Source organism: Allocatelliglobosispora scoriae (assembly GCF_014204945.1).
GTDB lineage: Bacteria > Actinomycetota > Actinomycetes > Mycobacteriales > Micromonosporaceae > Allocatelliglobosispora > Allocatelliglobosispora scoriae.
The window spans coordinates 733,709-790,454 of the sequence record NZ_JACHMN010000001.1 but is presented as its reverse complement, the minus strand read 5'-3'; the positions used below and the strand labels follow the sequence as shown (position 1 = coordinate 790,454).

Below are 56,746 nucleotides of genomic sequence, written 5' to 3'. Positions count from 1 at the left end.
TGCACGGAGCATCAATCGTCACCTATTGTCTACCAGGTGTCCGATCTCCTCACGTCGTGGTTGCCCGCCCACCGGCTGCTGCGGGCGGCACTGGCGATCGTCGCGGTCGCCGGCGCCGGAGCGGCGGTCTTCACCGTCGGCTACCAGCGCTCCGACTCCGCGCTCGGCGACGGCAGCGCCTACCTGCAGAAGCAGCACTCCGTGGTGCACATCAACGGCGCCAGCGGCGACATCGACGCCGAGTCCGCCAAGACGCTCGCCACCGGCACCCAGCAGCTGGAGGTCGTCCAGGTCCGCCCGGGCGTCGTCTACGCGGTCAACAACGACACCGGTGAGGTGACGCTGCTGCCCACCGACACGATGGAGCCCGAGCCCGTCGACAAGCGCCCCGAGTCCAGCGGGCGGCTCACGGTGGAGAGCGGCGGCGACAACGCGTACCTGGTGGATGCCGTACGCGGCACGGCGAGCCGCCTCGACGGTCTCGGCGGGCCGGGCAGCGACGTGCCGCTACCAGCCAAGATCGACCAGATGGTCGTCGACGGCGGCGGCGTGGGGTGGGGCTACGCGCCCGACAGCGGGGAGCTGTTCCGGGTCGTCGACGGCAAGGTCGACGGGCGGCAGCGGGTCGGCGGCCTCGGCGAGCACGTCGTGCTCACCCTGGTCGGCGGGCGCCCGGTCGTCTACCGGCCCGCCACCGGGCAGGCCGAGGTCTACGACGCCGACGGGCTGGTCCGCCGCCTCGACCTCGCCGCCGACAACGGGCTGATCGCCGACGAGTCCACGCAGGACACGCTCGTGGTCTTCGTCCCGCGTACCGGTGAGCTGGTCGTGGCCGACGCGGACGGCGAGATCCGCCGCACCGTCATCGGCGACCGCAAGGGCGAGCAGAGCCGGTTCGGCCGCCCGGTCGTCTTCCAGGGCCGCGCCTACCTGCCCGACTACACCTACCACCACATCATCGCGGTCGACCTGGCCGGGCCCCGGGTCGTCCTGACCGAGCCGGTCCCGGGCACCGCGCGCCCGTTCCACGTCATGGTCCGCGACAACCTGCTCTGGGTCAGCGACCCCTACGACAGGACGATCATGACCTTCGACAAGCGCGGCGTGAAGACCGAGGGCGAGCCCGGCGAACCCGCCGCCAGCCCGTCGGCCAAGCCCAGCCCGACACCGTCGCCGACCGCCAGCGCCGCGGCACCGGGCTCCGGCTCGCCGTCTCCGTCGCCCACCGTGCGGACCATCGTCGTACCCAACGTCGTCGGCAGCGACCGCAACGAGGCCTGCCGGCGGCTGCGGCCGCTCACCTGCCGCCTCGTCGCCGTCCCGGAGGGCAACGGCGAGACCGGCGCGGTCCTGTCGACCAAACCCCCGGCCGGATCGCGGGTCAAACCCACCTCCCGGATCACCGTCTACTACCGCGGCCCCGCCGAGGTACCCAACCTCGCGAACATGACCGCCGACGAAGCCTGCGACGCCGTCCGCCAGGCGAAACTGACCTGCGTGGAACGCAAGGAGGGCACCGCCGCCACCGCCGCCGCCGCGTTCGTGGTCACCGCCCAGCAACCCGCCCCCGGCACCAGGATCGACACCGGCGGCAACGTCACCATCACCTACCCCGTCACCGTCGCCGTTCCCGCAGTCGTCGGCACACCCATCGACCAGGCCTGCACCACCCTGGAATCGGCCACCTACGGCTTCCACTGCGCCCGCAACGACCTCGGCTCGGCGGCCGGCACCGGCCAGCAGCCCGGCGTCGCGGTCCGGCAGGCCCCCGACGGCAACACCGCCGCCGCCCCCGGCACCACGGTCACCGTCTCCTTCTACGGCAACGCCAACACCACCGTGCCAGCCGTGACCGGCATCGGCCCCGACGACGCCTGCGCCCGGCTCGCCGCCGCGTTCCTCACCTGCAACAGGCAGGACTACGCCGCCACCAACCAGCTCGGGGTGGTCCTCGCGCAGAGCCACCCCGGCGGCGCCGTGCTCCCTGCCGGGACGGCGGTCACCATCGTCTACGAGACCACCGGGGCGGTGACGCTGCTGCGGTGGAAGGCGCCGGCGCCGCGCCGGGCCAACTTCCTCGCTCCCGCCGGCAGCGGCCAGGGCCCGCCGGGCGGCTGGAGCGCGCAGTCGTCGTTCGCGTCGGTCTACCAGCCCGGCACCGCCGACCTGCCCGGACTGGTGCCCATCTTCCGCTCGCGGTGCGTGTCGGGCTGCGGTGAGATCGGCGGCTACTACCTCTCGGGCAACGGCGCCGCCCAGGCCGGGTACGCCATGGAGGGTGAGGCGTTCCGCTGCTTCGACCCCGCCGCCGCCCCCGCCGGCACCCGGGACCTGCACGCGCTGTTCCTCGACGACGCCAACACGTGGGTCGCGGCGGTGCCCGGCACCGGCGAGTGGAACGTCTTCCACCAGTCCCCGATCAGGTACGACTTCGTCATCTGCAACGTGTGGTGAGCCCTTCCCATTGCCGCCGCGCCACCGGGGCGGCGAGGCTGACAGGGTGCTACCACACACCGTGTCCATCGTGGATCCGAGCCGCTGCGCCGAGCTCGCCGGCACCGCCGCCACCCAGGCGGCGGTGCTGCGATCGGCCGCCATCCGGGTCGAGTCCGCCGCCGGCGGCATCGGCCGCGCGGTGGCGGCGGCCACCTTCGAGAGCCCGTCGGCGGCCCGGTTCCGCCACCGTGCCGCCGACCTCGACGACGGCCTGCGCGCCGCGATCCGGCGGCTGAACGACACCGCCGAGCAGCTCGACCGGCTCAGCCGCAGCTGGCAGGAGCGGTACGACACCTGGCGCGCGAACGGGGGCCACTGACATGCCCGCCAATCCGGTCACCCGCTACGTCTTCGACCTCGACGACATCGACGCGATCGCCGTCGCCCTGCGCAGCGCCGCCGGCGACCTGACCGCCGCAGCGGGCAGCGTCCGCGCCGCCGGAGCCACTGCGGCGAACCTGCCCGGGGTCGGTCCCGACGTCGCCGCGATCTGCGCCGGCGTCGCCGCCCAGCTCCGCACCGCCACCACCGGGCTGCACGCCGACGCCCGCTGGCTCGCCGGGACCGCCGGTGCCCTCGCCCGGCTCGACGCCGGGATCTGGACCTCCAAGAAGCTCACCGGCGCGATCCGATTCGTCCGCGCCGAGCACGACCTGCAGCACGAGCTGGGGGCCCGCGACACCCGTACCCGCCGGGCCACCCGGATCGCCGGGGTCGCCGTGGACCTGTTCGGCCTCGACGTCACCGGCTCCAAGCTGCCCGCCCTGGCCCGCCGCGCCTACCGCAACCTCACCGCCTACCCGAGCATCGACCGGGCCGCCTGGAACCTGCGTTACGCCGCCGCCTGGTACGCCGTCTCCGCCAAGGACGCCCTCGCCGCCCGCCGGCCGCCCCGCGCCGACCCCGACCGGCCCCGCCGCCCCGGCTGGGCCGAACGCGTCGCGGGCGACGGCCGTGGTGCGGGCCGGCTGCGTCGCCTGATGACCTACGCCGTCCCCGGCGCGTCCGCGGCGGCCCTCGTCGTCGACGTCAACCAGCTCGCCACCCAGCAGCACCGGGGCGCCCGCGGGGTGCTGGAGTTCTCCCGCGACGCCACCTCCACCGTGTCGTCCTCGATCCACCTCGCCAGTGACGGGCTGCTCCTCTTCGGACCGCCGGGCGCCGCCGCCGACAAACTCGTCGACGCGGGCACCCTGGTCACCCTCGACTCGGCGGTCCTCGCCGCCGACGCCGTGGACTACCTCGTCTTCGACAAAGGCGACGACATCGTCCACGCCGTCGGCGACGGTGCCGGGGCCGTCATCGACGGCGCGGGCGACGCCCTGGACGCCATCGGCGGCCTGCTGTGACCGGCCCCGACATCACCGCCACCGCCGACGAACTCGACGCGCTCGCCTACGGCCTCACCGGCGAACCGTTCCCCGGCACCGAGCCCACCCTGCTCGACGCGGTCGCCGCCGAGCACCGCCCCATGGTCGCCGCCCGGATAGTCCGCTCGCTCGCCCTGCGCGGCATCGTCGAGGAGGGCCCCGACGGCCCCGCCGTCGCACCGGGCCACCGGGACCTGCTCGCCTGCCGCCTCGCACCCGAGACCGAGGTCACCGTCCGGGTCGGTACGCCCACCTCGTCGCGGCTCGCCGTCGCCTGCCGCCGCGACGGCGAGATCGTCGTCCACACCACCGACGGCCACGGCATCCACCGCCTCCGGTCGCTGGGGCGCACCGAACTCACCGAGGCGGTCCTGGCCCTGATGGCGCTGCCCGCCGACGTCTGCACCCGCCCGCCCAGCGCCCAGCCGAGCAGGCGGGCCCGCTACCAGGACCTGCTGCACGGCGGCGACACCTCACCGCTGGCCGAGACGATCGCCGCCTACCGGTACGCGGCGAAGCTGGTCTGCGTACACGACGGCTCGGTGACGACCACCGCGGTGCTGGCGGCCGCCGACGGTCCGATCTGGATCGCGACCATGGACCCCGACGCGGACGGCGACGACGGCTGGGTCCTCGCCCACCCCATCGCCGGAGCCGACCTGCGCGGCGTCGCGGCGGCGCTGGTGGCCGGAAGCCCTTCCCATACCGCGCGACCCGACGGCCGCCGGACACTGGCCTCATGAGTACGACCCCACAGAACCTGGAGCGCGCCGCGCAGCGGATGCGCGCCGAGGCCCGCCGCCTCCACGACATCCACGCCGACCTGCGCCGCACCACCCGCGCGATGACCTGGCAGGGCCCGGCGGCGGAGCGCTTCGAGCGCAGCGTCGCGCGCCGCGAACGTGAGATCGACGAGCAGCGCGACCTGCTGGACTTCCTGGCCCGGCGCCTCGACGACGCGGCCGACGCCGCTCGGGCGCTGGAACGGAAGACACCGTGACCGCCGCCTACACCTGCGACGAGCTGCGCGTGCTCGCCCGCCTCGCCGGTGCCGTCCTGCCCGCCTGCCTCGACGGCGGCTGGAGCGGCGACGATCAGCAGGTCGCCGACGTCGTCGCGGCTCGCTGCCTGCTCGCCCGGGGCGCCCTCACCCAGCATGCCGGCGGGGTCCGGCTCACCGACGCCGCCCAGCGGCTGATCGCGCCGCTCACCTCGCCGCACGCGATCCTCGAGGTCGACTGCGCCACCCCCGACGGGCTGTGCCGCACCGTCACCGTCTGGGACACCGCCGGCCGGCTCCGGCTCGCCGAACGGGAGCCCGACGTGTGGCAGCTCAGCACGCCGACCCGGCCGCCGCAGGCCGACATCGCCGAAGCCCTCGACGGCCTGTCCGCCGCCGCGCCGACCGCGATCGCCTTCACCCTCGACACCGCTGCCTTCGACCGGGCCGGCCGGTGGCATCGCAGCGGCCACCCCGCCGAGGCCGCCGACCAGCTCGCCGCCGCCGGTGTCGACGGCGACGCAGCCGCCGCCTGGTTGTCGGCGCTCGGCGACTGGCGGGCCGAGGGCAGCTTCCGCCTCGGCGAGCGCCACGGCACCGACGGGTTCGCCCTCGCCGAACTGTCCTGGTTGGACGCCCGCGACGGCGGGCTGTGGCAGATCACGCCCGCCCTCGATCTCGGCACCGTGACCGTCGCCGGTGCAACCGCCGACGAGCTGCGCAGCGCAGCCGCGAACCTGCTGCTGGGAGTGGCACCATGAAGCTGACCGACGCGCAGATAGCCCACCACGCGTACGCGGCCGGGTTCCGCGGCGACCACCTCGTCACCGCGGTCGCCGTCGCCCTCGCCGAGTCCGGCGGCCGGACCGACCGGCCCGGCGACACCGGCATCACCAACGGCACCTGGGGACCCTCGATCGGGCTGTGGCAGATCCGGTCCCTGCACGCCCAGCGCGGCACCGGCGGGCAACGCGACCAGCTCGCCAACGCCGACCCCGCCGTCAACGCGCGCCACGCCTACCAGATCTCCCACCACGGCCAGAGCTGGTCACCGTGGTCGGCCTTCACCAACGGCAGCTACCGGCAGTACCTCGACCGGGCCCGGACCGCGGCCAGGTCCGCAGGCAGCGGTGGCACCCAGCCCGCAGGCGGCGGCGCGCCGTCGGGCGGCAGCGGCAAGAAGCCCGGCAGCGGCAAGGGCGGCGGCCGCATCGTGCTCGACCTCGCCGAGCTGCGCCGGCTCGAAACGCTGATGGAGACCAGCCACCAGCGGGTACGCCACAGCATCGCCGCCGTCCGCGACACCGCCTCAGGCCTGGCCCTCGCGAGCTCCGCCCTGCCTCAGGCGGGCTACCTCACCGGGCTCTTCGACGCGCTCAGCGGCCCGTTCGGCCTCGATCTCGTCGCCCGCCACCTCGACTGGGAGACCCGCCTGGTCGAGCGGACCCGCCGCCTCGCCGCCGCGGCGCTCGGCGACGACCACCGGGTCGGCCCCGAGGATGCAGGCAACCTGCTCCGCCTCCTCGGCGGCAGGCACGGACTGCCCGAGACCGCTGTCCTGCAGGCCCTGCTCGCCGGCGGGCTCCGCGCCGGTCATCGGGCCGCGCCGACCGGCCGGGCCGAGCAGCCGAAGGTCCCGGCCCACCCGCCGAAGCTGCCGATGAACCAGGGCGACATCGTCCCGGCGTCACTGCGGCGGTTCAGCAACGGGCACCTCCCAGCGGGCAAGCTCGTCGCGGTGGGGGAGGGCGAACGGCTCGCCGAGACCGCCGCGACCCGGTTCCGCCGGATGGATGCCGCCGCCCGCGCCGACGGGGTCAACCTGCGCGTCGTCAGCGGCTACCGCACCTACGCCGAGCAGCAGCGGCTCTACGACCTCTACCGGGCGGGTCGGGGCAACCTCGCCGCCGCACCCGGCACCAGCAACCACGGCTGGGGGCTCGCCGCCGACCTCGACGTGGCCGGTCAGCCGGGGGCGTCGACCTGGCTGCGGGCCAACGCCGCCCGATACGGATTCTTCAACGACGTCGCCGGTGAACCGTGGCACTGGACCTACCGTCCAGGCGGAAAGGCATAACGAGCTTGGGGGCCGAGGTCGGTGGTCCGAGTCGTCCTCTCGGCGCACGGTCACGGCCTGCCCTGTCGGCGAGATCGAGGTCGTCAAGCTTGACAAGGCTACCCCCGTCGTTCGCGTCGACCTGGTCTCGACGTTCCGCCCGTGACCCCGGCCAGCGAATTCCGGTCGGGGTCACGGACAGGTGGTTGTCGGCGCCGCCGGGGATGAAGCAGGGCTCGCCGAACTCTTCAAGAGTTGGCGTCAATGCCTCCGTCCGGCCCGGCTAGATAAGAACACCTATACCTCTGTCGGGTTCGACGGAGGGTCCCTGCCGTAAAGCGCGGGATCAATCGCCCTGATCGGGATGAGCCGCAGCCCCGTGGTGTCTGGTCGAGGGCGATCCGGTGACGAGGTTGTCGCGCAATCGCCGCTGTGTCAGGGTGTCTACGCCCAACGCCGTGGATATGAACGCGTGGAAGGTGCCGTACCGAGCGATGGCAGCGGAGTACGCGGCGTCCAGGTATTCGGGACGAGCGGCGAGCAATGGAGGCGCGTACGCGGCCGAGCCGGCTACGGCGGCGGGTCACGGCACGTCGGTGATGGTCAGAGCGGCAGGTCCGGAAGGCGGGCTGCATCGGCACGACAATGGCCGCCACCACGGTCGACGAGGACAGTGACGCCGTCCAGCGCGAGTCGGGCACCCGGCACCCCCTGTACCTGGCGTTCCATGGCGGATCGGGCAGCACCGACCAGGCGATCAAAGCAGCGATCCGGTACGGCGTCGTCAAGTTCAACGGGTGACCTGTAGCGCATCTGCCGCCGTTGTGTCCAGGCGTGCGCGCTCGGCGCGGGCAGTGTGATCACGCGGATTCGCCGCGGAGGTCACCACGGCCGAACGGGTTGGCTCGGGCCGGACGGTACGCCGACGGAGACCGGGCCAACGGTATTCCGCCATCGACCGCATTGCCTCCAGCATTTAGGTGTTAGCACCGATGTGTGCGCGACCAGCGCATATCTAGCATTCAGCACGCTGGTGACCACGTGAGGAGTGCGGATGAGACGGCGGTGCGAGCGGCTGACGCCGAGGTGTGAGGTTGCAGGACCCCCGCTTCGCAACCGCGACAGCATGTCCGCGCCGCGCGGGCCCGGGCAACGGGCACTCGTGGCGGCGGCCGCGCTGATCATGGTGCTCGGCGCCTGCTCCAACAATGCCCCGACCGCTCACGGTCCGCAGGTGCAGACCACACTCGTGCCCTCGGCCGCGCCGAGCGAAGCTCCGGCATCTGACAAGAGCCAGGCCGTCGGCTCGACCCGGCCGAGCACCAAGGCACCCTTGGCCGCAACCGGGCCGACCGTCACCCACCTGACGGTGACCAACATCCGGTGCGACGAGTTCACCGACGCCGGAGGCTGGATCGGATACGTCGACGTCGAGTGGGGCATCGCCCGCGGGGACAACGTTCAGCTCTACGGCCCGAAGTCCACCGACTTCCTCGGCGGATACGACGTTGCCAGCACCTCCGCCACCTTCCAGCTCACCTGCGAACCGAACACGCCGTTTCTCATGAGGGCCGTCCCTCAGAAGGGGGCGACGTCAGGCACTCGCCGCGACTACAAGGGAACCTGGCCGAACACGCCCCGAACCACAGCGCTCACCGCCACCAGGGGCAGCTGCGTCATCGGCCTCGGTGACATCACCGTGACCTGGACCTCGCAGGGCGCCCGTGGCGTGCGCATCCTCGTCAACGGCAGCACGTTCCCCGCCGCCGCCAACGGCACCAAGACACTGACGAACCAGATCTGCGGCGCCGGCAAAAGCTACCCGGTCCGGGTCACGGCCTACCAGGGCGATGCTGCGGGAGGATTCCTGGAAACACTAGTGACCTGGTAGCCCGGCATCATCAGGGATGTGCGCGATATGGCGGAATAGCATCGGATCGGTGAGCACCGTGCGCACGTCCTCGTACCGGACGGCGAGCCACGCATCATCGCCGAACGGCAGCCGGACCCGTGCCATCGGGCATTGCTGCAGCGATGCGAAGAGCGGATCGAGTGTGAACGGCGGAGGTGGGGAGATGGAGATCGGGGCAGGCAAAATGATAGCCGAGATCAGGGGCGGTGGCGGCTTTGACCTGCTCCTGGAAGTCCGCCCACCGGTTCAGCGGCCGATGCGCAGCTCACCCCCGAAGGCCGGTACGCGCAGCAAATCGAACGCGCCGCCGTCCAGTGGGCGCGCGGTGTTGCTGAGCACCACCACACCGGCCCGCCGCTGCGGGATGAACCCGACCCAGGACCGGAATCCGCCGGTGCCGCCGTTGTGCCACAGCTGCTCGGCGGCCCCGAAGCGCGGCACCAGGTGAAGTCGCTGCGGGTCAGCCCGAGCGGGTTGGCCACCTCCTCGGCTATCAGCGTTTCCTGCTCAAGAACGCCCCGCCGGAGGCGTCCATGCTGCTCAGCATCCTGTTTCGTCACCACTGTCAACGAACCGGGGCGCCATTGCCGCAATCGCACCAGATGATCTTGCCGTCGTCGGGGACCTGGTCGACTCCCCATCGCTGGCATACCGAGTCCACCAGTGTCAGGCCGAACCCGCCGTTCACATCGGGAGCGCGCAGGGTGGGCTCGGTACTGCTGTCGTCGCCGACCTCCAGCCGGAGGCATCCGCCGTCCAAGCGCAATCGGACGCGGACCGGGCTGCCGACGTGCCGCACGGCATTGCTGACGAGTTCGGCGGTCGCGATGATGACGTCGTCGTGTACGCCTGCATACGCCCACTCGTCCAGTCGGGAGCGGACGAAGCGTCGCGCGGCTTCGCTGCTGGAGGTGTCGGGCGGGAGCTGTATCGTCGCGGTCTTCATGGCGTCCTTCGATCTCGGGCCGGTGCCGCCGTGCGGAGCGCGGTCAGGCCGACACGGTCGGTGCGGGCAAAGGTGATGTCGGCCGCAGGATGAGCCTGCGTCTCCAGCGGGACTCGGTGTGGCGGGCGGCGGGCGCGGTGGCGAGGAAGTGCTGGAGGAGGGGGAGCACAGCGGCAGTGTGGGTCTCGTGGGGGTAGTGGCCGGCGTCGGCGATCTCAGCGAGGTGTGCGTGTGCGAGGTGTTTCACGATGCCTGACTGGTGGGCCGGGGGAATGGTCCGGTCGTCGCTTCCCCAGATCACCAGGGTCGGGAGGTCGCCGAGCTGGGTGAGGTGCCGGGTCGCGTCGATGGTCTGCCCGGACCAGTCGATCACCGTCTGTGCGGTCTTGATGAAGGTGTGCCGACGCCCCGCATGGCGCAGGTCGGCGATGGCGTCGCTGACCGCGGCGGCATCATGGCGCGAGACGCAGCCGGGAATGCGAGACATCAGGGGCACCAGGTGCCGGGTGACGGCACCTGGCAGATGCGAGAAGCCTGCCACGACGATCTCCGAGCCGGGCAGGGTCGCGGCGCGCAGCACCATGGTGAGGTCCCTGCCGAGGCCGCCGCTGCCGATGAGGACCAGGCGGTCGACTCGGTCCGGGAACTGGTACGCGAACTGCATCGCGATACCGCCGCCGAGGCTGTGCCCGACGACCGTGACGCGGCGGTAGCCCAGCCGGACCACCAGATCCCGCAGTGCGGCGGCGTGCGCTCCGACCGAGTAGTCCCCGCCCGGCTCATCGGAGTCGCCATGCCCCGCGAGATCTACGGCGATCACGGTGTGCGTGGCGGCCAGGGACGGAAGGAGATGTCGCCAGGTCCGGCGGCTTCCGCCCAACCCGTGTACGAGTAGCACCGGTTCACCGCGGCCGGCGATGGTGACAGCGAGGCCGCCCACCCGTTCGTCACGCATACCGATAACGTCGACGGCTTCAACTTCGCCGATACGTGCTGGCTCCTGGCGGCCCTTCATGTACCACCGATACCCGGACATGGGGATCGCCACGCCTACGCATGCAGAAGGCCCGGTACGGCCATGCCGGCTGCGTCTTATCCCGGGGATCCCGACATACGGCTGGCTCTCGGCCTCCGTCGGGCGCCTTCGCCGGGGGCGTGCTCACCATGCCTGCCTGCTTCCGCCCGGCCGCCTGATCAGGGTGTGGACATGCTTTCGGCCCGGCGGCCTGCCGCCGGGCCGAAAGCTGTCGATGCGACACACACGGTCGCCGCTCGGGTACTGGTTCAGGCGGAGATGGCGTCGATGAGGTCGCCGACTGGCCGGTCGGGTAGGGCGCGGGCGATGTCGGCGACCGCGACGATACCGACGAGGGTGTGGCCGTCGATGACGGGCAGGCGGCGGACCTGATGGTCGGCCATGGTCTGCAGGATCTCGCTGGCGGTGTCGTCGGCTCCGATGGTGACCGCTTCCCCCTGAGCGAGTTCGCCGGCGGTCACGGTGGCCGGATCGCGGCCTTCGGCCAGCACCTTCACCACGATGTCGCGGTCGGTGAGCATGCCCTTCAGCCGCTGATCGTTGCCGCAGATCGGCAGTGATCCGACACCGAGGTCGGCCATCTTCCGAGCCGCTTCAAGGACGGTCTCGGATACGCCGACGCAGGTCACGTCGGGTGTCATGATGTCTCGGGCGCTGGTCATCAGATGTACTCCTTCTTGGATAGTGGAGCCGCCGCGAAAGGTGCGGCGACCTGTCTGGACGTGATGAGCGGGCGTAGTCCGTCGAACCGGCTGGCCATCGCGACCAGGTCAGGTATCGCTCCGGCGGCGGGCCGGGGGCGCGATCCGGCGTGTCGTCGGTGCGCTGGCCTCGTTGCAGATGCCGTTCTGGACGTCGACGACGAACAGGACCCCGTTGTTGATGTTCAAACCATGCCTGCCTGCCGACCGTGTGCGTCGTTATCGACCGATACCCGGCGCACGCGACTTCCAACCACCTCGACAGCAGCCGAAGGGAACGCCGGGTCGGGCGTGACGACCGAACGGGCGGCGATCTCCTCGGCACAGGCCTGGGTGTAACCCCTACCGGAGCAGGTCCCGTCGCGGGGCACGCTTTCCTCCGCGGACATCTCGGCGCATCCGGCACCGTCCCTCGATGGCCAGCCGCACGTGTCGGCCGTTGTCGAAACGCAGTCGCGAGGGGATTCATGCCGACTCGAGCTGGGCATGACGAGGGCGTACCCACCTAGGAGGTTCCCGTGGACACGATCGCCACCCTGGCCCGTGATCTTGATGTCACGCCACAGGACGTGCAGGCCTACGTGCAGCAGCTCGTCACCAGTGACGGTGAGGCCGCTGTCGTCGCCCAGCCCAGTCCTGACCCGGCCGGCCTCGGTCTCACCGACGAGGCCGCAGACAAGGTCCGCGTACAGCTCACCCACTAGTTTGCGCCGTCCGCCGACCGGGTATTCGACGGTCAGGAAGCGCAACCCCACCTTCCGCAATCGTGAGGAGTGCATGTCATGACCGTGGCCGGAATCATCTCCGCAATCATCGTCGGTCTCATCATCGGCGCTCTCGGCCGACTCGTTGTGCCGGGTCGTCAGGGTCTGCCGATCTGGCTGACGATCGTCGTCGGCATCATCGCGGCCCTCGTCGGCACTGCGATCGCCCAGGCCGTCGGGGTCGCCGTCACCGACGGTATCGACTGGATCGAGCTGGTCTTCCAGGTCGGCCTCGCCGCTGTCGGTGTCGCCCTCGTCGCCGGCCTCCGCGGTCGGAGCTCGGTAGCCTGATCTGCAACACATGCGGGTGGGCCTGGCGCGATATCGCGCCAGGCCCACCCGCATGTCTGGTCGGCTGGACTCCCGTTCCGCCAGAACGCGGCTGAGTGTTCCCCGACTGCCCTTGTCAGGCCGGCGCGTTGCCTTTCGGATATCGCGTCTCGGCGACGATGCCGGCCTACGGCGGTCCTGCGCGTGCTGCCCCAGTTCACCTGCTGGCCTGGGGTTGTTTAGAGCCGACTCGTTCCGGAGATAGATGCGGGGATGTCTGTCGGGAGGTGTTGTGCTGCAGAAACGTCTCGTTCACGGACCTGCTGGTCGCTTGTGCGGTGGCGGCGATCGCGCTGTCCCGTACGGGAGATCCGGATCCGGCACAAGGCCGCGTCCCATGTCCACCGGCAGGCGGAGCAGACCGGCGCCACCAGCGAAACCCGGGAAACCGCGCTGCCGCGCAGATCCCCTCCATGGCTGTCCAGGGCAGTGAGAGGCAGGACTCGGATGGAATCCGCTTCGGGGCCAGGAGGCGCCGGCACGACCGTGACAGGTAACGCGGCTGCTGTGCCAGGTCGGCATCAACGGTCTGGAGTCGCTCCATGAACGGATCCCCGTCCCGCTCTCTCCCGGAACCCGGCACCGTTCTGGACGGCAGATACGTGCTCATCGCGCCCATCGGATCTGGCGGGACGGCCACGGTGTGGCGAGGCCGCGACGAGCGGCTCGGCCGCATGGTCGCGATCAAGATTCTCGACCGGCGCCTGCTCGCCGACGAACACGCCATCGACTGCCTGCGGGTCGAGGGACACGCCCTGGCCCGGCTGCGGCACCGCCACATCGCCGAGGTCTATGACTGCATGGTGGAGCCGCCTTCCCATAACCGGGCTGCCGCCGCTTACCTGGTGATGGAGCTCGTCGACGGGCTCACCCTGAACGCGATCCTCCGCGACGGGCCCCTGTCCTGGTACCAGGCGGTCGACTACGCGGCACAGACCGCCGAAGGTCTCGCCGCCGCCCACGCCCGAGGAATCGTGCACCGCGACATCACCCCGGCCAACATCTTGCTCACCCACGACGGGGTCAGGATCATCGACTTCGGGATCTGTGCGCCGACCGGCGGCGAGGAGTTCGACCCCCAGGGCAGGCTCACCGGCACTCCTGCCTACCTGGCCCCTGAACGAGTGGACGGTGAACCCGTCCAAGCGTCCGCCGATGTCTACTCCCTCGGGGTGCTGCTCTACCAGATGCTCACGGGCCACCTGCCCTGGCGGGCAGACACCGCGATCGGTCTGCTGACTGCTCCGCGCTTCACCGCCCCCCGGCCCCTGCCCGACATTCCCGGTCTGCCGACCGAGGTCGGCGGCCTTATCACTGCCTGCCTGGACCTGCAACCGTCTCGTCGACCGTCCGCGGCCGCCGTACTGGAACTCCTGCGCCCGCACACGGGATCCGGCCAGGCGGTACCGCGTGACCGCTCTCCAGCCCTTGCGGACGAAAGGCAGCCGACCCGCCTTGTCCCGTGGCCGGCGTCCGCACCGTCCGCATCCGCCGGGCGCCCACCGCGGCGGGCGGGAGCCGCGGTGCTCGTCGGGCTGGCCACGGCGGCGGCAGGTCTCGCGATGTGGGCCGGCTTAGGAAGCCCCAGCGCCGCCGGCGACCCTGTCGCCGGTCCGGCGTCGCCCACCGCCTCCCCTCACCGTGCCGTCTGCGCAGTGGTGTACCAGCTGCGCAGTGACACGGGCTCGAGGTTCACCGCCACCATCGCCGTCACCAACCTCGCCGCCGCAGTCCCTCCGCGCGGGCAGATTGCTTTCGACCTACCAGGCAGCCAGCGGATCGACGGCGGCGGCCAATGGACCCAGGACGGCCCTGCGGTCGCATCCACCCAGGTGCTGTCCCTGCGTCCGGGAGCGCAAGCGACCCTCGCCCTCGCCGGCACCTACCGCGGCGACAACCCGCTGCCGACGCTTTTCACCCTTGACGCCCAGCAGTGCACCTCCACCGTCCTGGGCCTCGCCGGAGCGCCGATCGACACCTCGATCGGTACGACCGGCCAACCCGACACCGGCGTGCCGACCACCGCTGGCACCTCTCCCGGGGCATCCGCATCACCACAGCTGAGCCCAGCGCCCGCCCCGACACCCACGAACGCCACCCCCGGTGTTCCCCCCGCCCCGCCGCCACCGTCGCCGGGTAGGTCCAAGAAGCCCAAAAGCAGTATCGCCGACGGCGAGAACCGGTTCCTGTCGCTCACCGGCGCGTCCCATTCTTCAGCTGACCACGCCGAGCCCGCCCGCACCGGGGGAGAGGCCAGCAGAGTCAGCGCAGCCTGATCCGCGGTTCGTTGTCAGGCACGGCGCTGCTCCAGACAGGAGGACGAGTCCAGCAGGATCAGGTCCGGGCGGCGCGCACCGGGGTGCGCGCCGTCACGGCGCAGGTAGGCCAGGCCCTCCTGACCGGAGTCGGCGTGGTGCAGGATGTCGGCGATCCCGGCGCTCGACAGCGCGTCCTCGACGAGCGCCGCGTCGCCGTAGTCGTCCTCGACGAGCAGGATCCTCAACCCAGTTGCCCCGCCAATACCGGTCACCTTCGTCAGCTCCAGCCCGGTCGCGTGCGCCAACCGCCCGTGCGGCCTGGGAACAACATACGGGAACGTTCCCATTTCCCGTTGCCGCCGGGGCGGGCACTCTTCGAGTTCCTTCCGCGGGCATGTTCATCGGGGGCGGCGGGTAAGTGCTAGCCATGGCACGTCTGCGGCGCAGCGACTCGCACTCCCCAGGCATCGAGCGGGTACGGCGCGGTCGAGGCTTCAGTTACCACTGCGGCGGGTCGAAGGTGACCGACCCGGAGACCCTGGCGCGCATCGACGCCCTCGTGCTTCCGCCCGCCTGGGACAAGGTGTGGATCTGCCCCGACCCGCGCGGTCACCTGCAGGCGGTCGGTGTCGACGCAGCCGGTCGGCGGCAGTACCGCTACCACGATCAGTGGCGAGTCCGCCGCGACGCCGCGAAGTTCGAGCACATGCTCGATGTCGCAGCGACCCTGCCCGCGCTGCGCGCAGCAGTCGCCACAGACCTGGTGAAACGATCACTGGCCCGGGAACGGGTCCTCGCCGGCGCTGCGCGCCTGCTGGACACCGCGGTGATCAGGGTCGGCGGCGAGGGGTACGCCAAAGACGACCCGGTACTCGGCGAGGCGACGTTCGGACTGGCCACACTGCGCCGTGACCACGCGACCGTCACCGGTTCGTCCGTGCACCTGCGTTTCAGCGGCAAGGGCGGCCACGAGTTCGACCTGTCGGTCCCCGACAGGTCGCTCGCCACCCTGGTTCGGAGGCTGCTCGACCGCGACGACGACAACGCCGAATTGTTCGCCTGGAAGGACGCCGACGGGTGGCACGACCTGCGTACCCAGGACATCAACGATTACCTGCGCACACAGACCGGGATCGAGCTGACGGCGAAGGACTTCCGGACCTGGCACGCCACGGTTGCCGCAGCGGTCAGCCTGGCCTGCTCCGCACCGTCGCAGTCGGCGTCAGCGAGGCGCAAAGCCGTCAGTGAGGCCATGCGCGATGTCAGCGACCTGCTGGGCAACACTCCCACCGTTGCACGGAAATCGTACGTGGATCCCCGACTCATCGATGCTTTTCACCACGGCGACACCATCCCTGTACCGGAGGGCACGGACGTCGCCTCGGCCTTCGCGGATCGGCGGGTGTGGGCCGACGCCGAAGCAGCCACGGCCGATCTGCTGAGCAGCTGAGGCGTGCCGGGTCCAGTCCGGCGTATCCGTGCTGGTGGATGGCCACGACAACAGCCCGCGCACCACTGCCCGGTGCCATCGGGCTGCTATGAGGCTGCCGCCACTGCTGGCGCGAGGTAGGCCGGTTGCTCAGTCGTACTCGAGGACCGCACCACTCCCGTCTGAGTACGTGGCGCGGTGGCAGGCCGGACCGAAGTTCCGCCCGAAATCAACCTAGGATGCCTTAGGGGTTGTGATCTACTTCCCCTCGTCCGGCAGCGGCCTGGACGGCGCGGTGATGGAGGTGCTGAACCCCGGCCCGGCGGTTCCTCGTGAGCATGGCGGCTTGGCTGTAGTCGGCGAAACCTGCTGTGGCAGCCGCTACGGATCAGGTGTTGAGTTGCCAGACGGCGAAGTTCAGAGCTGAGGCGAAGGTGACCCACATCCAGTAGGGGACCAGCAGCCAGGTTGCCGGCTTGGAGATCCGCCAGAACATGATGATGGTGACGCCGATCAGTATCCACAGGGCCACGATGTCGACGAAGGCGAGCCCGAACAGGTCTCCGCCGAAGAACAGCGGTGTCCAGATCGCGTTGAGGACCAGTTGCGCGGCGAACACCGCGATTGCCGGGCCGATGCCGGACTTGCGCCAGACCAGCCAGCCCGAGACCGCGATCATCGCGTAGAGGGCGGTCCAGACCGGGCCGAAGATCCATGACGGTGGAGCCCAACCGGGTTGCTGGAGGGTGTTGTACTGCTCGGCGGTACCGGTTACGGCGAGGGTGCCGATGAGCGCCGTCACGGTGACGGCGGCCGCGAACGCGGCGAGCCCCAGCCATTGGCGTGATCGCGGTTGGTGGATCGGGTCAGAAGTCATGCTGTTCCGATTCCCGGAAACAGCGTTTCCAAACTTGAGCGTAAAGGCCGCATTGACGCATTCGACTGCTCCGTTGCATGGTTCCGCGCCGAAACCACCATGCGCATCCCCATACCATGCTTCTCAAACTACCTTGACAGTCATAGTACTTCCGGATACGGTTCCGTAGGAGGTGGAGGGCATGAGCACGAGCAAGGTCACATCAGATCTGCTCCGCGGAAACACGGACACGATGATCTTGCGGTTGCTGGCGGAGTCGGACCGGTACGGCTACGAGATCGTCAAGTTGATCGCCGAGCGCTCGCGGGGTGAGTACGAGCTGAAGGAAGCCACGATGTACTCCAGCGTCCGGCGCATGGAGGCCGACGGCGACATCACGTGGTACTGGGGTGACGAATCTCAGGGCGGGCGCCGCAAATACTTCCGGATCACCGAAAAGGGCCGGGCGACCTACACCCGCAACAAGACCAACTGGGAGTACGCCAAGCGCGTGCTCGACACACTGCTGTGAGGGGACAACCGCGATGAACGACAGGCTGCACGAGTATGTGGACGGCGTCTTCGCTCCCTACGAGGGCACGAGGAGCGTCAGCGATCTGAAGGCGGACCTCCTCTCGGACCTGCGGGAGAGGTTCCGCGAGCTCCGGGCCGAGGGCAAGGACGAGGCGACGGCGTTCGCGGTGACGATCGACAGCATCGGTGACATCGAGGAGACGGTTCGGGAGGTCTCGAACCTCTCCCGGGTGCTCGAGCGGCAGGTGGTGACCCGGTTCGATGCCAGCGATCTGCGGGGCAGCGATTTCGCGGGCGTCTCGGCGCGGTCGGGACGGTTCGGGGCGAGCGCGCTGCGCGGGTCGGACTTCTCCAACGCCGACCTCACCGGCAGCAGGTTTACGAGCAGCGATCTGAAGGACACCACCTTCGACGGCGCCGACTTGACCGATGCGGTCCTGACGACGGCGGAGCTGAAGGGCTCCACGTTCCGCCGGGCTCGGCTTGTGCGCACCAACTTCAGCACGTCTGGGCTGCACGAGGTCGAGTTCGCCGACACCGCGCTCATCGATGTCGCGTTCCGTCAGACGGACCTGCGGCGTACCGTCTTCGAGCGCTGCACCTTCACCGGAGTGGACTTCACCACCTCCGATCTGCGCGGTATCGCCTTCGACGGGGAGAGCTTCACCGGCGTGAAGTTCGACAAGGCGGCGCTGGAGGGTATGTCGCTGCGCGGCGCGATCCTGCGCGACTGCTCGTTCCGCGGCGGCTGGAGCAACAAGTACTACAGGTCGCTGCGGACCGTGGTCTTCGACGGGGCGCGCCTGGACAAGCTGACCTACGCCGCGCTCAAGGGCTTCGGCGTCGAGCCCGCCAACGTGATCGTCGAGTAAGGGCACCCCATGGAAACGCCACCCCTCGCCATCCGGGTCGACGGATTGCGCAAGTCCTACGGGACGCTGCAGGTCCTCGACGGTGTGGACTTCGCCGTGGCCAGCGGCAGCATCTTCGCGCTGCTCGGCTCCAACGGCGCGGGCAAGACCACGATCGTGCGCATCCTCGCCACCCTCCTCAAGCCGGACGGCGGCACGGCGAGCATCGCCGGATACGACGTCGTCACCGAGCCGGAGCGGGTCCGCGAGTCGATCAGCCTGACGGGGCAGTTCGCCGCAGTCGACGCCATCCTCACCGGCCGGGAAACCTGATCATGGTCGCCAGGCTGCGGCAGGTACGCAGCCCCGGCCAGGTCGCCGACGACCTGCTCCGGCGATTCGGCCTCGCCGACGCGGGCGGCCGCCGGGTGTCGGCCTACTCCGGTGGCATGCGACGACGGCTCGACATCGCCATGAGCCTCATCGGCAGCCCGACGGTCGTGTTCCTCGACGAGCCCACCACCGGACTCGACCCCGAAGGCCGCCTCGAAGTCTGGAAGGAGATCCAGAGCCTCGCCGACAGCGGGACGACAGTGCTGCTGACCACCCAGTACCTGGAGGAGGCCGAGAAGCTCGCCGACCGGATCGCCATCCTGCACCAGGGCACGGTCATCGTTTCCGGCACCCTGGCGGAGCTGCGCACACTGCTCCCGCCCGCGAAGGCGGAACTCGTGGAGCGGCAACCCACCCTGGAGGAGATCTTCCTGTCGGTCGTCGGAACCAAGCAGGCGCGGCCATGAGCGCACACGTCCTCAGCAACACCGGCGTCATGCTCGGCCGGTCCATCCGGCACATCACCCGCAGCATGGACACCATCATCACCGTCACGATCATGCCGATCGCGTTCATGCTGCTGTTCCGCTATGTGTTCGGCGGCGCCATACAGGCCGGCACCGGCAACTACACCAACTACCTCATGCCCGGCATCCTGCTCATCGCCATCGCCAGCGGCATCTCCTACACCGGCTTCCGGCTCTTCAACGACATGCAGAGCGGCATCTTCGAACGCTTCCACTCCATGCCGATCACCCGTTCCTCCGTCCTCTGGGGGCACGTACTGACCTCCCTGATCTCCAACGCCATCTCGGTCGTCGTCATCATCGTGGTCGGGCTGGTCATGGGATTCCGCACCTCGGCGGGAGTGCTGGCCTGGCTCTCCGTCGCCGCGATCCTGGCACTGTTCACCCTGGCGCTCACCTGGGTCGCGATGATCGCCGGGCTGGCGGCCTCCTCGACGGACGGCGCGACCGCCTTCTCCTACCCGCTGATCTTCCTGCCTCTCATCAGCTCGGCGTTCGTCCCCACCGATACCATGCCCGGACCCGTGCGAGCCTTCGCCGAGCACCAACCGGTCACCGCCATCGTCAACGCCATCAGAGCGCTGCTCGAGCAGCAACCGGTCGGCACCGACATCTGGGCTGCCTCGGCCTGGTGCGCTGGTATCCTCGTCGTCGCCTACGCCGTCGCCATGTGGGTCTACCGTCGCAAGATCGCTTGACCTTCTGAGAACGCATCGGAGCGGCCCTTCACGGAACTCCGGCTCTCCTGCAGGGCGCTCGGTGACGCCGCGTGGTAAGCGAGACAGACAATAACGTCGAATCGGTGGCTGCCGTCGTCGAAGACCTCGACGCCAGCCACCGGTTCGACGTCACAACACCGAACGCCCGCCGACGGACTCAGCTGATCGGCACCGTGGCGGTGACGATGTCCTGATCGTTGGCGTACTCGATCGTCTGGCCGTTCGGAGGTCGCGCGGTGCACACCGCCGGCACGACTGAGTTCGTGCAGGGGAACTGGGCCTTCGCCCGCGTGTCCGACCACACCGGATGGGCGGTCGTCGCCGTCGCGTCGATCTGAATGTAGTCGCCGTAATACGCCGGGCGGAACTGAGTCGGCGGCGGCATGCTCGACGACGTCACCCGGACGTGTCGCCGGCGGTTCTTCGTGATCTCCGTCAGGGTGATGTCCGAGTAGCCGGCGCCCTTGGTGTCGTACTGCCGGTCGTAGTACGCGACCACCAGGGTGCCGCGTGGGCTGAAGGCGATGCCGTGCCAGAACTGGTCGGACGTGGCCTGGCCCGGCGCCGTGGTCACGATCGGGAGGTTGCGGACATCGGTGGTGGTGCCGTCGAATGTTCGCCCGCCGTCGTTCGAGGTCGACAGCACGATGTCGTTGTTGCAGCCGGCTTTCACGCCCTTGTATTTCGCACCCGGGTCGTCTCTGGGAACCTTGAATCCGTCGGGCACGCAGCCGCTGTTCTCATTCGAGTTCCGGCTGATGTAGGAGCCGTAGCCGACGACGATCCGGTTCGGATTCGTGGGGTCCGCGGCAGCGAGCGGATAATTGGCGGCCCGGAAGGTGGAATTGCTGGTGGCACCCTTCTCCGGAATGCAGTCCGAATACGGGTTGGCGCCCTCACCCTGATAGCTGTCGCAGTCGGGGAGATCGTAGTAGTCGCCGACCTTGACAGGCGCCGAGAAGGTCACTCCGCCATCGGTCGACCTGGAGGCGAGCACCTGGAACTTGTTGTCCGGCCCGTCCATGGGGGTGTTGTAGTTGTTGTAGACGATGTTGAGAGTGCCGTCGGCGGCGACCACCGGCTGTGCCGCCTGATTGACATTGCAGCGACCCTGTGGAGCGGGAAGCTCATGCTGGTACGTGCAGAGGGCGGAATCCCGGCTCACCAATACGGGAGGTGAGAATGTCTCCCCGAAATCAGCGGAGTGGGACGCGTAGATGTAGGCGGTCCCGTCGTTGCCGAACCGCGTCCACGTCACATAGAGGCGGTCCCGGAAAGGGCTCGAGACGTTGCTGTCGGCGACGATGAGCTGCTTGTCCTCCTCCGCGTCGCCCTGGCCGTCCACGTCGCTCTCCTCGGCCACCGGCCGTCCGGCGAAGTTCCAGGTGGCGCCGCCGGTGCCGGTTGAGCGGAAGATGTAGACGCCGCTGGACTGATCGTCGGACGGAGTCTGGTAGGGGCCGCGGTTGAACATGCCGCAGGCGTAATACGCGTTCCCGCGGCTGTCCCAGGTGAGTCCCGGGTCGCCGCCGGCCTGGAAGTACTGCCTGGCCTTGCCCCCGAACGCCGTACCCCGCATGAACTGCGTGGGGATCACCGCGTCGCTCCAGCTCCGTCCGCCGTTGCTGGAGTAGCTGATGCCGCAGTTGGCGTCGCCACCCGAGTAGTCGTGGTAGGCGACCGCGATCTGGTTGCGGTTGCGCGGGTTGATGGCCAGCCACGGCTCGTTCTGCGCCTGACCGCGCCCGTGCAGGTCGGGATCGGCCACGGCCTGCAGCCGCTGATTGACCCTGACCTCGAGCGCACCGCGGCGCGGCTCGGCGGGGCCCTGGAACGGTTGCGTCGCCTGCACCGCTGCGCGCTGCGTCCCGGCCTCACCCTGAAGCCGGTCCACCAGTGCGCCGGAGGCGATCCTCTTCTGCACCGCGCTCAGGTCCTCATACCGCATCGGCCGCGCTTGCGATGCGGCCGGTTTCTCGGCAAGCGTGAGGCCTGCGCCGATGAGGACGCAGGCCGCTAATGAACATGCCATACGAGCAAATCGCATGAAACACCCCCGTTAATCCGAAGAGGATCCTCATGGTAGGTATCGATGGATGTGGTCGCAACGCTTATGGATCTTCATCGGGATATCTCACGCCACTAGCTGCCGAATCAACTCATATGATCTATGTCACATTCAATCATACTCCTCGATCGTTGACGCACTTAAAGCTATCGATGGACGATCAAAGGGTCTCGGCCGAGGCAATCGTCCAGTCCAGAACAACTTCTGGCCTGAAATGTCACGGAGGATGGAAATGGCCAAGACTCTCGTCAGTAAGCCGAAGGTCGTCGCGATCATCACGCCGACCGGCTCGGTGAAGGTCCGCCGGACCACGCCGCTCATCGTCGCCAAGATGCAGCACCCGGGCTGATCCTGATCGCCTGAAGTGAACGGCGGGCCTCGCAGCCAAGCTGCGGGGCCCGCTCAAGGAAAGGGGGAATGCCGCCGTGCTGCTCGAGGAAAGATATGAGCTCTCACCTATTGTGAGAATCGAACGATCATTGATCGACGCAGAAGTCATCAAAGTATTCAGCGGTTCGGGATCCGACCGCGAGAACCTTGAATTCACCGACCAGGCGCTTCTGACGTGGCTCCTCTCCTGCACCGACGGAGCCGATCCCGCGTCCCTGGCGCAGGCCCTCGCCGGGCACCTGGGCACCGACGCCACCGAGGCGTACAAGATGGTCGAGTTCTTCATCGAGAACGGCGTCCTCGTCACCACCGCGACGTCGGCCCGATACCGCGTCAAGGGCGAGCCCTGGGAACGCCGGGGCTGGCGCGACGCCTTCGACTTCCACGCCGCGACGACCGGACTGCGCTTCGAAAAGCTGTGGGGCAGCGACTACGCGCGGGAACTCTTCGAAAGCTACGTCGCGGACCCTACCTTCGGACCTCAGCCGACCATCTTCAAGGACACGCCGCCGGGACAGGGCCAGTCCCTCGGCGACGGCGTCGCATGGGATCCGCTCCCCGTCAGCGCCGTCCTGGAGCGGCGGACGATCGCCGACGGTCCCGCCGCCGCGACGGTCGGCATGGACGCCGTCGCGAGCCTTCTCAGTCACGCGTTCGCCACCCAGCGGACGATGGAGATCATGGTGCTGGGGCCGCACCAGCAACGGTCGTACCCGTCGGGCGGCGCGCGGCACCCCCTGGAGCTCTACGTCGGCGTCCGCCGTGTGCCCGGTATCGAAGCGGGCGTCTACCACTACGACCCGCTGAGCAAGGAGCTCACCCGCGTCGCCGGCAGTGACGCCGCCGAACAGCTCGACGCGGCCGCGCCGCAGGCCGTCAGCGCTCCGGTCGTCCTGTTCATGACGTCCCGGTGGATCCGCCACCTGTGGAAATACCGGTACGCGAGGTCCTACCGGATGGTTCTCATGGAGGCCGGACACGCGGCGCAGTCCCTGCGCATGGCCGGGGCGGCTCTCGGCCTGGACGTCGTCTCCACCGCCCAGGTCGCCGAGACGGCGATCACCCGGCTGCTCGGGCTGGAGGACCAGTGGGACGAATCTCCCCTCTACGTGCTGGCGGTCAACGGAGGGCGAGACAGATGACGCAGGCCCCTGACGCGCAGACCATCGCATCACCCGACCAGGAGATGTGGCTCGTGCCGCACACCGCGGTGACCCGCTCCCTGACAGAGCCCACCGGATTCCGGATCGCGTGGGGCGAAGGCCCCGCCCGCGACGAGATCACCGACCTGTCACCGGCGCTCGCGGAGTGGCTGCTCTCCCTCAACAGCCCCGTCACCCCGCGGCGGATGGCACACACCCTCCAGACAGCGCTCCGCATCCCCTCCGCCGAGGCGTCGGCCCTCGTCGCCGGGCTGATCAACCGGGGCCTGTTCGCCTCACAACCGCACTCGCTGTCCGAGGGCCACCGGATCTGGTCGGCCATCGGCTGGCACGACGCCGCGGCGCTGCACAGCGCGACCCGCGACACGGCGCTGCGGTACGAACCGCTCGACGCGCCCACGGACGACCTGCCCTCGGTCACCGACCACACCTCCGTGCATGCGGTCGCGCTGCCGCCGGTCAGCCGGAGCCTGGACCAGGCCGACTTCTTCACCGCGTTCAAGGACCGGCGGACGCACCGCAACTTCCAGAACACGACACTCACCGTGCAGCAGCTCGCCGACCTGCTGCACTGGACCTTTCGGCCGGCCGTCCCGAACGGCCCGGCCGCGGCGGAGGACTCGGCATCCCGCCCGGTCACCCCGTTCTCGGCACAGCGGCCCGGTGCGGACCTTCCGGCCGAACCGCTGACGGCGTTCGTCCTGCTCGACCCCAAGACCGGTCCCGCCGAACTGCTCAAGGTCGACTGGCGCTTCCGGTACTCCGCCCGGCACCACACGCTGGAACCCGCCGGCAACGGACCCAAGATCGAATCCATCAGCGAGTTGCTCTGGGACCAGGACTTCAGCGTCGGCGCCCCGGCGTTCATCATCTTCTGCGTCAACTGGCGCGAGTACATGGCGCGCCACCGGTCGTCATACGGCTACCGCTTGTCTCAGCTGGACCTCGGATCCTTCATGCAGACCGCCTTGGTGGCGGCGAGCGCCCTGCACCTGAGGACGTTCCTGACGCCCGCGCTCGACGACGAGCGGTTCGCCCAGATCCTCGGCACCGAGGACAGCGAGCAGGCGCCGTGCTACATGCTGGCTATCGGAGGTCGTGAATCCTGAGCACCTCAGTCACGTCGGCCCCTCGGTGGGTCGATCGCCTCAGCAGGCTGGTCCTCGGCGACGTCGTCTCGGCGTCGCTGTGGCCCATTCTGATCATCACGCTGCTCAGCACTACGGTGTTCTCCGGGGTCTGGGGTTATGTGGGCGTCTGGGCGATCACCGCGGTCCAGGCGTCCCCCGGCGACGTGGGCGTGATGTTCCTCGCCTACTCGGTCGCCTCCGGCATCTCCGGGTTCGGGGGCGGCTGGTTATCCGACCGGGTGGGCCGCAGATCGGTCATGATCGTGGGCTGGGGCGTGGCCTCCGTCCTGATCGCCGTGCTGCCGCTGGCCCGGAGCAGCGTGTGGCTGGCCCTGTCGCTGGCGGTCCTCGCCATGGTGATCGGCGCGCCGGCGACTTCGGCCTGCGCCACGGTGATCTCGGATCTCACGGACGAGGGCACGAGGGAACAGGCGTACGCGGCCACCCGGGTGATGTTCAACATCGGCTCGGTGCTGGGACCACCCCTCGCGGCGATCGTCCTGATCGCCCGGAGCTGGACCCTCCTGTTCGTCGCCGGCTCCGCGGTCGGCCTGATCACCGTGGCACTGGTGCTGATGACGCTGCCGCGTGACCACCCGGGCGATCGCACCGCCCCGGAGGTCGCCGCGGCGCCCAGACCGGAGAGGTTCGTCATCCTCCGCGACCGGCCGTTCCTGTTGCTGCTGCTCTCCACCCTGCTCGGCTGGTTCATCTACGTGGCGTTCTCCTACGTGCTGCCGGTGGTGGCCGTGGCGGACTACCACACCGACCCCGTCGCCTGGGGCTTCATCGCGGCCATCAACCCGATCATCGTGGTGCTGTTCCAGATGCGGACCTCGCGGTGGACCGCGGGCTTCAGCCAGTCCGGGAAGCTCTTCTCCGCAAGCCTCCTGATGGGTATGCCCTTCCTCCTGCTCGTCGTCCTCCCTAACGCGTGGGGGGTGGTGCTTCTGACGCTGCTGTTCGTCGTCGGCGAGATGCTCTGGGCGCCCGTCTCGCAGTCGCTCTCCGTCAGCATGGCCCCTGGCAGCATGCGCGGTTCTTACATGGGCGCGTTCCGCGGCGTCAGCCAGGTCGCCATGGGACTCGCGCCCTTCGTCGTCCTGCGCGTGTACGAACTGGGCGACGACATCGCCTGGGTCCTCCTCGCCGTGGTGTCGGTCCTCGCCGCGGTCGGAGGGTGGGCGGCGGCTGCCGTCGCCAAGAGGACAGGCCGCGTCGGACAGCAGACGTAGACGGGGGCGGGTGATCGCGGCGGCGGTTCAGCGCAAGCGCCTCGAACGACTTCAGTTCAGTGGTGTTGCCGTAGCTTCACTGGGGCTGACCTCGGCCACCTCGGCCATGGCCGCCGACGCCCACCCGGTACGGCATGCGCCGATCCTGGAGACCTTGACGCTTGAGCAGCGGTTCCTGGCCTGCGTCGAAACCGTTACCCAGCTCAACAGCACACCCACCAGCGAGGAACAGCTCGAGCTGTATGCCCTGTTCAAGCAGTCCACCGTGGGTGACAACACCACCCCGAGGCCGACAAGCCTGTTCGACCTCGCCCGGCGCGCTCGTTGGGACGCTTGGACTCGGCAGAGCGGCAAGACTCAGAACCAGGCGATGCAGGACTACATCTCCTTCGCCGAGGGGCTCATCGACACCTACGGCATTCACTGAAGCTTCGTATCCGCGGCTGGCGGACCACCACGATTCGCCAGCCGTACGGGCCTTCCCCCACGACGATGGGGTCAAGGTGGGCGACCGCGATCAGGTCGTAACGGCGATGGTTGGCGGGACTGACCGGCGACGGCCGTGATCGGGCAGGATGCGAGGCAGCCTGTCGCGCGGTGGCTCTGGTGATAGGTGGAGATACGTTGCATCCCTGATGAAAGCGGCCGTAGGGTCCTGCGTCATGAAGATCTTCATTCGCTGGGTTGCTGTGGTCGCCGCCGTCCTCCTGGCCGGCACTGTGTTCGCCGCGCCAGCCTCAGCTGCGCCAGACGCCGTGTGCGCCAAACCCGTCGCCGGCTCGGACTGTCCCGGGGCCGGGCAATGGGAATACAACGGAGACAAGATGCATGTTTGCGACCTCTATGCCGACGGCAAGTCGGCGGTGGTGATCGCGTGGCTCAACGACGTGCGGGCACCCGACAAGTGGCACACCTCCGGTGCCAGGGATTGCACCGAGCGGTCCTACGGCAACCTCATCGAGGGTACGCACATCGACTTCATGGCATGTCTCGGCAAATACAGCACCAACACGGTCTACTGGGACACCTGCGGCTACATGCTGTCCTCCACCGCCTGAACCGACGCCGGTGGCCTGCCCTTCCCGGCCTCTGGCGGTCGGTGGGCAGGTCAGCGGCTGAGTGTGATCCAGTAGCGGCGGACCCGGACGTGACCGGTGTCCAGGATGCCCTGGAGCACGCCGCCCTGGCTCTCGATGGTGCGCGCCGAGGCGAGGTTGTCCTCCAGGCAGGGAATGAGCACCTGGTGCAGGCCCAGAACGGTGCGGGCCTCGCGGAGCATCTCACCCAGGGCCCAGCTTGCCAGGCCGCGTCGGCGTGCGGAGGGACGTACGCCGTAGCCGATCTGGCCCAGGTTGTCGTCCGGCCGGTGCCGCAGCGCGATACCCCCGAGCACCTGCCCGTCCTCGACGATCCACCGGCAGGAGGCGTGCCGCTCGTCGGGGCACGGTTCCCCGGCTCCGTGGTCGAGCCGGACGCGTCGCCGCACCCAGTCGGCGAGGCTGTCGGGGGAGTCCAGGTCGTCGTCGGGGCCGATGCCGAAGCCGTCCTCGTGCAGACCGGGACCCCAGTCGTCGCGGCAGTCCTGGAAGGCGGCGTACAGGCTGGTGGTGGGCGATATCAGAGTTGGCATGCGGGCCACCGTAGTCGCGGCCCGGGCCGGTGGCGATCCCCTCGAATCCACCGTGGATCATGCCTGACGGGCCGTCCTCGTCTTCGATGAGGCCGCCTGTAGAGGAGGAGTACGTGTGCTCTCGCTCGGGCGGTCCTCGGCGGCCTGGGGGTGGTTAGATGGCCTTTTCCAGACCGGCGCACCCCCTCGTGCGCCGGTCGAACATAGACGATGTGAGTGAACTGTGTCACAAAGTGGTGGCGGCGCAGTTGAAGGGGGCGCGACACCTGCGCCGCCGGTGCGCCCGTGGCGGCCGTCAGTCGCGGTAGACGGTGTCCCCGGGCCGCACCGCCACCGGGTCTACGACCAGGGCGGTGTTGTGCCCCGCCCGGGCCGGGCCGCGGTGGCAGATCCCGGTCAGCACCTCGCGCACCATGGTGGTCTCGGCGGTGCCGGAGCCCAGTACGCCGATCCGGTCGCCGGTGGCCACCACGCCGCCGGCGACCCGGCCGGTGACGACGAGCTCGCCTTTCGGGCCGGTGAACACGTCCTCGACCGGCATACACATGGACGCGGCCAGGGGTTCGAGGGCGGTGACCGCCTCGGCGTGCACCGGGTCGGAGGTGGCGAGGAACTCCGCGGTGAACGCGGTGACCCGTGCCGGATCGAGCAGCCAGGCCACGACCCGCTGCTGGGCGGCGAGGGTGCCCTGGCCGTAGTAGGCGTTCTGCAGCATTCTGCGGTCGATGATCGCGCCGGTGTTGGTACGCAGGAACGACAGCAGCTCCTCGGTGTGTGCCGCCGAGGTTCCCCACCGACGCAGGTAGGGCTCGGGTTCTTCGCCGATCAGCAGCGCGCCGCAGAGCACCTCGTCGGCGCTGGAGGCGGTCTGGCCGGCGAGGGCGGCGTCCCAGTGGGCGGCGGTGAACGCCCGGACGGCGGCGACCTCGTGGGCGGGCCAGGACGGCAGCCCGCCATAGGTCAGACGGCCGTAGAGGCTCTCGAGGTCGGGTCCGTGGAAGCTCTCCAGCGCGGCGAGTTCGAACAGGCGGGGCAGGAAGTGTTTGAGGTCCGCGAGGTCGCCGAAGGTGAACAGGGCGGAGAAGGCGAAGTGGCGCAGGTGGTCGACGGTGAGGTCGCGCAGCGGCGCCGTGTGGAGGTCCCGCTGGTCGAGGTCGCTGGTACAGCAGGGGCACCCCGCGATGGCGTCGCGCAGCGGGTACGCCGCGAACACCCGGTAGAGCTGCTCGATCGCGGGTCGCAGGCTCATCGCGTCCTCCTGGGACCCCGGGGGCGAAGGGAGCGGGGACTCAGCGGGCTGGAACCGGCTCGGACGAGGGCTGCCACTCCCGTTTGAGCAGCCCGTAGACCCACGAGTCGGAGACATCGCCGTTGACGATGCAGTCCTCCCGCAGCGTGCCTTCGCGCACGAACCCGAGCTTCTCCAGCACGCGGGCGGATGCGACGTTGCGGGTATCGGTCTCCGTCTGGACGCGGTTGAGGTCCAGCGTGTCGAATGCCCAGCCCAGCAGGGCGCGCGCGGCCTCCGTCGCGTAGCCGTGGCCCCACGCCGCCTCGGTGTAGCAGTAACCCAGAGACGCGCTGCGGTAGTCGGGATTCCACCCGTTGAAGCTGCACCAGCCGAGAAAGGCCCCGTCGGAGGCGCGATCCACGGCCAGCCGCGCCCCGGAGCCCTCCTCCGCCATCTGCCGGCAACCCGAGATGAACCGCTCGGCGCGGGCGCGGTCGCTCCACGGCGGCGAGTCCCAGTAGCGCAGCACGTAGGCGTTGCTGTGCAGCGCGAAGAGGTCGCCGGCGTCGGCGTCGTCGAAGGGGCGCAGCCGGAGGCGGGCGGTGTGCAGCGTGGGGGCGGGCAGCGGCATGCGCGTCATGTTCCCTGCGATGCCGACCAGCCGCAACACGTTATCCGGCTCGCCGCCCGGCGGGCGGACTCAGGGGTGCAGGCTGGGCCGGTAGATCAGCTCCTGGATGTTGCCGTCCAGCGTCCGGGTCTCGATCAGCTGAAGGTCGAAGTCTGCGGCGCCCTGGAAGATCGGGGCCAGCCCGGTGCGTCCGGTGATGACGGGGAACACGGTCACCTGTACGCGGTCGACGAGACCGGCGGCCATCAGCGCCCGGTTCATCGACAGGCTGCCGTGCGAGCGCAGCGGCACGTCGGACTCTTCCTTGAGCCGGGCCACGACGTCGACAGCGTCGCCGTTCGCCACCGCCGCGTTCGGCCAGTCGAGGGGCTCTTCCAGCGTCGTGGAGACGATCGTGGCGGGCAGGTTCCGCATCCGGGTGACCCACGGGTCGCGCACGTCGGAGTCCTCGGTGCTGGCGGCCAGCATGTCGGTGAACTCGCGGTAGGTGGTGGCCCCGAAGACCATCCGCTGGTCCTCCTCGTACTGGGCGAGGCGGTGGGCGAGCAGTTCGGGGCCCTGCTTGCCCCAGTATCCGGTCCAGTCGCCGCTGGCGGCGCCGTAGCCGTCGAGGCTGGAGAAGACGTCGAAGGTATAGCTGGCGGCCATGGTGTCCTCCTCGGGTACCGATTGATCCAGTCTATGAATACCGGCCGGGCGGCACGGCTAAACCGGGCGGTGGCCGAAGGGACTCCCTTCCGCCACCGCCCCGACCCGTGCCGGGCAGGCGGCGGCGCTCAGCCGGGTCCGATCGCGGCCAGCAGCGCCTCGGCGGACTCGGGGTGGCGCTGCAGCAGGCCGTGCGCCTGATGCGCCTGATGCGCCTCCTGCCCGCCGTCGAGCTGCCACCCGTCCTCGCAGCCGAGCAGCGCGGCCAGCGCGTCGGCGGCCGCCGGATGGCCGGCCAGCAGCGCCGTCGCCGCAGACGGCCCGGTCGGCCTGCGCGCCGCAGCCTGCGGGACCGCGGCCGCCGCCGACCACGGCGGGGTCCACGCGTCCACGGCGGCGAGCCCGGCGGGGAAGATCCGGCCCGCCTCCCTCACCAGCAGGGGAGCCAGGTCGCCGCCCTCCTTGCGCAGCGTCGTGATCAACGCGGGCAGCCACGGCAGCAGCACGGTGTCGGGCAGCCGGCCGAAGGCGGTGGAGATCGCCTCGACGACGAATCCGACCAGCCCCGGCACCGGTTCGAGCGCCTGCAGGAACCCGCTGAGGTACTGCGGGTAGGCGGGCAGCGTCAGCGGGCTGGACAGCAGCGCGTCGCACCGCTCGCGCAGCTCGGCCCGGGTCATCCCGCCGAGGTGGTAGCGGGCCGCCCAGTGCAGGGCGGTCTTCGCCGGTGCCTGCGGATGCGATTGCGCCACCGCGATCTCCAGCTGCGCCCGGTCGCAGCCGAGCGACAGCGCAAGGCTCTCCATGCTGAACAGGAAGCCGAGCATCGCCGCGACCTGCTGGGCGCCCGCCTCGTCGTCGACGAACGCGGCCGGCAGGAGCGTGCAGTAGTGGGCGTAGCCCGCCTTGACGAACCCCTCCAGCCAGGCCGGCAGCACCGGCTCGGTGGCCCGGTAATGGGCCAGCAGCCGCCTGGCCCGGCGCAGCACCTCGGGCGCGTCGTCGACGGTCCGCTCGGCGGCGAGCAGCTCCACGGCACGGGCGCCGAGCTCGTCGGCGAGCCGGGCGGAGCGCAGGTAGAGCGTGGCGTCCTCGACCGCCCGCAGTGCCACGGCTGCCGTCGCCTGCGGGTCCCACACCGACCGGCGCAGCCGCTGCTCGAGCACCTGCTCGATGGTGACGCCCTCGTAGCCGATCTCGACCAGGTCGCGCTGGTGCGTGCCGATCGCCACGTCCCAGGACTCCTGGATCGCCTTCTCGCCGAGCGTGCGTTCGCCCATGATCGGCCGCACCGCACCGGTGGGCAGCAGGTACCGCAGGATCCACAGCACGTCGGAGCACTTCGCCAGCTCCGGCTTGGCCGCGATGTCGAGCAGGGCCCGCTGCACGCCGCGCTGGTCGAGCTTCAGCCCGAGCGGTGTGAGCCGGTCGTAGACGTCGCGGGCCAGCGGGGGCAGCGCGTCGTAGCCGACCTGGCCGATCCGGTCGCCGCCGAGCAGGATCTCGCAGAGCCGCCGCACGTCGCGCCTGCCCGGGACGGCGTCCTTCTCGATGCAGGTGACGGCGGCGTCCTGGAAGTCGTAGGGCGTCGGGCGGGCCCGCCCGCGCATCCCGGCGAGCAGGATCGATGTCTCGAAGACCGCGATGGCGTCGGCGGTGCTGGCGAGGTAGCCGTTGCGCCGGGCCAGCCGGACGATCTCGACGCACCACCCGAGCAGTTCGTCCTCGTCGAGCCGGTCGAGGACCGGCGGCCGGGCCAGGAAGCCGGACAGCTGGTCGGTGACCGGGGCGCCCGGCACGGCCGGCGCGACCGGCTTGGCCTTCTTCGGCGGCTTACGGGTGCCCTGCTGCCCCTCCAGCTGGTACGGCGTGACACCGGACCTGGTCAGCGACTTCGCCCAGACCGCCGCAGCGATGGACACCGACCCGGCGGCCAGCCCGAACTGCGCCTCGATCGACGAGTGGCTCGACGGGATCAGCCCGTAGCGCCAGACGGTCGCGGTCCGGGGGGTGATCTCGAAGGTGTCGGTGCCGTCCACCCCGAACTCGGCGACCCGGCTCGCGGCGTGGAACGCCCCGCAGACATACAGGCAGTCACCGGGGTCGGTGCCGGAGGCGGCGAGGTGCTCGCGCATCCGGGTCCACATGTAGCGCTCGCGGTCCTCGTCGACCCGCACCCGGTCGTGGCGGCCCGGTGCCAGCCGGCGGAACAGGCTGCCGATCAGCACCAGCACCTGCCGGTAGGTGTCGTAGTCGGCGTCGGCGAGCGGCTGCTCGACATACTGGTCCCACCACTCCGACCAGTGCCGCACCCGGCCGTGGTGCAGCAGGTGCGCCTCCAGCTCGGCGAAGCGCGGCCGCAGGTCGCCGATCTCGACCCCGACCGCGTCGCCGTGCATGGCGGCCTCCTCGGCCGGCGGGCTCTCGGCGTCAGCGGGCTCGGCCGGGGCGGGCTCGGCCGCTGGGTCGTGGTCGCGGGGCTGCCACTGGTAGACGTGGTCGGTCGACCGGTCCACGAGCACCAGCTCGACACCGGGCGTGTCCAGTGCGTACGAGATGGCCTGGTACTCCGCGGACGCCTCGGTGATCGGCGCGACCACCGACAGCGGCGACCACTCCTGCGGGAAGCCGTCGACCTCCCCGGCGAACGCCTGCACCGCGACCGGCAGCCGGCAGTTGCGCAGCTCGGTGAGGAGCGGCGCCATGTCCTCGCACAGCTCCAGGTAGACGACCCGGGGCTGTTTGGCGCGCAGCCGCCGGGCCATCGCGATCGCCGACGCCGGCGAGTGGTGGCAGACAGGGAAGATCTCCAGCCGTTCGGCGAGAGCCCGGTCGACGTCGTCGACGATCCCGGACAGGATGCCAGCGAGCGCGTCGGGTCCGTCGGCGAGCGTCGCGGCGGCGTCGAGCAGCTGCCCGCGCAGCGCGTCGAAGGTGGTCGTCACGACAATGTCGCCAGTGCCTCGCGCCCGCCGTCGAGGAACGCGGGCCACTCGCCGCCCTCGGCCTTGCTGCGCGGCTCGATGACGCCGTGCCAGTATTTGTTGAGGATGGCGAGGTCCTCCGGCGCCCGCCGGGCGAGCGTTCCGACCAGCGACCCGGCGAGGGTCTGGGCGCGCAGCTGCCGGTCGCCGAAGAAGTTGCTGTGCAGGATCGCGTCCTCCAGCACGCCGATCTGCTCCGCCGTCGACAGCGCCGACTCCAGCTTCTCGTCGTCGCTGCCCGCTGCGGCGGCGCCGGCGCGCAGGTCGGCGAAGCTCTGCAGCAGGATGTCGAGCAGCGTCGGCGGCACCTCCAGCTCGATCTGGTGGCGGCGCAGCAGCTCGACCGTGCGGAACCGGACGATCTCCGCCTCGCTGCGCTTGTTGGTCACGACCGGGATGCGGACGAAGTTGAAGCGGCGCTTGAGCGCCGACGACAGGTCGTTGACGCCCCGGTCGCGGCTGTTGGCGGTGGCGATGATGGAGAAGCCGGGCTGGGCGAAGACGATGTTGTCGTCCTCCAGCTCCGGGATGGAGATGTATTTCTCGGACAGGATCGAGATCAGCGCGTCCTGCACGTCGCTGGTCGACCGGGTCAGCTCCTCGAAGCGCCCGATCATGCCCTTCTCCATCGCGGTCATGATCGGCGAGGGGATCATCGAGTCGCGGGACTGGCCCTTCGCGATCACCTGCGAAACGTTCCACGAGTATTTGATGTGGTCCTCGGTGGTCCCGGCGGTGCCCTGCACCACCAGGGTCGAGTTGCGGCTGATCGCGGCGGCCAGCAGTTCGGCGAGCCAGCTCTTGCCGGTGCCCGGGTCGCCGATGAGCAGCAGCCCCCGGTCGGAGGCGAGGGTCACGATGGCCCGCTCGACGAAGCTGCGGTCGCCGAACCACTTCTGCGGGATCTCCCGGGCCAGCCCGTCGGCGCGCTCGGAACCCAGGATGAACAGTCGGACCATGCGCGGGCTCAGCCGCCAGGTGAACGGCTTCGGGCTGTCGTCGATGGACTCCAGCCAGTCCAGCTCCTCGGAGTACTTGATCTCGGCGGGGGCGCGCAGCATCTCGGCGGTCATGGTGCATGTCTCCTAAGAAGCGAGGAAGTTCTTGAGTTCGAACACGAGCTTGCGAATGTGGCCGGAGATCACCGGCGTGCCGAGGTCCTTGAACCGCTGGCGGAACCACGGGTTGACGCTCTGGGTGCCGGAGCTGTTCACCGAGCCGACCGGGATCAGCTTCACCCCGGACCGGTGGACGGCGACCATGCTGTCGTAGAGCGGCTGGGAGCGGTCGAACTCGTAGAAGTCCGAGATCCACACCATCACCGTGTTCTGCGGCTCGGCGATCTTCGGCCGGGCCATCGCCATCGCGACCGGTCCGTCGTTGCCGCCGCCCAGATTGGTTCGCAGAAGCGTCTCGAACGGGTCGTGCACCCACGGCGTCAGGTCGATCGCCTTGGTGTCATAGGCGATGAGGTGCACATCGACCCGGGGCAGCCCGGCGAAGATCGAGGCGAGGATCGTGCAGTTGACCATCGAGTCGACCATCGAGCCGGACTGGTCCACCACCACGATCAGCCGCGACGGCGTCGTCTTGCGGGCCGTCTGCCGGTAGAACAACCGGTCGACGTAGAGCCGCTCGTCCTCCGGGCTCCAGTTGGTGAGGTTCTTCCAGATCGTGCGGTCGAGGTCGAGGTTGCGGAACACCCGCTTCGGCGGCACCGACCGGTCGATCTTGCCGACGGCAGTGCGCTCCACCTGCGTCCGCAGCACCGACGCGACGTCGTCGACGAACCGGCGGATCAGCGCCTTCGCGTTCGCCAGCGCCACCCCGGACAGGTTGGACTTGTCGCGCAGCAGCTGCTCGATCAGCGACATGCTCGGCGTGAGCTTGCCCGCCAGCACCGGATCGGCGAGCACCTCCCGAAGGTGCATGCGCTTGACCAGGTCCGCCTCGATCTCGCCGAGCATCGGCGCCACCGGGGACTGCCCGCCGCCCTGCCCCGGTCCTTGGCCGAAGGCACGCCCCAGCCAGCCGGAGTCGGACTGCCACCGGCCCAGCTGCGTCGCCGAGACGGTGCCCCGGCCGGTGTCGAAGACGTTGAGCAGCAGCTTCGACGCCATCGCGGCGCGGCGCACCTCGGCGGCGCCGTCCCGCTCGTCGGACTCGGGCGGCGTCATCAGCCCGTCGAACTCGGCGGCGAGGTCGGGGAACCGCTGCGCCACGTTGTCGACGGAGACCGAGGGGTCCAGCAGCGCCGCCGGCAGGCCGATGTCCTCCACGATGGACAGGCTCGCCGCCTCGAGCGCCGCCTGCTCCTCCCGGTCGAACAGCCGGGCGATGAGCCGCCAGTAGAGGACCTGGCGGCGGTTGGCGTCGGCGTCGGTGATCGGTTCGCTCATGCCCGCAGCAACCGTCCCGCCCGCTCGCGCAGCACGGCGACGGCGTCACCGGCTGCCGCTTCGGCCTTCACCGAGGCGGGGGTGGTCGCGGGACCGGCCCACTCGCCGCCGTGGACCGCCGTGGTCTTGCGCTTGACGGTCGCCTCGACCGCCAGCGGCTGCAGGGTCCACCGCCCGGCGTCCCATCGCAGCAGGCCCAGACAGGCGGTGGACGACGCGACCAGCGCGGCTGTCAGCGGCCCGGCGGCCGGCAGCCGGTCGACGTCGACCTCGAACGGGTGCCCGCCGATGGTGAACGTGACGCCGCCGTCGTGCGCCGTGGCGGCGTACCCCTCGATCAGGATCGGTTCGGCGATGCGGACCGGGTGGCGCTGCAGCGGCTCGACCGGCGCGGGGGTCGCGCCCGCCAGCTGCACCCGGGCGGTGGCGAACGGATCGGCGGCCGTGCCCGGCCGGGCCCTGTCGTCGTCCCAGAGCAGGTCGCCGCCGGTGGTGGCCGGCATGTCGACCAGCTCGACCGCGCGGTGCTCGGCGAGCGCGGCGAGCAGGCTGCAGTGCGCCCGCAGCAGCTGCCACACGCCCCGGCCGACGATCGTGTCGACCTTGGCGGCCGAGACGCTCGCCCGCACCAGCCGGGCCGGGGAACCGTCGGCGGGCTCCAGCACCGCGTGGATCTGCGCCTGCACCGCGGTGGGGTGCTCGTGCAGCTCGACGCCGAGCGGCAGCAGCCGGCCGGAGACCGCGCCGACCTCCGCCGTCGCCGCCGCCCCGGGCTGGGAGAGCAGCATCGCGCGGCTCCACAGGTCGGCCCAGCGGCGGACCGGCACCCGCGCCAGTGTCGCGCCCGGACTCGACGCGCGCAGCTCGGCGGCGAAGCCGTCCAGCAGCACCGCGAGCCTGCGCAGCGGGGGCTGCGCCCAGGTCGCGGCGACCACCTGCTGGGAACCGGTCACCAGGTCGTGGTCGATGCCCCGCCACCCGGCGACCGCCAGGTCGGACAGCCAGGACCGGGACGCGGCCAGCAGGTTGGCGCCGGCCGCCTCACCCGCGGCGGCGGCAGACCACTGTGGACGGACCAGTCCGGTCGCCTCGTCGAAGCGGGCGAGCAACCCGTCGTGCACCGCGCCCAGCAGCGCGGAGCGCGCCGCGGCGAGCGCGGCGAGGTGGTCGTCGGAGACGGACCCGGCCACGACCTTCGCCACGGCGTCGGCGACCCGCCGGCCCAGCGGCGTCACCGACACCGCGTCGGCGAGCGCGTGCAGGGCGGCGACCTGCTGGGCGTCCGGGCGCAGCAGGCCGGTGACGAGCACCCGGTCGAAGCCGTCCACCACGGCGAGCGCCTCGTCGACGCCGTCCACCGGCGAGCCGATCAGATCCCACCGCATCAGCGCACCGCCGCAGCGGCCGGGAACCAGGCGAACTCGGCCACCGGCGCCGTCGTCGCGGGCAGCTCCAGGTAGGACAGGTGCCGCAGGAACCGGCTGAACACGGTGGCCGCCGGGGCGGGTTCGTGCCGGGGATGCATCGCGTGGGTCAGGTCCCAGCCGCTCTGTGCGCCCTCGCCCAGCTCGACGTGCAGGTAGCGGGCGACCTGGTCCAGCCCGTACTGCACGATCGCCTCGTCGACGAGCGTCTGCAGGTGCTTGCAGAGCGAGCCGCGGGCGCCGCCGCACGGCCGGTTGTTGTTGGTGCTGCACGAGAACGCGTGCTCCCGGGCGGTGATCGACGAGACGTAGACCCGCTCGATGTCCGAACCGCTCGACACGACCCCCTGCAGCCGGCCGTCGGCGAGCTCGACGAAGGGCGCCTTCGCGAGTTTGCGGGGCCGGGTCGGCGGCACCACCCGCACGGCGCTGTGCTCCTCCCACGGCGGTTTCACGTCGTTCACCTGCGTAGACCTCCCCTGACGGCTGGGACCGGCTGAGATCCCCTCAGCGGTGCGGTGACAGTAGCGTCGTGGGCTGACTTTCCGCGCGGCCGGGTCGCATCCCGCCCGAGTTGAAAAGGTCTTCCGGCAGGCGGAAAGCGTTCTTGCCTCAGCTCACGGCCGGTGCGACCGTCGGATCTGAGCTGCTATTCGGGGTCCGCCGATGAGCAGTTCCCCTGCGGCCGACGGATGCGGAGCACGCGTATGCATCTCCCGAGAGGCCGGGCACCCTGCCGACGGTGTCCGCGATGACCGACGACGCGCCGACGCTCTTCGCGGGCCTCCGAGCCGGCCGGATCGACGACGACCTGCTCGCCGGTTTTCCGCTGCAGAACAGCGCGGACCTGGCCGCCGGGCAGGACTGGGTCGCCCGGGCGGGTGCCTTCGCCGACGGGTTCGTCGATGCCGACGAGATCGATCGCAGCGGGAAGCTGCCCGTGGAGCTCCTCGATTCCCTGCGTCGTGAGGGCCTGCTGGCCGCCGGGTTGAGCCCTGAGCTGGGCGGTGCCGGGCTGTCGCCGTACAACGTGTTCCGCATGGTCGCGGCGGTGAGCCGCCGGTCCATGCCGGTCGCCCAGATCATCGCGGTCCAGGCCGGGCTGGGGGCGGGCGCGCTGTATCCGGCGCTCCCCGCCGGCCCGCTGCGGGACATGGTGCGCGAGCGGATCGGCGCCGAGGCGCTGTCCGGATTCGGCGACACCGACGGGTCGGGTCAGAACAACAGGTTGCCCCGGATGACCGCGACCCGGGTGGACGGTGGCCCCGACCTGGTCCTGCGTGGAGAGAAGCTCTACACCGCCAACGGCCCCGTGGCGGATCTGCTCGCCGTCTCGGCGGTCCTGGACGGCGCGGTCTGCGTCTGCTTCGTCGACACGGCCGCCGCCGGATTCAGCGTCGACTCCACGGTCGAATTCGTCGGCAGCAAGGGACTGCCCAGCGGGGTCCTGCGTTTCGACGGGGTCAGGGTGGCGGGGGAGCACGTGCTGTCGGATCACGTGGGGCAGCTGCGGCTGCCTCCGCTGATCAACGCGATAGCGTTCCTCGGCCGGATCTACTTCAACGGTGCTCCGGCGATGGCGATCGCCCGCAACTGCCTGGAGTGGTCGCGCGAGTTCGTCAACCGGCGCAGCATCGACGGCCGCCCGCTGTCGGGCTACGACCGGATCCAGCGCATGGTGTCCGCGACGATGGCCGACGTCTACGCCATGGACTGCCTCGCCCGCTGGTGCCTGATCGGCTCCGGGCTCTCCGGCCGCTGGCTGGAGCGCTTCGTGGCGAAGAACGCGCTGACCCGCACGGCATGGCGGGTGGCGGACCGCACGGTCTCCCTGCTGGGCGCGGAGGGACTGGAGACCGCGGACAGCAAGCGCCGCCGAGGTGCGGCGCCGCTGCCGGTGGAGCGGGCACTGCGCGACGCCAGGATGCTGCGGGTCGCCGGCAACGTCGACTTCCAGCTCGACAACCAGGCCGCTCAGCTCATGCTGGCCGATCGCGATCCGGACGCCCGCTCGGACCGTCGCGCAGCGCGGCTGGACCTGTCACCCCGGAACCAGGCCCACCTCGACGAGGCCAGGGGGCACGCCCGCCGGTTCGGCGAGGCGATCGCCGGCGCGGCCGCCCGGCACGGCGTACTGGCGCCGCACGCCGACCAGGAGATCCGCGTGACGCTGGGCCGGCTCGTCGCCGAACTGGTCACCGTGTGCGCGGTGCTGGGCAGAACCCATCAGCTCGGTACGCCGCAGGCGCAGGCCCTCGCCGACGTCTACTGCACGGGCGCCCGGCACCGCCTGGCGGGCCTGTGGCGCAGGCTCCGCCCGGGCGAGGAGCCGGACTACGCCGTTATCAGCGCCGGTTGGCTGGACGGGTCGTCCTTCGAGTTCCTCGGCGCAGGGTGAGGAGGGCAGATGGCAGGCGAGCAGCGCAACGGTCCCGACGGACTGCCCGACATCCTCGGCGGTGTCGATCTCGCCGATCCCGGCAGCTTCGCCGCGGGCGTGCCCTACCCGCTGTTCGCCGCGCTGCGCCGGGACGCCCCGGTGCTGTTCCACCCGCACGGGCCGGACCGCGCGAGCGGATTCTGGGTGCTGACCCGGCACGCCGACATCACCGCCGCCGCAGCCGATCCCGTGTTCTCCGCCGAAGGCGCCCCGGAGCGCGACGGCGGGGGAACCCACCTGGAGGACCTGCCTCGCGGGCTGCCCACCGGTGCCGTGGTCTTCATGATGGACGATCCCCGGCACGGCCTGATCAAGCAGGCGCTGCAGCCCCACCTCGACGGGCCGGCGGTTCCCGGCCAGCCGGCACTGCGCGTCCACGCCGAGGAGCTGGTGCGCCGCGCCGTGGCCGCGGGTCGGGCCGACGCGGTCGGTGCGATCGCCGAACCGTTCGCGCTGCGGGCGGTGTGCGGGCTGCTCGGCGTGCCCCGGCGGGACGAGCCGCGGCTGGGCGGGTGGTCGCGTGAGGTCCTCGGGTTCACCGACCGCCGCACCGGCCGGGCCGACCCTCGCTCACGAGCCGTCTTCGCCGCGATGCGGGAGTACTTCCAGCACCTCCTCGACGGCGAATGGCGGGCGCACTCCGGCGGTCTGGGACCGCTCATCGCGGCAGGCACCATCCCGGGCGGCTGCCCGCTGTCGCGGACGGAGCAGGAGATGCACGCGGCGGTGCTGTTCGTCTCCGGGTTCGAGCAGCCGCGCAACACCATCGCCGCGGCGGTGGCGGCATTCGCGACGCACCCGCGGCAGTGGCGAATGCTGAGGTCCGACCGCTCCCTGCTCACCGGCGCCATCGAGGAGGTGCTGCGGTGGGCGCCGCCGAACCCCTACAACCGGCGTACGGCGACCGCCGACGTCCTCCTGCGCGGTCAGCTCATCCGGGCGGGCGACAAGGTGACCCTCTGGTGGCCCTCGGCGAACCGGGACCGCGAGGTGTTCGCCGATCCGGACGTGTTCGACATCCGCCGCCGCCCCAATCCGCACCTCGCCTTCGGCTCGGGCACGCACGCGTGCTCGGGAGCCGCGTTCGCGCGGACACAGCTCCGGCTCGTCCTCAGCGCCCTGCTCGACCAGGTCGAACAGATCCAGCTGACCGGGCCGGTCGTCCATGCCCCCAACAACAAACACACGGTACTGCTCGACGTGCCGATCGAGCTGGTGCGGTAGCGCCGGTCGGCGATTCTCAGAAGGGAAGCCCTGTGTCCTCGAACGCCACGCTCCGCCTGGAGAGCATCCAGGAACTCGCCAACATGGGCCGCACCGGTCAGCGGGTCGTGATCGATCAGTCGATGCTCGACGACGACTTCGACGATCTCGGAGTCGACTCCCTGGCATTGATCGAACTCGTCGACCGCATTCAGGAGGCCCACCGCGTGCGGGTCGACGACGACGAAGTGTCGACCCTGCGTACGCCGCGGCTGCTCCTGGCCCACGTGAACGGACTTCTGAAGAGCCGGGCCCGCTGACATGCGTACGCTGACCGGCGGACCAGGTCGGCAGGCGGGCATTCTGGGCGTCGGAGGCTACCGTCCCGAGCGCGTCGTCACGACCGGCGCTGTCGCCGACCGGCTGGGCGTCTCGGCGGAGTGGGCGATCTCGCGGACGGGCATGCGCCAGCGGCACCGGGCGGGCGAGGAAGAGACGCTGGCGATGATGGCCACCGCGGCGGCGTTGCGGGCGCTGACCGCCGCCGGGCGCCGGGGAACCGATGTCGACTGCGTACTGGTGGCGACGATCACCAATCCCACGCCGACGCCCGCGATAGCACCGCAGGTCGCGTACAGCCTGGGTACGCCGGCGGCCGGATTCGACGTGAACAGCGCGTGTGCGGGCTTCTGCCACGCACTGGAACTGGCCCGGGTCCTGATCGCGGCCGGGTCCGCCGACTGCGTCGTGGTCGTCGGCGCCGACCGGATGCTCGACATCGTCGACCCCGACGACCGCAACACGGCCGCGTTGTTCGGCGACGGCGCGGGTGCCGTGGTCGTGGCCGCCGCACCGCAGTGCGGCATCAGCCCGGTCGTGTGGGGCAGCGACGGCGCGAAAGCCGCCGCCCTGGAGGTACGCCCGAGCAGCTTCGCGTTCGCCGCGACCCCGTCGTTGGGACGGCCCTGGCTGCAGATGGACGGCACCGCCGTGGCCCGGTGGGTGGCCGCGACGGTTCCGGCCGCGGTCGAGGCCGCCCTCCGGCGGGCAGGGGTGTGCTGGCAGGACGTCGCGGCATTCATTCCCCATCAGGCAGGCGGGCGGGTCATCGATCGGGTGGTCGGCCAGCTCGACCTGCCGGAGCATGTCGTGGTCGCCGACGACCTGCGCACCACCGCCAACACCTCGGCGGCGTCGGTCCCGCTGGCGCTGGCGAGCCTCATCGAAGCCGGCCGCGTCCACCGCGGCGAGCTCGCCGTCCTGATGGGCTTCGGCGCCGGCCTGGCCTACGCCGGCCAGGTCGTGCGCATCCCATGAGCAGCCGGAGGTGGTGCCCGTGAAAGGGCGGATCGGTATCGTCGGCGGCAGCATCGCCGGCTGCGCGGCGGCGCTCGGCGCCACCCGCGCGGGATACGACGTGACGCTCTTCGAGCGCGCGACGGATCTCCGCGACCGCGGCTTCGGCGTCGGCATGCCGAAGGCCGCCTACGAGGAGCTCACGGCGGCCGGGTACCTGGACGCCGCCCTGCCCGTCCACCCGGTGACCCACCGCCTGTGGATCGTCGCCGAGCCCGGCGAGCCCACCGGGCGGGTGCTGTGGCGGCAGCCGATCCCGGCGATGGCGACCAGCTGGGGCCGGCTGTGGGGTGCCCTCGCCGACCGGGCGGTGCCGCACTACCGCGCCGGAACGCGTGTCACAGCGGTGAGCGCCGACGGCGCCGTCACCACCGAGGACGGGCTCACGCACGCCTTCGACCTGGTGATCGGCGCCGACGGCCACCACTCCCGGACGCGGTCGGTGATCGACCCCGGCCCTCCCGCCCGCGAAGCCGGCTACTCCCTCTGGCGCGGCACCATTCCGCAGGAGCGGTTGCCGCGATCACTGCGGCCGATCGTGGAGTCCTCGTTCGTGACCGGTGTCTTCGACGGCGGGCACGCGGTCTTCTACCTCATCCCCTCCGACACCGGCGGGCGCCGGCTGATGTGGGCGGTCTACGGCTGCCCGCCGGGAGCGGATCCCGCCGGTGAGCCGTGGGCGACGATCGAGCGGGTACTACCGCCGGCCTGGGCTGAGGCGTGCCGGGAGTCCGAGACGCCGGTCGTGCATCCGGTCACCGACCGGGCGGCGGCCACCTACGCCGCCGACCGGGTCCTGCTGATCGGCGATGCCGCGACGCTGGCGCGCCCGCATACCGCATCGGGCGCGGTCAAGGCGATGCTCGACGCCGCCTGCATCGAACGCCTGCTCGCCGCCGGCACCGATCTGCGCGAGGTGCCGGTGCGCTACGACGCCGAACGCCGCCCGGCCGGCAACCAGCTGGTGGAGATCGGCCGCAGGCTCGGCGGCGCCATGGTCGACCGCACTCCGCCGTGGGGGTCGATGACCCCCGAAGACCTGTCGGACTGGACCGCATCGGTCCTGCGCGGAGACAGCCACTACCTCTACTCCCCGGGTCCGCCGGACCCGGTCAACTAAGCGGAGGCCGCCATGCCCGTCATTCACCGTCCCGTGCTCGCCCTTCCCGACAACGAGGTCGCCCTGGACGAGATCCTCGAACACCTGGAGCGCGCCTACGCCCATACGCCGGATCTCGACCGTGCCCTGCGCGTGGTCCGTGCCTGCGATGTCAAGACCCGCCGGTACGCCAGGCCGCTGGACGAGATGGCGGGCGCATCGCTCGGCCGGCGCGTCGAGTGGCACTTCGCCGACAGCTGCGACCTGGGAGAGACCGCAGCCCGGCAGGCCCTCGCCGAGGCGGGTCTCACCCCGGCGGATGTCGGCGTCCTGATCGCCGTGACATCGGCGGGCTACCGGATGCCGGGCCTGGACATCGCCCTGAGCGAGCGGCTCGGGTTGTCCAGCACCACCCGCCGGATGCCGGTGATCTCGCTGGGGTGCGCCGGGGCGGCGTACGGGCTGGACCGGGCGGTGGAGCAGGCCACCCTCCGTCCCGATCAGGTGGTCCTGGTCGTCTGCGCGGACATGTTCCCGTCGTTCTTCCACCCCGACGACATCGAGCTGGACTCCATGATCTTCCGCGGTCTGATGGCGGACGGCGCGGCCGCCTGCGTCGTCCGCGGCGGCGAGAGCGACCACGGTCCGTCCATCACCGATTCGTGGCACTACACCCCGCCGGGGACCTCCGACATCGTCGGCTACCGGCTGGACGGCGACGGCTTCCACGGCTTCAATTCGGCGCGCCTGTTCTCCGCCATCGCGACGTTCCTCCCTCATCTCATCGACTGGTTCGGCGGGCAACCGGACTTCGTCGTCCCGCACCCCGGCGGGCCTCGGATCCTGCGGATGCTCGCCGCGGCCCTCCCCAACGGACCAGCCCTGCTGGAGAACGCCCGCCGGAGCCTCGCCGAGCACGGCAACATGGGCGCGCCCTCGACGATGGACATCCTCGCGCGCACCTTCGACGATCCGCCCGCGCCCGGAAGCCGCGGAGTGCTCATCGGCATCGGGCCGGGCATGACGATGATCGCGTGCCGGACCACCTGGCACTGAGCCGTCGCGGGAGCTCCCGACCCGGATAGCGGTCCCTGGAGCACCCGCGACGGCACAGCCGTCACATCGCGGCGTAGTGCGCCGCGATGCGGGTGCCGGAGAGCTCCTGGCCGTAGACGGCGACCTTCCCGATCGCGCCCTGGAAGTAGGACGCGAGGTCGCGGGTGCCGATCCGCAGCGGCGCGGTGCCGTTGCCGGGGATGATGCCGTAGTCCTGCAGGCTGTCCTGGTCGCGCAGGACGCCGTTCTTGTAGACCTTGGTGTAACCGGTGGGGTAGCCGCTCACGCTCTGGGTGTTGATGACGAGCGTGTAGTGGATCCACTGCCCGGCGGTGACGGTGTCCTGGAAGTAGCTTCCGGCGCCGAGGCCGCCGCCGAGGTTGAAGGAGTAGCCCGAGATCCGGTTGGGCCGGTTCTCGCTGTTGGTCAGGGAGTAGATGCGGGCCGTGTACTCGTGCTGGCCGGCGGTGCCCTTGCCCAGCCAGTGCACGTAGCCGGTGCTCTCCTGGTGGGCAAATTGCAGCACGTCCGGCCGCAGCCACGCCTCGACCGTGATCCGCCCGGTCGTCGGGATGCTCAGGTAGTCGCCGTCGGCGATGGACGCGTACTGGCTGCTGCCGTTGAACGTGGTGGCCGGATCGCCGTTGGGAAGCGTGGTGGTCGCGGGAGCGCCGGTGTAGGTGCCGGTGTGGCCGTTGCCGCTGGAGTCGGCGACCGTGCTGCCGCCGTCGCCGAGGCGCCAGTAGCCCACCGGCGCATCCGCGAGGACGGCGGTGTCGTAGGCCGAGGTCGTGGGTGGAGCGGGGATGTCGGTGGCGACGACGTTGTCGTAGCGCACGTCGCCGTTGAACGACAGCAGGCCCACCTTGCCCGCCGTCAGCCCGGTCGTGGTCGTGCTGAGCTGCTCCACCCCGTTGACGCTCAGCGTGAGGCTGTTGCCGGTGACGGTTGCCGCGAACGCGTACCACGCGCCGGTGGTGAGGGCGAACGCCTTGCTCGCCACGGTGGTGAGCGTTCCGCCGACCTTCTTGCCTATCCGGAGCTGGCCGTCCTCGTAGATGAACAGGTAGTAGTTGTTGGTGTCCGTGTAGCGGGCCATCAGCCCCGCCGTCCGGGCGGTCGGCGTCGCCCAGCTCGCGACCTTGATGTCGGCCCGGACCTCGACGTTGGTCGAGGTGGGGTCGCCGACCACCGCGCGGGCCGCGCTCGACGTGGTCCGGTAGTCCTTGGATCCGTCGGAGATGACCGTATAGGCGCCCGTCGGCACGGTGAAGCCGTCGGCGACGGAGTCCTCGAAGTTCTCGTTCACCGATGTGGCGGCCGCGGCCGGTTGCGGATTCGCCAGCATGGCTGCCACGGCGATGCATACCGCGGCGATGACGCCTGTTCTGCGGCCAGTACTCGTCTTCATGGCACTCCCTTCCTCCCGTCGAGGAGATCAGCGCCATCGGGCGAGGTAAATACGGCAGCGGGATGATCCCGGTGACCGCCCTACGCCGGAGGGTGTATTCCGGCGTAGGGCCGGTGCTCTCAGCCGAACAGGACGGCGATGTCGGACTGGAATCGCGGGATGAGCTCGTAGTGCGTGTCGAACTGGCCGCTGAAACCGGCCACGCTGACGATCTTGCCCACCGCGAGCCCGGACAGGTCGATGCCGGGCTGGGTGCTGACGAAGACCGTGAGCTCGCCCGATCCGTCGTCGACGAGGAACTTGTAGCCGTAGGGCAGGTCCGACTCGGGCGCCTGGGTGACCCGGCCGACCACGCGTACCAGGCTTCCCTCGCTGGTCTCGTCGACCCGGCCGGTGGCCCGCCAGGCGGGCAGGACCGCCAGGCCCTTGCCGTGGACCGCGACCTGGGTGGCGGGGTCGGCGGGGACGAGGATGAGCAGGCCGTAGCTCTCCTGCAGGGTGCCGGTCACCCGGACCTGGTCGCGGGGCGCGATGGGCAGGGCCACCGACACGCTGACGTAGATCCCGGCGGTGAGGTCCTGCAGCCCGAATCCCTTGTCGAAGGAGCTGGACTCGAGCCAGCCCGCGGGGGTCGTCGCGGTTCCCTTGACCGTGACGACGGTGCCCAGCGGCAGGGTCCGTGCGCGGGCGATGGAGACCGCCTGGAGCTGCGTGGCCGCGGCCGATGCGGGCACCGCGATGCCTACGGAGCCGAGCGCCAGCACCACGATCAAGGCGCTCCGCCGGAATAGGGACATGAGGATTCCTTCCACGTCGGACAGAGGATGTGCGGGTACGGCCGGAGGTTGCTCCCCGGGACCCACCGTGTGACCTTAACACTCACATCCATCGATGCAATCGTGAAGAAGCCTCAGGTCATGCGGGGGTGCGGGACGGCGGGATGAGCCCGTCGCCCCGCACCCCTCGTGCTAGGGGATCGCGTTGAAAGCGGCGTTGAGCGTGTTGGCGAGCTTGGTCTGGCCGGCCGCGCTCGGGTGCGGGGAGCCGCCGATCGCGGTCACCTGGATGTCCGCCGCGACGAAGGCGGGCGCGGCCTGGGCGCGTACCTTCGCGTTCGCCGGGATCCCGGCGATGATCGCCGCGTTCATGGCGTTGATCAGGGCGGTCACCGCCCCGACCCACATCGGATCGATGAGGGGTACGAGCAGCGGCGTCGCAGCGGGTGGCAGGAAGGCCACGATCCAGGCCGGCGCGTAGGCCCGCACCATCGTCCACGCGAAGTTGCCGATGTCGATGTTGGCCGGGTTGATGTTGTAGTAGAGCATCCAGACGAACTTGTCGGCTCCGGCGGCGAGGATGGCGGCGACGGTCGCCCGGACCCCGGCGGTGATGCCGGCGGCCTGCGCCGGGCCGTCATAGCGGGGAACGCCGATGCGGTGGAAGAAGTCGGCCATGAACGGGATCGGGTTGCGGACCCGCAGGACGCAGCTGCCGCCGTTGGTGACGATCCCGGCCCGCCCGCCGACGGCGGCCCAGTTGATGCTGCTCAGCGGGATGATGGTCTGCTGGGCGAACTCCAGCGCCCGGCACTTGATGAGCTGGCTCAGTACCGAGGTCCAGTTGGTGTTGTTGATCCCGCCGGTGCTCACGTGGTAGGCCTTGTGCCCGTCGGCCTTCGCCTTGACGATGCGGGCGGCGGCGAGCGGCACGGGGGAGACGGCCCTGGCCCACGGGTTGGTGCAGGCGTCCCGGGTGCCCGCGGCGGCGCCGAGCATCTCGGTGGTGCCGAAGCCGGTCCGCGCCATGTTGTGGTAGTCGATGATGTTGGGGTTCAGGCCGAAGTAGCGCCCGGCATAGCTGAATCCGCCGTGGTTGCCGGTCAGCCCGCGCGCGTCGGCGGAGGTCTGGTTGCACACGCCGGTGCCGTACCCCCACTGGTGGTGGGCCGAGGTGACCGAGTCGCCCGTGGCGGTGAGCACGATCGCGCCGCCGGGGTCGGGGATCTTCTTGGGGTCGCGGCAGTCGATCCGGTCCTTCTTGGCGTCGTCGAGCGGGCTGCCGGTCAGGACGACGCAGCCGGACGGGGCGGGCGAGCTGCTGGTGGGGGACGGGGTCGGGCTCGACGCGCTGGGTGAGGGCGACGACGACGGGCTCGTCGAGGGCGACGTGGTCGGGGACGCGGTGGGGGAGCCGGAGGGGCACGGCGACGCGGACGGGGACGGGGAGTTCGTCGCGCTCGGTGACACGCTCGGCGACAGCGAGGGTGACGCGCTCGCCGACGGCGAAACGGTGGCGGTGGGGGACGCCGGGACCGACAGCGTCGGCGCCACCGTGGCCGTGGCCGTGGTGGTCGGCAGCGCGGCGGTGCCGCGGTCGGCACCCGGTGGGGCGATGGTCTGAGTGGGCTGGATCGTCTTGATGATCGTGGGTGTCGGCTTGACGGTCGCGCTCGGCGACGGCGACGCGGTCGGGGAGGGGCTCGCGCTGGTGCTCGCCGACGGCGACGGGCTCGCCGTCGGGGTGGTGGTGGCGGTGGCGCTCGGCGACGGCGAGCCGCAGTTGGCCCGCTCGTTGCGGACCTCCTCCAGGGCGGCGAGGACATCGTCGGGAAGCGGCTCGCCCTCGGGGATGCACGGGTCGAACACCCACTGCGTGCCCTCGAGGATGCGCTCGCACGGTGCGGCGAGCTCGGTGACCGACTGGGGGAAGGTGCGGGTTTCGGGCGCGGGTGCGGCGGTGGCCTGGAGCGACACCGCCATTAGGGCGGCGGCGGTGGTGGCGGAGACGAGTGCGGCGGCTGCCGCGCGCAGGCTGCGTGATCGCAGGTGGGGACGGAGGCGGAGAGGAAGCATCGGCTGGACTCCCGGGAGACCGGCCCGGCTCGTGGCCGGACATCGACAGTTAATCGAGTATGTTCGATCTGTCGATGTCCGGTTGCGGCCACTTCCGGCGCCGGGAACTGCCGCTGGCCCTGACCACCCGAAGAGTGCGTGTGCCACGATGCCCGCCTGCGCGGCGGTACCCCGAAAGGGATCAGAGGATCTCGCGGGCCTCGATGCCCAGCGCCAGCAGCGCGGCGCGAGCCGCGGCACGCCACCCGGCGGCATCGGCGATCCGGTCGCTCGCCGAGCCGAGGTGCACCGCCACCGTGCCGTCGGGCGTCTCAGCGGCGAGGGCGTTGAGCCGCTCCGGTACCTCGAGCGCGTCCGGATGCTGCATGCCGAGGTTCAGGAAGACCGCGCTCGCGGGCCCGGGCGCGGTGACGAGCGCTCGCGGCAGGACACCCACATGCGACGCGGTCGTGACCGGGTCGCCGGCGCCGAGCGCCGCCTGCGCCACCGGACGCAGCACGGAGGCGGGCAGGTAGGGCACGATCGGCAGCATCGCCACGAACGCCGCGTCCTGCCCGCTGCGGGCCACGAGGACCCGCTTGATCTCGGCCCGAATGAACGCCACATCCCGGATCTGGTCGGCCGGGAGGTCCAGTTGCACGGTGGTGAGGGCGTTGGCCGACACGTCGTCGCCCTCGGTGCGATCGTTGACCGGGATGCCGACGATCGCCGTACCGTCGGCGGTCACCCGGCCGATCGCGGCCGCGACCTGCGCGGCGACGGAGACGAACAGCGCGTTCGAGGAACCGCCCAGCGCCGCGGCGGCGGCGTGCCACGCCGACGAGTCGACCAGCGCCACCAGGGTGTGCGGACGGGGACGGGAGGTCATCCGCGGTGCCGGACCGCCGTCGCCGGAGCCGGTCGCCCGGGCGGCGGCGATCGCCGCCCTGATCCCGGCGGGCAGCCCCGTCAGCGCCTCTCGAACCCCGGTCAGCAGACCCGGGCCGCGGCCCGCGTAAAGGCTCGGCGCCCGCCGGCCGGCCGAGGTCAACGCGTTGATCAGTCCCACGCCGTCGGTGAGCGCGTGCGAGACCACGAGCGTCACGGCGTGCCCGCCGTCGGTGAACGGCCGCACGGCGAGATGCCAGGGCGACGACGATGGCAGGACCGGCACCCGGCCCCGGGCGTCCACCCAGTCCAGCACCGCCGACCGGTCGACCGGACCGGGCTCGACGACGACCTCGGGCACCGACGCCAGGGGTCCCCAGTGGTCCCGGCCGCCCAGCACCCGTGCGGGCAGGACCACCCGGCCGAGCTGGCTCGAGGCGGCGAGGCGGTCGGCGAGCGCCCGTATCCGGCCGATGTCCGGGGAGCCCTCGATCAGCCAGGTCACCTGCGCCAGCACGACGCTGCCCACGGCGTGCTGGGCGCGATACGCGGCGATGTCGAGAAGGCTGAGGGGGATCATGGCAGCACTCTCATGAGCGGCCGCTAACGGCCGAGGAACGGCAGGATCATCCGCAGCACCTTCTCCAGGTCGCGGATGCCGCGGATGTCCACGCGGACCTTGCTGGACTCGCGGTCGCCGTCGCGCTCCTTCTCCACCGTCACCAGTGGACGCAGGATCGCCGCGGACACCGAGATGGCGAGCGACGCGACCGCGATGGAGGTGCCGAAGTCCAGCGAGGTCTCGCGCTCGTCCAGCGACGCGATGGCGTCGGCGACCTGCGGCGCGGTCTGCGGTACCTCGGCGACGAGCACCTGTAGCAGCCGCCGCGGCGAAGCCGGCTCGGCCGGATCGGCGGCGATGCCGGCCTGCTGCGCGACCCCGCGCAGGAACGCGATGTCCCCCGGCTGCCGTGCGTCGAGGTCGATCACGTCCGGCAGCTGCCCGTCCCGCAGATCCGCGAGCAGCAACAGCTCCCGCAGCACCTCGGCCACCTCGGGGGCGCCGAGGTCCGCTACACGATCGTGGATGTTCGTCACCAGGCGACCCTTCGATAGGAGGTGTGTTCTCAGACGCCGACCATGCTCAAGGCCGCCCAATGGTAAGGGTGCGACCACACGTCGCCGAATTCTCCGCTGAACAGCGTGTACTGCGCCCTGGACCACGCCTGGTGCTTGTCCATCCCGCCGCGCAGCCACAGCTCGTAGAATCGGTGCAGCAGCGCGGTCGACGAGGCGAGGTTGATGTCCCACATCGGCGACAGGACGGTCCGCGCGCCGCTGCCCAGCACCGCCCGGTTGAACCCCCACAGCTCATCGCCCTCGGCGACCATCACCCGGCCCAGCGAGCACGCCTGCACGGTGACGTGCTCGGCCGAACCCCTGCTCGTCACCAGGTCCAGGCCGCGCAGCAGCCTGCCCTCATGCGCCTGTTCGCGATCGGGCAGCCGGTCGCCGTCGCTCAGCGCGAGGCCGGACCGCATCACCTGCGCACCATCCAGGTGTACGCCGTGCGCCAGCACGTGCTGCAGCCGCACGCCGCTCGCCCGCAGGACATGCTCCGGCGTCGCCTCGACGCCGAACGCGGTGTGCAATGTGGATGCGGCGGGACCCAGCACGGCGCAGATCCGGTCGTAGGCCTGCCGGAACTGGTGGGGGTCGTCGGAGCTGCTCGGTGCCGCCGACACGAACATGTCGTTGAAGCTGCCCCAGGGCTGCGCGGCGGTCCGGTCGAGCAGGAGCCGCAGCAGGCTCAGGCTCGGCACCGAGCACAGTCCCGGCCAGGCTCCCGGACGCCGCTGCCAGAGCGCCGGAAGCAGGAGCAGCTGCAGCGGCACCTGGTGCCACGGCCCGTGCGGGGACACGACGACCAGGTCCGCGCCGCCGAGGTCGTCGAGGATCGGGGCGAACTGCTCCGCGAGGTCGGTCAGCGGTCGCAGGAACGCCGAGTCGTAGCGGCCCGGCCGCCGAGGATTGATCTTCGGGTAGGCGCCGGTGCCGGAGAAGTGCGCCTGCAGCCGCATCGCCAGCTCGCGGACCTGACGCGTACCCAGCAGGGGCAGGATGTGCGTACGCGGACAGGATGCGGGACCGGCGACGACCGTGACGTAGGTGTGCCGGGCGGACGCGTGCAGGGTGACCAGCGCACTCCCGGCGGGCAGCCGCCGCCACAGGTCGGCCAGCGCCTCGGGGGTGAGCTGGGCGCCGGACTCGACCGGACCCGGATCGGTGTCCACGAGCGCGGCGGTCAGCCGCCAGGCGGTGACCGAAGGCTGCTGCGCCTCCGCTCGGCCGCCGTGGGCCTCGGTGTCGGCGAGGATCAGCCGCTGGTCGATCTCGCTGAGCAGCAGCTGCCGGCGCGTTTCGCGGGCGAGGGCCGCGCCGACACCGAACTGCGGGTGCCGCATCGCGTCGACCTGGAGATCCAGGTCCCGCCTCAGGTAGCGGCTCTTGGCGTTGTCGACCAGGCACAGCACCAGCCATCCCGCCTCGCGGTCGCCGGGCGGGGCCAGGGCGATCAGCGGCGTGACCGTGTCGACGGCGAGCCAGCCCTGGACCGGGCGGTCCGGCGCCAACGCGGTGGGAAGCGCGTCCCAACCCTTGGCCTGCAGGAAATGCGCCTCGGCGGCGAAATGGAAGGCGGCGTCGCGCGGTCCGTGCTCCGCGGCCACGACGGCCAGCAGCATGCGGTGCAGGAAGGTCATGACGAGGCTCGGGAACGGCGCCCGGTACTTTTCGCGATCGTCCGACGCCCAGTTCGCCAGCCAGCGCCGGTACTCCTCATCGTGGCGGCCGAGCTTGAACAGGGCCAGCAGCGTGTGGACGAGGCCGGTGGTGTGCAACACCTCCACGTCGGAGAACCCGGGAGCCTCCATGAGCGCCTGCAGGTCGTCCAGCGCACCGTCGTGGTCGCCGAGCAGGTCCCGCACCCGGGCCCGGCCGAGGGCCACCCGCCACCGCGACTCGCGGACCCGGTCGGGGGGCATCCGGCGGAAGAGGGCCTCCGCCCGCTGGAGCTGATCGTCGGCCCGCTCGGCGTGATCGCGGGTCACGTCGTCCAGGTCCGTGCTCCCGGTGAACTCGTCGCCGGCGCAGAACGACAGCAGCGCGAGACCGTAGCTCAGCCGCAGCTGCGGCTCCTGCACCCCCTCGAACCGGCCGTAGTCCTCGATGGCCCGGCGGTAGTGGCCGATCGCCTGGTCCGGCCAGCCCAGAGCCTCCGCCGACGATGCCGCGTACCAGGAGGCCATCCGCGCCCGGTCGGTGAACCCGTGCTCCTGCGCGAGCGCGGCGAGCCGACCGCCCAGCCACTCGGCGTAATCGTGCTCCTCCGCCTTCGCCAGCGCGATCAGGATCTGGACGCCGAACCCGACCGCGTCCCCGGCGGTGCCCTCGTGCTGGAGGTCGGCGAAGTGCAGGTAGTAGTAGAACGACCGCATGGCCAGCCGGGGCCTGCCCTCGGTGAGGTTCACGGCCATCTCGTGCAGGTGCAGCTCGGCTGAGGGCTCGTCGTCCCCGGCCCGCCGGAGGTAGTCCTCGGGCTCCATGCCCGGCGGCAGGTGCCCGATGGTCTCGAAAGGGCTCCCCGCCACATGGGCGACGACGGGACGTTCGCCGGCCTCGTTGGCGACGCTGATGCGGATGCGGCCCTCGTCGAAGTTCAGGGTGACGATCGTGTCCCGGATGACCTCCTCGGCGATGCCCTGATGGTCCTCGGCCCGCGGCACGTAGGCCACGATCCGGACCCCGTCGGGCATGGCGATCTCGAGCCCGCCGTGCGCCGATCGGTGTATCCACAGCGGAACGTCGTCCCAGTTGCCGAACCCCCGGCGTGCGGTCGCCAATGCCCGCCGGAAGAACCAGCGAGCCGGCAGACCGCCGGTCCACGGCATCGACACGTCCGACTGCGCGGTCAGGCAGACCAGCCGTGGTTTCCCGACATAGCCCCCGCTGAGCAGGTACGCGGTGTGCGGCACGTTGAACATGCCGTCCGCCTGCGCCACCAGGGCCACGGGCGGGCCGAAGGCGGCCAGGATGCCGGGAGCGAGGTCCTGCGGCGCGGCGGGCTGCGGCAGGTCCACCCAGCAGGCGATGAACGACGTGCCGCCCTCGTCCGCCGGCCCCGCCTCGGTGAGGAGCCACACCCGGTCCGGATGGTCGACGCCCATCGTGGACTGGGTGTCGATGATGACGGCGAACCGATCCGGTGCGATGGCCGGTGGCGCGGCGGTCGGCGTCACGGTGGCGACATGCCTCAGGAGGCCGTCGTGTTCGGTCGCGTAGAGATGGACGAAGACGCCCGGCGAGCCGGCGTCGGTGAATGTGCCCGCAAAATCCGCCACGGCAACGTCCTCTCCCCGATCACGATAGCGCTCGGACGGCGTCGACCGGCACATCCAGGCGTTCGATTCCGGCCAGGGCCGGGCACGTCGGCACGTCCGTGCGGATTACACGGTCGGCACATTCGCATGAATGTTCGCCATGTGACTGCGGCAGGTCAACCCATCGAGCGGTGTGACTGATGAGGTGTCCGAACCGGAGCCCTGTCGGGCTACATAGGCCGGATCTCGGTCACCTCGATCGCCGGGAGGTCCCACGCCGCGAGCAGGTCGTTGACCACCTCGACCGTCGCGGCCCAGTCGGCCCGGCCGATCAGCCCGGCGGCGAGCAGGTTCGGCGGGACCTGCCCGGCACGGATCAGCTCCTGCCAGCCCGCGATGTCGAGCTGCAGGTACTCCAGCGCCGGCAGCCCGGTGATCGCGGCCAGGTCGGCGATCGTGCCCGCTCCGCCGACCAGGGTCCGCAGTCGGCCGTGGCCGGCGAGCGGGGAGAGGTCGACCGGTTCGAGCGCGGAACCGGTGAACAGCACCTCCGTCTCCGGTCGGACGTCGGCGACCGTCTTGCCGCTGCGAGGTCCGACCCGGACCACCAGCGCACCTTGCGGACCTGGGCCGGACATCCCGGCCGGGCGCCGGGTGAGCAGCTCGGTCAACGAGGGCGCGACCCAGCTCGCACCCATGGTGGTCTCGTGGTCGACGAAGAGCACCTGCCCGACGGTCCCCTGTGGACCGGGTGCGAGGTCGACCACGTAGAGGTTGCCGCCCCAGTCGTCACCGATGACGAACCATGCCGGTGAGGTGGCGAGCGCCTGCACCCGCTCGTGCGGGTCGGGTGCGACGGCCTCGGTGGCGCCGTAGGCCCAGGACAGGTACCGCTGCGGTGGTTCCAGGTAGGAGCGCGCCGCCGCGTCGTCCAGCGGCATGATCTGGAAGCCGTAGAAGAGGTCCTCGTCCGTCGGCTGCATGATCAGCTCGCCGCTGCCCGCGGCGAGGTAGAGGGCGCGCACATCGTCGGGGAGCCGAGCGCCGAGCCCCGACTCGGCCGCCGCCAGCGCCGACGGATCGGCGGGCTGCGCAGCAGGGAGCAGCCGGCCGACCAGGGCGGTCACCGCGGCCGGGTCGGCGCCCGGCGACACGGCCGCACCGTCGTGCCGCACCGGCACTCGCCGGTAGGGCTCCGGATCCGCTCCGGCGACGAGCAGGACGGTCTCCAGGATGTCGTGGCCCATCCCGAAGGTGAGCTGCGGGCTCGCCGCGACGATGCTCACGGTGGCCGCGCCGGACTCGTCCGCCACTGCCCGCACCGCGACGGGCGCCCCGTCAACCAGTGCCGACAGCGGCCGGAGGGCGTCCATCGGCCGGTCACCGCGATCGAGGTCCAGGCCTGCTCTGCGGGTGTCGCCGTCGTAAGCGATCGAGCCTCCGAACGAACCCCGGGCCAGCGTGCCGCGGAACTCGGCCTCTCGGACGCCTGGTGGGATGGTGCTGCGTAGCGCCATGACGAAGGGACGCCAGGCGTCCGGCTGGAATAGCGGCATCGGCGCATGCTAAGCCCTGTTCGGTCCGTAGCCGACGGCGGCACCGCGAACTGCTGGGACAGCCCGTCGCAGGGCGCCGACGGTGCCCTGCGACGGTTGCGGACAGGGCCCCGTCAGGCGGTGTAGCCGCTGGTGGACCAGATCCACCACGACAGGTTGGCGACCGTCATCGTGTAGCGGTGCCCGCTGCCGAGCGCGACGTCCTCGATCACCGCGTACGCGCCGGAGCTGCTGTAGCCCACGACGGTGAGGTAGTGGCCGTTGGGGTAGTTGTGGTAGACCCCCGCGGTGTCGGTGCGCCCGCCCCGGACGTTGAGGACGAGGGCGTAGTTGCGGTCGATGTCGAAGACGATGTCGGACTTCAGCAGGTTCTGCTCGGCGGCGCTGTTGTTGTTGACGACCTTGTGCTCGTACCAGTTGTTGACGTTGGCGTAGCTGTTGAGCACGGCCATCACCTGGGTGATCGAGTCGGTGCCCGCGGTGTCGGTGGGCAGCCGGGAGGCGAGCGTGGCCTGGGTGGGTGCGTAGCCGCGCACGGTCAGCGCGAGCCGGGTCGCGGCGGGTCCGCACCAGTAGCCGGTCTGCTGCGCCTGGAAGGTGTAGGTGGTCAGGGTCTTGGCGGTCGCGGCGTGCGCGGGGGACGCGCCGAAGGCGCTGATCGCGATGACCGCTGCGGTGGAGGCGAGGGCCGAGATGATGCCGCGGCGGCGGAGGGGTGTCGTCACCTGAGAACTCCTTCATGGAGGTGCGGATGCCTGAAGAAAATCTACACATCGGCTGGATTCAATGGAAGGTCTCATGGATTTCCGGTCGCCGGTGGTGGCCCGGGCCGATCTGGATCGAATGAGGACACGGCAGCGAAGCCGACCGCACAGGTGAGGCCCGTCAGCAGACGAGGTCAATCTCCAGGGACGCCACCTCGGCACCGGCGACCAGCAGCACGGTGGTCCGCATGTCGTCGTCGAGCCCCTCCTCCGGCGGCGGCCACGCCACCGGCAGGAAGCCCGCGACCGCGACCTGCGGGTCGTCGCCCAGCCGGGCGAGGACGAGGTCGGCCAGCTCGTCGGCGAGGAACGTCGAGATGTGCCCGTCGGGAACCTCCGGGAACTCCTCGATGCCGCTCCACTCGCCGTCGAACAGCTCGCTCAGGTGCATCCGCACCAGGATGCGGATGCCGGCCCGCAGGTCGGCGGCGGAGACGGGGCGGAACTCGTCCTCATCGGACTCCTCGCCGATCTCGGACCACCAGCGGGCAGCCGCGGCCATTGGGTCCCCGTCGCCGTCGTCGAGTCGGCCGATCCGGAACCGGAAGGTGACCGGGCTGCTGTTGTTCAACCACAGCATGTCGCTCAGCAGCGTCATGACGCAGGCGATCCGGGTACGCAGGACGGCGTCGGGACCGTCGGCCGCGAACGACGGCGGCGGCTCGACCTGCACCGCCGGGTTCAGGCTGACCCGCAGCGTGTTGCCGTAGGT

Annotated in this window: 55 protein-coding genes (1 of these 55 only partly in view); 29 read left to right on the top strand and 26 right to left on the bottom strand. The window is 70.8% G+C overall.

Annotation, left to right across the window (positions count from 1 at the left end; genetic code table 11):
* The first annotated feature begins 36 nt into the window (after positions 1-36).
* The 7 genes from F4553_RS42210 to F4553_RS03645 all read left to right on the top strand — a co-directional run bounded on the left by F4553_RS42210 (position 37) and on the right by F4553_RS03645 (position 6,943).
* Entirely contained in the window at positions 37-2,454 is a 2,418-nt protein-coding gene (locus tag F4553_RS42210) for a Stk1 family PASTA domain-containing Ser/Thr kinase (RefSeq protein ID WP_184832015.1), read from the top strand.
* A gap of 61 nt (positions 2,455-2,515) precedes the next feature.
* Positions 2,516-2,815, top strand: coding sequence for a hypothetical protein (locus tag F4553_RS03670; RefSeq protein ID WP_184832005.1), 300 nt, complete (start codon positions 2,516-2,518; stop codon positions 2,813-2,815).
* Between the two features lies 1 nt (position 2,816).
* Positions 2,817-3,845 carry a hypothetical protein gene (locus F4553_RS03665; RefSeq protein ID WP_184832003.1) on the top strand — a complete coding sequence of 343 codons (1,029 nt, stop codon included), beginning with the start codon at positions 2,817-2,819 and terminating at the stop codon, positions 3,843-3,845.
* Positions 3,842-4,609, top strand: a complete 768-nt coding sequence (locus F4553_RS03660) for a hypothetical protein (protein WP_184832001.1) — start codon at positions 3,842-3,844, stop codon at positions 4,607-4,609. Before F4553_RS03665 ends, F4553_RS03660 begins: the two co-directional genes overlap by 4 nt.
* Positions 4,606-4,866: a WXG100 family type VII secretion target gene (locus tag F4553_RS03655; RefSeq protein ID WP_184831999.1), complete on the top strand. Its 261-nt coding sequence runs from the start codon at positions 4,606-4,608 to the stop codon at positions 4,864-4,866. Before F4553_RS03660 ends, F4553_RS03655 begins: the two co-directional genes overlap by 4 nt.
* Positions 4,863-5,627, top strand: coding sequence for a hypothetical protein (locus tag F4553_RS03650; protein ID WP_184831997.1), 765 nt, complete (start codon positions 4,863-4,865; stop codon positions 5,625-5,627). The genes F4553_RS03655 and F4553_RS03650 overlap by 4 nt, the downstream gene beginning before the upstream one ends.
* Positions 5,624-6,943 carry a D-alanyl-D-alanine carboxypeptidase family protein gene (locus F4553_RS03645; protein WP_184831995.1) on the top strand — a complete coding sequence of 440 codons (1,320 nt, stop codon included), beginning with the start codon at positions 5,624-5,626 and terminating at the stop codon, positions 6,941-6,943. The genes F4553_RS03650 and F4553_RS03645 overlap by 4 nt, the downstream gene beginning before the upstream one ends.
* 325 nt (positions 6,944-7,268) lie before the next feature.
* Here the strand turns inward: F4553_RS03645 and F4553_RS42815 are convergent, their stop codons facing one another.
* Positions 7,269-7,466 carry a tyrosine-protein phosphatase gene (locus F4553_RS42815; RefSeq protein ID WP_184831984.1) on the bottom strand — a complete coding sequence of 66 codons (198 nt, stop codon included), beginning with the start codon at positions 7,464-7,466 and terminating at the stop codon, positions 7,269-7,271.
* A 101-nt stretch (positions 7,467-7,567) separates the two neighbouring features.
* Between F4553_RS42815 and F4553_RS03635 the strand changes: the two genes are divergently transcribed.
* The gene (locus F4553_RS03635; RefSeq protein ID WP_184831982.1) at positions 7,568-7,723 is read left to right on the top strand and encodes a class II fructose-bisphosphate aldolase; all 156 of its coding nucleotides are present in this window, start codon (positions 7,568-7,570) and stop codon (positions 7,721-7,723) included.
* Positions 7,724-8,048: 325 nt separating this feature from the next.
* The gene (locus tag F4553_RS03630) at positions 8,049-8,813 is read left to right on the top strand and encodes a hypothetical protein (protein ID WP_184831981.1); all 765 of its coding nucleotides are present in this window, start codon (positions 8,049-8,051) and stop codon (positions 8,811-8,813) included.
* 267 nt (positions 8,814-9,080) lie between these two features.
* Here F4553_RS03630 and F4553_RS03625 read toward each other — a convergent pair whose 3' ends face one another.
* The 4 genes from F4553_RS03625 to F4553_RS03610 form a co-directional block, all read right to left on the bottom strand.
* Entirely contained in the window at positions 9,081-9,275 is a 195-nt protein-coding gene (locus tag F4553_RS03625) for a serine hydrolase (protein ID WP_221469679.1), read from the bottom strand.
* Between the two features lie 124 nt (positions 9,276-9,399).
* Positions 9,400-9,780, bottom strand: a complete 381-nt coding sequence (locus F4553_RS03620) for an ATP-binding protein (protein WP_184831979.1) — start codon at positions 9,778-9,780, stop codon at positions 9,400-9,402.
* A gap of 43 nt (positions 9,781-9,823) precedes the next feature.
* Positions 9,824-10,735 carry an alpha/beta fold hydrolase gene (locus F4553_RS03615; protein ID WP_246465808.1) on the bottom strand — a complete coding sequence of 304 codons (912 nt, stop codon included), beginning with the start codon at positions 10,733-10,735 and terminating at the stop codon, positions 9,824-9,826.
* Positions 10,736-11,064: 329 nt separating this feature from the next.
* Positions 11,065-11,478: a CBS domain-containing protein gene (locus F4553_RS03610; RefSeq protein ID WP_184831975.1), complete on the bottom strand. Its 414-nt coding sequence runs from the start codon at positions 11,476-11,478 to the stop codon at positions 11,065-11,067.
* A 557-nt stretch (positions 11,479-12,035) separates the two neighbouring features.
* Here F4553_RS03610 and F4553_RS03605 point away from each other — a divergent pair.
* The 3 genes from F4553_RS03605 to F4553_RS03595 all read left to right on the top strand — a co-directional run bounded on the left by F4553_RS03605 (position 12,036) and on the right by F4553_RS03595 (position 14,887).
* The gene (locus F4553_RS03605) at positions 12,036-12,221 is read left to right on the top strand and encodes a hypothetical protein (protein ID WP_184831973.1); all 186 of its coding nucleotides are present in this window, start codon (positions 12,036-12,038) and stop codon (positions 12,219-12,221) included.
* Between the two features lie 78 nt (positions 12,222-12,299).
* A complete protein-coding gene (locus F4553_RS03600) occupies positions 12,300-12,572 on the top strand; it encodes a GlsB/YeaQ/YmgE family stress response membrane protein (RefSeq protein WP_184831971.1) in 273 nt (90 codons plus the stop codon).
* Between the two features lie 581 nt (positions 12,573-13,153).
* Positions 13,154-14,887, top strand: a complete 1,734-nt coding sequence (locus F4553_RS03595; protein WP_184831969.1) for a serine/threonine-protein kinase — start codon at positions 13,154-13,156, stop codon at positions 14,885-14,887.
* Between the two features lie 14 nt (positions 14,888-14,901).
* Here the strand turns inward: F4553_RS03595 and F4553_RS03590 are convergent, their stop codons facing one another.
* Positions 14,902-15,114 carry a response regulator gene (locus F4553_RS03590; protein ID WP_184831962.1) on the bottom strand — a complete coding sequence of 71 codons (213 nt, stop codon included), beginning with the start codon at positions 15,112-15,114 and terminating at the stop codon, positions 14,902-14,904.
* Between the two features lie 182 nt (positions 15,115-15,296).
* Here F4553_RS03590 and F4553_RS03585 point away from each other — a divergent pair, with 182 nt between their 5' ends.
* Positions 15,297-16,319 (top strand): DNA topoisomerase IB, encoded by a 1,023-nt coding sequence (locus tag F4553_RS03585; protein WP_184831960.1) that lies wholly within the window; start codon positions 15,297-15,299, stop codon positions 16,317-16,319.
* A gap of 367 nt (positions 16,320-16,686) precedes the next feature.
* Here F4553_RS03585 and F4553_RS03580 read toward each other — a convergent pair whose 3' ends face one another.
* Positions 16,687-17,175: a TspO/MBR family protein gene (locus F4553_RS03580; protein ID WP_184831958.1), complete on the bottom strand. Its 489-nt coding sequence runs from the start codon at positions 17,173-17,175 to the stop codon at positions 16,687-16,689.
* Between the two features lie 181 nt (positions 17,176-17,356).
* On the opposite strand from F4553_RS03580, the gene F4553_RS03575 reads away from it, so the two are divergent.
* From F4553_RS03575 to F4553_RS03560, 5 genes are read left to right on the top strand one after another with little or no spacing between them, the layout of a single operon-like run.
* Positions 17,357-17,686: a PadR family transcriptional regulator gene (locus F4553_RS03575; RefSeq protein ID WP_184831956.1), complete on the top strand. Its 330-nt coding sequence runs from the start codon at positions 17,357-17,359 to the stop codon at positions 17,684-17,686.
* 13 nt (positions 17,687-17,699) lie between these two features.
* Positions 17,700-18,560, top strand: a complete 861-nt coding sequence (locus tag F4553_RS03570; protein WP_184831954.1) for a pentapeptide repeat-containing protein — start codon at positions 17,700-17,702, stop codon at positions 18,558-18,560.
* Between the two features lie 9 nt (positions 18,561-18,569).
* Positions 18,570-18,872 carry an ATP-binding cassette domain-containing protein gene (locus F4553_RS43155; RefSeq protein ID WP_512698867.1) on the top strand — a complete coding sequence of 101 codons (303 nt, stop codon included), beginning with the start codon at positions 18,570-18,572 and terminating at the stop codon, positions 18,870-18,872.
* Entirely contained in the window at positions 18,773-19,339 is a 567-nt protein-coding gene (locus F4553_RS03565) for an ABC transporter ATP-binding protein (protein ID WP_512698868.1), read from the top strand. Before F4553_RS43155 ends, F4553_RS03565 begins: the two co-directional genes overlap by 100 nt.
* Positions 19,336-20,097, top strand: a complete 762-nt coding sequence (locus tag F4553_RS03560) for an ABC transporter permease (protein ID WP_184831952.1) — start codon at positions 19,336-19,338, stop codon at positions 20,095-20,097. The genes F4553_RS03565 and F4553_RS03560 overlap by 4 nt, the downstream gene beginning before the upstream one ends.
* 178 nt (positions 20,098-20,275) lie before the next feature.
* Here F4553_RS03560 and F4553_RS03555 read toward each other — a convergent pair whose 3' ends face one another.
* The gene (locus F4553_RS03555; protein ID WP_184831950.1) at positions 20,276-22,165 is read right to left on the bottom strand and encodes a sialidase family protein; all 1,890 of its coding nucleotides are present in this window, start codon (positions 22,163-22,165) and stop codon (positions 20,276-20,278) included.
* Positions 22,166-22,665: 500 nt separating this feature from the next.
* Here F4553_RS03555 and F4553_RS03550 point away from each other — a divergent pair, with 500 nt between their 5' ends.
* The 5 genes from F4553_RS03550 to F4553_RS03530 all read left to right on the top strand — a co-directional run bounded on the left by F4553_RS03550 (position 22,666) and on the right by F4553_RS03530 (position 27,162).
* Entirely contained in the window at positions 22,666-23,718 is a 1,053-nt protein-coding gene (locus F4553_RS03550) for a SagB/ThcOx family dehydrogenase (protein WP_184831948.1), read from the top strand.
* Positions 23,715-24,848, top strand: a complete 1,134-nt coding sequence (locus F4553_RS03545) for a nitroreductase family protein (protein ID WP_184831946.1) — start codon at positions 23,715-23,717, stop codon at positions 24,846-24,848. The genes F4553_RS03550 and F4553_RS03545 overlap by 4 nt, the downstream gene beginning before the upstream one ends.
* Positions 24,842-26,104 (top strand): MFS transporter, encoded by a 1,263-nt coding sequence (locus F4553_RS03540; RefSeq protein WP_312875109.1) that lies wholly within the window; start codon positions 24,842-24,844, stop codon positions 26,102-26,104. Before F4553_RS03545 ends, F4553_RS03540 begins: the two co-directional genes overlap by 7 nt.
* 10 nt (positions 26,105-26,114) lie before the next feature.
* Complete coding sequence (locus F4553_RS03535) at positions 26,115-26,531, top strand: acyl-CoA-binding protein (protein WP_184831935.1); 417 nt, start codon at positions 26,115-26,117, stop codon at positions 26,529-26,531.
* 235 nt (positions 26,532-26,766) lie between these two features.
* Positions 26,767-27,162, top strand: a complete 396-nt coding sequence (locus tag F4553_RS03530) for a hypothetical protein (protein ID WP_184831933.1) — start codon at positions 26,767-26,769, stop codon at positions 27,160-27,162.
* Between the two features lie 50 nt (positions 27,163-27,212).
* On the opposite strand, the gene F4553_RS03525 is transcribed toward F4553_RS03530, so the two are convergent.
* The 9 genes from F4553_RS03525 to F4553_RS03485 form a co-directional block, all read right to left on the bottom strand.
* Positions 27,213-27,734, bottom strand: a complete 522-nt coding sequence (locus F4553_RS03525) for a GNAT family N-acetyltransferase (protein WP_184831931.1) — start codon at positions 27,732-27,734, stop codon at positions 27,213-27,215.
* A gap of 295 nt (positions 27,735-28,029) precedes the next feature.
* On the bottom strand, positions 28,030-28,983 hold the full coding sequence (locus tag F4553_RS03520) for a hypothetical protein (protein WP_184831929.1): 954 nt from the start codon (positions 28,981-28,983) through the stop codon (positions 28,030-28,032).
* Between the two features lie 40 nt (positions 28,984-29,023).
* Entirely contained in the window at positions 29,024-29,605 is a 582-nt protein-coding gene (locus tag F4553_RS03515) for a GNAT family N-acetyltransferase (RefSeq protein ID WP_246465807.1), read from the bottom strand.
* Between the two features lie 60 nt (positions 29,606-29,665).
* The gene (locus F4553_RS03510; protein WP_184831927.1) at positions 29,666-30,244 is read right to left on the bottom strand and encodes a dihydrofolate reductase family protein; all 579 of its coding nucleotides are present in this window, start codon (positions 30,242-30,244) and stop codon (positions 29,666-29,668) included.
* A gap of 128 nt (positions 30,245-30,372) precedes the next feature.
* Positions 30,373-33,189, bottom strand: a complete 2,817-nt coding sequence (locus tag F4553_RS03505) for a DUF5682 family protein (protein ID WP_184831925.1) — start codon at positions 33,187-33,189, stop codon at positions 30,373-30,375.
* Positions 33,186-34,301, bottom strand: a complete 1,116-nt coding sequence (locus F4553_RS03500) for an ATP-binding protein (RefSeq protein WP_184831923.1) — start codon at positions 34,299-34,301, stop codon at positions 33,186-33,188. Before F4553_RS03500 ends, F4553_RS03505 begins: the two co-directional genes overlap by 4 nt.
* A gap of 12 nt (positions 34,302-34,313) precedes the next feature.
* Positions 34,314-35,627, bottom strand: a complete 1,314-nt coding sequence (locus tag F4553_RS03495) for a VWA domain-containing protein (protein ID WP_184831921.1) — start codon at positions 35,625-35,627, stop codon at positions 34,314-34,316.
* The gene (locus F4553_RS03490) at positions 35,624-37,012 is read right to left on the bottom strand and encodes a hypothetical protein (protein WP_221469678.1); all 1,389 of its coding nucleotides are present in this window, start codon (positions 37,010-37,012) and stop codon (positions 35,624-35,626) included. Before F4553_RS03490 ends, F4553_RS03495 begins: the two co-directional genes overlap by 4 nt.
* A complete protein-coding gene (locus F4553_RS03485; RefSeq protein WP_312875078.1) occupies positions 37,012-37,515 on the bottom strand; it encodes a hypothetical protein in 504 nt (167 codons plus the stop codon). The genes F4553_RS03490 and F4553_RS03485 overlap by 1 nt, the downstream gene beginning before the upstream one ends.
* A gap of 287 nt (positions 37,516-37,802) precedes the next feature.
* Here F4553_RS03485 and F4553_RS03480 point away from each other — a divergent pair, with 287 nt between their 5' ends.
* Genes F4553_RS03480 through F4553_RS03455 form a run of 6 tightly spaced genes read left to right on the top strand, consistent with a single transcriptional unit; the run spans position 37,803 to position 44,205 of the window.
* Entirely contained in the window at positions 37,803-39,449 is a 1,647-nt protein-coding gene (locus tag F4553_RS03480; RefSeq protein ID WP_184831919.1) for an acyl-CoA dehydrogenase family protein, read from the top strand.
* 9 nt (positions 39,450-39,458) lie between these two features.
* Positions 39,459-40,715 (top strand): cytochrome P450, encoded by a 1,257-nt coding sequence (locus F4553_RS03475; protein ID WP_184831917.1) that lies wholly within the window; start codon positions 39,459-39,461, stop codon positions 40,713-40,715.
* A gap of 32 nt (positions 40,716-40,747) precedes the next feature.
* Positions 40,748-41,014, top strand: a complete 267-nt coding sequence (locus F4553_RS03470; RefSeq protein WP_184831915.1) for an acyl carrier protein — start codon at positions 40,748-40,750, stop codon at positions 41,012-41,014.
* Between the two features lies 1 nt (position 41,015).
* Positions 41,016-42,011, top strand: a complete 996-nt coding sequence (locus F4553_RS03465; protein WP_184831913.1) for a beta-ketoacyl-ACP synthase 3 — start codon at positions 41,016-41,018, stop codon at positions 42,009-42,011.
* 19 nt (positions 42,012-42,030) lie between these two features.
* Positions 42,031-43,170 carry an FAD-dependent monooxygenase gene (locus F4553_RS03460; protein WP_184831911.1) on the top strand — a complete coding sequence of 380 codons (1,140 nt, stop codon included), beginning with the start codon at positions 42,031-42,033 and terminating at the stop codon, positions 43,168-43,170.
* 12 nt (positions 43,171-43,182) lie between these two features.
* Positions 43,183-44,205, top strand: a complete 1,023-nt coding sequence (locus F4553_RS03455) for a beta-ketoacyl-[acyl-carrier-protein] synthase family protein (protein ID WP_184831909.1) — start codon at positions 43,183-43,185, stop codon at positions 44,203-44,205.
* A 61-nt stretch (positions 44,206-44,266) separates the two neighbouring features.
* On the opposite strand, the gene F4553_RS03450 is transcribed toward F4553_RS03455, so the two are convergent.
* From F4553_RS03450 to F4553_RS03410, 9 genes are all read right to left on the bottom strand, one after another.
* Entirely contained in the window at positions 44,267-45,616 is a 1,350-nt protein-coding gene (locus F4553_RS03450) for a LamG-like jellyroll fold domain-containing protein (RefSeq protein ID WP_184831907.1), read from the bottom strand.
* 119 nt (positions 45,617-45,735) lie between these two features.
* Positions 45,736-46,413 carry a hypothetical protein gene (locus tag F4553_RS03445; protein WP_184831905.1) on the bottom strand — a complete coding sequence of 226 codons (678 nt, stop codon included), beginning with the start codon at positions 46,411-46,413 and terminating at the stop codon, positions 45,736-45,738.
* A gap of 171 nt (positions 46,414-46,584) precedes the next feature.
* Positions 46,585-48,468: a hypothetical protein gene (locus tag F4553_RS03440; protein WP_184831903.1), complete on the bottom strand. Its 1,884-nt coding sequence runs from the start codon at positions 48,466-48,468 to the stop codon at positions 46,585-46,587.
* Positions 48,469-48,649: 181 nt separating this feature from the next.
* Positions 48,650-49,915 (bottom strand): hypothetical protein, encoded by a 1,266-nt coding sequence (locus F4553_RS03435; protein ID WP_184831900.1) that lies wholly within the window; start codon positions 49,913-49,915, stop codon positions 48,650-48,652.
* Between the two features lie 23 nt (positions 49,916-49,938).
* Positions 49,939-50,433 (bottom strand): hypothetical protein, encoded by a 495-nt coding sequence (locus F4553_RS03430; protein WP_184831898.1) that lies wholly within the window; start codon positions 50,431-50,433, stop codon positions 49,939-49,941.
* Positions 50,434-50,462: 29 nt separating this feature from the next.
* Positions 50,463-53,735 carry a CHAT domain-containing protein gene (locus F4553_RS42205; RefSeq protein ID WP_184831896.1) on the bottom strand — a complete coding sequence of 1,091 codons (3,273 nt, stop codon included), beginning with the start codon at positions 53,733-53,735 and terminating at the stop codon, positions 50,463-50,465.
* Positions 53,736-53,944: 209 nt separating this feature from the next.
* Positions 53,945-55,270 (bottom strand): SMI1/KNR4 family protein, encoded by a 1,326-nt coding sequence (locus F4553_RS03420; RefSeq protein ID WP_184831894.1) that lies wholly within the window; start codon positions 55,268-55,270, stop codon positions 53,945-53,947.
* Between the two features lie 113 nt (positions 55,271-55,383).
* Positions 55,384-55,995 (bottom strand): C39 family peptidase, encoded by a 612-nt coding sequence (locus F4553_RS03415; RefSeq protein WP_184831893.1) that lies wholly within the window; start codon positions 55,993-55,995, stop codon positions 55,384-55,386.
* Between the two features lie 160 nt (positions 55,996-56,155).
* A protein-coding gene (locus F4553_RS03410; RefSeq protein ID WP_184831891.1) for a hypothetical protein crosses the window boundary here: on the bottom strand, positions 56,156-56,746 show its 3' portion. It continues 501 nt past the right edge of the window; only the last 591 of its 1,092 coding nucleotides appear in the window; its start codon lies beyond the right edge, outside the window — the gene reads right to left on this strand; the stop codon is at positions 56,156-56,158.

Bases quoted from the DNA above. Each gene is read 5' to 3' on its own strand.
- F4553_RS03665 (WP_184832003.1), top strand. From the start codon at position 2,817: ATGCCCGCCAATCCGGTCACCCGCTACGTCTTCGACCTCGACGACATC.
- F4553_RS03655 (WP_184831999.1), top strand. From the start codon at position 4,606: ATGAGTACGACCCCACAGAACCTGGAGCGCGCCGCGCAGCGGATGCGC.
- F4553_RS03645 (WP_184831995.1), top strand. From the start codon at position 5,624: ATGAAGCTGACCGACGCGCAGATAGCCCACCACGCGTACGCGGCCGGG.
- F4553_RS03635 (WP_184831982.1), top strand. From the start codon at position 7,568: ATGGCCGCCACCACGGTCGACGAGGACAGTGACGCCGTCCAGCGCGAG.
- F4553_RS03630 (WP_184831981.1), top strand. From the start codon at position 8,049: ATGTCCGCGCCGCGCGGGCCCGGGCAACGGGCACTCGTGGCGGCGGCC.
- F4553_RS03620 (WP_184831979.1), bottom strand. From the start codon at position 9,780: ATGAAGACCGCGACGATACAGCTCCCGCCCGACACCTCCAGCAGCGAA.
- F4553_RS03615 (WP_246465808.1), bottom strand. From the start codon at position 10,735: ATGCGTGACGAACGGGTGGGCGGCCTCGCTGTCACCATCGCCGGCCGC.
- F4553_RS03610 (WP_184831975.1), bottom strand. From the start codon at position 11,478: ATGACCAGCGCCCGAGACATCATGACACCCGACGTGACCTGCGTCGGC.
- F4553_RS03600 (WP_184831971.1), top strand. From the start codon at position 12,300: ATGACCGTGGCCGGAATCATCTCCGCAATCATCGTCGGTCTCATCATC.
- F4553_RS03595 (WP_184831969.1), top strand. From the start codon at position 13,154: ATGAACGGATCCCCGTCCCGCTCTCTCCCGGAACCCGGCACCGTTCTG.
- F4553_RS03585 (WP_184831960.1), top strand. From the start codon at position 15,297: ATGGCACGTCTGCGGCGCAGCGACTCGCACTCCCCAGGCATCGAGCGG.
- F4553_RS03580 (WP_184831958.1), bottom strand. From the start codon at position 17,175: ATGACTTCTGACCCGATCCACCAACCGCGATCACGCCAATGGCTGGGG.
- F4553_RS03575 (WP_184831956.1), top strand. From the start codon at position 17,357: ATGAGCACGAGCAAGGTCACATCAGATCTGCTCCGCGGAAACACGGAC.
- F4553_RS03570 (WP_184831954.1), top strand. From the start codon at position 17,700: ATGAACGACAGGCTGCACGAGTATGTGGACGGCGTCTTCGCTCCCTAC.
- F4553_RS43155 (WP_512698867.1), top strand. From the start codon at position 18,570: ATGGAAACGCCACCCCTCGCCATCCGGGTCGACGGATTGCGCAAGTCC.
- F4553_RS03560 (WP_184831952.1), top strand. From the start codon at position 19,336: ATGAGCGCACACGTCCTCAGCAACACCGGCGTCATGCTCGGCCGGTCC.
- F4553_RS03555 (WP_184831950.1), bottom strand. From the start codon at position 22,165: ATGCGATTTGCTCGTATGGCATGTTCATTAGCGGCCTGCGTCCTCATC.
- F4553_RS03545 (WP_184831946.1), top strand. From the start codon at position 23,715: ATGACGCAGGCCCCTGACGCGCAGACCATCGCATCACCCGACCAGGAG.
- F4553_RS03530 (WP_184831933.1), top strand. From the start codon at position 26,767: ATGAAGATCTTCATTCGCTGGGTTGCTGTGGTCGCCGCCGTCCTCCTG.
- F4553_RS03525 (WP_184831931.1), bottom strand. From the start codon at position 27,734: ATGCCAACTCTGATATCGCCCACCACCAGCCTGTACGCCGCCTTCCAG.
- F4553_RS03520 (WP_184831929.1), bottom strand. From the start codon at position 28,983: ATGAGCCTGCGACCCGCGATCGAGCAGCTCTACCGGGTGTTCGCGGCG.
- F4553_RS03515 (WP_246465807.1), bottom strand. From the start codon at position 29,605: ATGACGCGCATGCCGCTGCCCGCCCCCACGCTGCACACCGCCCGCCTC.
- F4553_RS03510 (WP_184831927.1), bottom strand. From the start codon at position 30,244: ATGGCCGCCAGCTATACCTTCGACGTCTTCTCCAGCCTCGACGGCTAC.
- F4553_RS03500 (WP_184831923.1), bottom strand. From the start codon at position 34,301: ATGACCGCCGAGATGCTGCGCGCCCCCGCCGAGATCAAGTACTCCGAG.
- F4553_RS03495 (WP_184831921.1), bottom strand. From the start codon at position 35,627: ATGAGCGAACCGATCACCGACGCCGACGCCAACCGCCGCCAGGTCCTC.
- F4553_RS03490 (WP_221469678.1), bottom strand. From the start codon at position 37,012: ATGCGGTGGGATCTGATCGGCTCGCCGGTGGACGGCGTCGACGAGGCG.
- F4553_RS03480 (WP_184831919.1), top strand. From the start codon at position 37,803: ATGACCGACGACGCGCCGACGCTCTTCGCGGGCCTCCGAGCCGGCCGG.
- F4553_RS03475 (WP_184831917.1), top strand. From the start codon at position 39,459: ATGGCAGGCGAGCAGCGCAACGGTCCCGACGGACTGCCCGACATCCTC.
- F4553_RS03465 (WP_184831913.1), top strand. From the start codon at position 41,016: ATGCGTACGCTGACCGGCGGACCAGGTCGGCAGGCGGGCATTCTGGGC.
- F4553_RS03455 (WP_184831909.1), top strand. From the start codon at position 43,183: ATGCCCGTCATTCACCGTCCCGTGCTCGCCCTTCCCGACAACGAGGTC.
- F4553_RS03450 (WP_184831907.1), bottom strand. From the start codon at position 45,616: ATGAAGACGAGTACTGGCCGCAGAACAGGCGTCATCGCCGCGGTATGC.
- F4553_RS03445 (WP_184831905.1), bottom strand. From the start codon at position 46,413: ATGTCCCTATTCCGGCGGAGCGCCTTGATCGTGGTGCTGGCGCTCGGC.
- F4553_RS03440 (WP_184831903.1), bottom strand. From the start codon at position 48,468: ATGCTTCCTCTCCGCCTCCGTCCCCACCTGCGATCACGCAGCCTGCGC.
- F4553_RS03435 (WP_184831900.1), bottom strand. From the start codon at position 49,915: ATGATCCCCCTCAGCCTTCTCGACATCGCCGCGTATCGCGCCCAGCAC.
- F4553_RS03420 (WP_184831894.1), bottom strand. From the start codon at position 55,270: ATGCCGCTATTCCAGCCGGACGCCTGGCGTCCCTTCGTCATGGCGCTA.